33 protein-coding genes (2 of these 33 cut by a window edge) are annotated in these 57,671 nt (G+C 70.8%); 14 read left to right on the plus strand and 19 right to left on the minus strand.

Features of this window, described 5'->3' with window-relative positions; genetic code table 11:
• Positions 1-647, plus strand: the 3' portion of a protein-coding gene (locus BS329_RS35270) for a condensation domain-containing protein (protein WP_076167086.1). Its footprint begins 691 nt before the window's first position; only the last 647 of its 1,338 coding nucleotides appear in the window; its start codon lies beyond the left edge, outside the window; it ends in the stop codon at positions 645-647.
• Between the two features lie 17 nt (positions 648-664).
• On the opposite strand, the gene BS329_RS35275 is transcribed toward BS329_RS35270, so the two are convergent.
• The 13 genes from BS329_RS35275 to BS329_RS35335 are packed head-to-tail and all read right to left on the minus strand — an operon-like array spanning position 665 to position 37,153.
• On the minus strand, positions 665-3,784 hold the full coding sequence (locus BS329_RS35275; RefSeq protein ID WP_158075858.1) for a non-ribosomal peptide synthetase: 3,120 nt from the start codon (positions 3,782-3,784) through the stop codon (positions 665-667).
• 27 nt (positions 3,785-3,811) lie between these two features.
• Entirely contained in the window at positions 3,812-4,570 is a 759-nt protein-coding gene (locus tag BS329_RS35280; protein WP_084750571.1) for an ABC transporter permease, read from the minus strand.
• Positions 4,567-5,475, minus strand: a complete 909-nt coding sequence (locus BS329_RS35285; protein ID WP_076167089.1) for an ABC transporter ATP-binding protein — start codon at positions 5,473-5,475, stop codon at positions 4,567-4,569. Before BS329_RS35285 ends, BS329_RS35280 begins: the two co-directional genes overlap by 4 nt.
• Entirely contained in the window at positions 5,472-8,480 is a 3,009-nt protein-coding gene (locus BS329_RS35290) for a non-ribosomal peptide synthetase (RefSeq protein WP_076167090.1), read from the minus strand. The genes BS329_RS35285 and BS329_RS35290 overlap by 4 nt, the downstream gene beginning before the upstream one ends.
• The gene (locus BS329_RS35295; RefSeq protein ID WP_076167092.1) at positions 8,477-13,378 is read right to left on the minus strand and encodes a type I polyketide synthase; all 4,902 of its coding nucleotides are present in this window, start codon (positions 13,376-13,378) and stop codon (positions 8,477-8,479) included. The genes BS329_RS35290 and BS329_RS35295 overlap by 4 nt, the downstream gene beginning before the upstream one ends.
• On the minus strand, positions 13,375-21,447 hold the full coding sequence (locus BS329_RS35300; RefSeq protein WP_076167094.1) for a non-ribosomal peptide synthetase: 8,073 nt from the start codon (positions 21,445-21,447) through the stop codon (positions 13,375-13,377). Before BS329_RS35300 ends, BS329_RS35295 begins: the two co-directional genes overlap by 4 nt.
• Positions 21,444-25,757 (minus strand): type I polyketide synthase, encoded by a 4,314-nt coding sequence (locus BS329_RS35305; protein WP_076167095.1) that lies wholly within the window; start codon positions 25,755-25,757, stop codon positions 21,444-21,446. The genes BS329_RS35300 and BS329_RS35305 overlap by 4 nt, the downstream gene beginning before the upstream one ends.
• A 41-nt stretch (positions 25,758-25,798) precedes the next feature.
• A complete protein-coding gene (locus tag BS329_RS35310) occupies positions 25,799-26,536 on the minus strand; it encodes an aspartyl/asparaginyl beta-hydroxylase domain-containing protein (RefSeq protein ID WP_076167097.1) in 738 nt (245 codons plus the stop codon).
• Positions 26,537-26,546: 10 nt separating this feature from the next.
• Positions 26,547-32,666 (minus strand): non-ribosomal peptide synthetase, encoded by a 6,120-nt coding sequence (locus tag BS329_RS35315; protein ID WP_076167099.1) that lies wholly within the window; start codon positions 32,664-32,666, stop codon positions 26,547-26,549.
• The gene (locus BS329_RS35320; protein WP_076167100.1) at positions 32,663-34,300 is read right to left on the minus strand and encodes a non-ribosomal peptide synthetase; all 1,638 of its coding nucleotides are present in this window, start codon (positions 34,298-34,300) and stop codon (positions 32,663-32,665) included. The genes BS329_RS35315 and BS329_RS35320 overlap by 4 nt, the downstream gene beginning before the upstream one ends.
• Entirely contained in the window at positions 34,297-34,986 is a 690-nt protein-coding gene (locus BS329_RS35325) for an aspartate/glutamate racemase family protein (RefSeq protein WP_076167102.1), read from the minus strand. Before BS329_RS35325 ends, BS329_RS35320 begins: the two co-directional genes overlap by 4 nt.
• Positions 34,983-36,839 (minus strand): asparagine synthase (glutamine-hydrolyzing), encoded by a 1,857-nt coding sequence (gene asnB / locus BS329_RS35330; protein WP_076167103.1) that lies wholly within the window; start codon positions 36,837-36,839, stop codon positions 34,983-34,985. Before asnB ends, BS329_RS35325 begins: the two co-directional genes overlap by 4 nt.
• The gene (locus BS329_RS35335) at positions 36,827-37,153 is read right to left on the minus strand and encodes a hypothetical protein (RefSeq protein WP_076167105.1); all 327 of its coding nucleotides are present in this window, start codon (positions 37,151-37,153) and stop codon (positions 36,827-36,829) included. Before BS329_RS35335 ends, asnB begins: the two co-directional genes overlap by 13 nt.
• Positions 37,154-37,359: 206 nt before the next feature.
• On the opposite strand from BS329_RS35335, the gene BS329_RS35340 reads away from it, so the two are divergent.
• The 6 genes from BS329_RS35340 (at position 37,360) to BS329_RS35365 (ending at position 43,829) form a co-directional block, all read left to right on the plus strand.
• Positions 37,360-38,163: a thioesterase II family protein gene (locus BS329_RS35340; protein ID WP_076167107.1), complete on the plus strand. Its 804-nt coding sequence runs from the start codon at positions 37,360-37,362 to the stop codon at positions 38,161-38,163.
• On the plus strand, positions 38,160-40,148 hold the full coding sequence (locus BS329_RS35345; RefSeq protein ID WP_076167109.1) for an AMP-binding protein: 1,989 nt from the start codon (positions 38,160-38,162) through the stop codon (positions 40,146-40,148). The genes BS329_RS35340 and BS329_RS35345 overlap by 4 nt, the downstream gene beginning before the upstream one ends.
• Positions 40,135-40,608, plus strand: a complete 474-nt coding sequence (locus BS329_RS35350) for a GNAT family N-acetyltransferase (RefSeq protein ID WP_076167111.1) — start codon at positions 40,135-40,137, stop codon at positions 40,606-40,608. Before BS329_RS35345 ends, BS329_RS35350 begins: the two co-directional genes overlap by 14 nt.
• 20 nt (positions 40,609-40,628) lie before the next feature.
• The gene (locus tag BS329_RS35355; protein WP_076167113.1) at positions 40,629-41,804 is read left to right on the plus strand and encodes a cytochrome P450; all 1,176 of its coding nucleotides are present in this window, start codon (positions 40,629-40,631) and stop codon (positions 41,802-41,804) included.
• Positions 41,805-42,168: 364 nt separating this feature from the next.
• Complete coding sequence (locus BS329_RS35360; RefSeq protein WP_244197419.1) at positions 42,169-43,056, plus strand: phosphotransferase family protein; 888 nt, start codon at positions 42,169-42,171, stop codon at positions 43,054-43,056.
• A gap of 176 nt (positions 43,057-43,232) precedes the next feature.
• The gene (locus BS329_RS35365) at positions 43,233-43,829 is read left to right on the plus strand and encodes a chemotaxis protein CheB (RefSeq protein WP_244197415.1); all 597 of its coding nucleotides are present in this window, start codon (positions 43,233-43,235) and stop codon (positions 43,827-43,829) included.
• Positions 43,830-44,054: 225 nt separating this feature from the next.
• On the opposite strand, the gene BS329_RS35370 is transcribed toward BS329_RS35365, so the two are convergent.
• A complete protein-coding gene (locus BS329_RS35370; RefSeq protein ID WP_076167119.1) occupies positions 44,055-44,498 on the minus strand; it encodes a hypothetical protein in 444 nt (147 codons plus the stop codon).
• 1,095 nt (positions 44,499-45,593) lie between these two features.
• Here BS329_RS35370 and BS329_RS35380 point away from each other — a divergent pair.
• The 5 genes from BS329_RS35380 to BS329_RS35400 all read left to right on the plus strand — a co-directional run bounded on the left by BS329_RS35380 (position 45,594) and on the right by BS329_RS35400 (position 51,038).
• Positions 45,594-46,574: an ornithine cyclodeaminase gene (locus BS329_RS35380; protein WP_076167182.1), complete on the plus strand. Its 981-nt coding sequence runs from the start codon at positions 45,594-45,596 to the stop codon at positions 46,572-46,574.
• Positions 46,571-47,926 carry an alanine racemase gene (locus tag BS329_RS35385; RefSeq protein WP_244197416.1) on the plus strand — a complete coding sequence of 452 codons (1,356 nt, stop codon included), beginning with the start codon at positions 46,571-46,573 and terminating at the stop codon, positions 47,924-47,926. The genes BS329_RS35380 and BS329_RS35385 overlap by 4 nt, the downstream gene beginning before the upstream one ends.
• Complete coding sequence (locus tag BS329_RS35390; RefSeq protein ID WP_076167124.1) at positions 47,923-48,984, plus strand: PLP-dependent cysteine synthase family protein; 1,062 nt, start codon at positions 47,923-47,925, stop codon at positions 48,982-48,984. Before BS329_RS35385 ends, BS329_RS35390 begins: the two co-directional genes overlap by 4 nt.
• Positions 48,981-50,387, plus strand: a complete 1,407-nt coding sequence (locus BS329_RS35395) for an MATE family efflux transporter (protein WP_244197417.1) — start codon at positions 48,981-48,983, stop codon at positions 50,385-50,387. The genes BS329_RS35390 and BS329_RS35395 overlap by 4 nt, the downstream gene beginning before the upstream one ends.
• A 159-nt stretch (positions 50,388-50,546) precedes the next feature.
• Entirely contained in the window at positions 50,547-51,038 is a 492-nt protein-coding gene (locus BS329_RS35400) for a pentapeptide repeat-containing protein (RefSeq protein WP_143253322.1), read from the plus strand.
• Positions 51,039-51,044: 6 nt separating this feature from the next.
• On the opposite strand, the gene BS329_RS42975 is transcribed toward BS329_RS35400, so the two are convergent.
• Positions 51,045-51,227 (minus strand): hypothetical protein, encoded by a 183-nt coding sequence (locus tag BS329_RS42975; protein ID WP_143253323.1) that lies wholly within the window; start codon positions 51,225-51,227, stop codon positions 51,045-51,047.
• Positions 51,228-51,741: 514 nt separating this feature from the next.
• On the opposite strand from BS329_RS42975, the gene BS329_RS35405 reads away from it, so the two are divergent.
• A complete protein-coding gene (locus BS329_RS35405) occupies positions 51,742-52,941 on the plus strand; it encodes a serine hydrolase domain-containing protein (protein WP_208619324.1) in 1,200 nt (399 codons plus the stop codon).
• Positions 52,942-54,326: 1,385 nt separating this feature from the next.
• Here the strand turns inward: BS329_RS35405 and BS329_RS35410 are convergent.
• Both BS329_RS35410 and BS329_RS35415 read right to left on the minus strand, forming a co-directional pair.
• Positions 54,327-55,253 (minus strand): YVTN family beta-propeller repeat protein, encoded by a 927-nt coding sequence (locus BS329_RS35410; RefSeq protein WP_076167129.1) that lies wholly within the window; start codon positions 55,251-55,253, stop codon positions 54,327-54,329.
• Positions 55,254-55,728: 475 nt separating this feature from the next.
• A complete protein-coding gene (locus BS329_RS35415) occupies positions 55,729-56,184 on the minus strand; it encodes a hypothetical protein (RefSeq protein ID WP_143253324.1) in 456 nt (151 codons plus the stop codon).
• Here BS329_RS35415 and BS329_RS43590 point away from each other — a divergent pair.
• Positions 56,183-56,323, plus strand: coding sequence for a hypothetical protein (locus BS329_RS43590; RefSeq protein ID WP_158075859.1), 141 nt, complete (start codon positions 56,183-56,185; stop codon positions 56,321-56,323). The two genes, BS329_RS35415 and BS329_RS43590, sit on opposite strands and share 2 nt — an antisense overlap.
• A gap of 3 nt (positions 56,324-56,326) precedes the next feature.
• Here BS329_RS43590 and BS329_RS35420 read toward each other — a convergent pair whose 3' ends face one another.
• Entirely contained in the window at positions 56,327-56,737 is a 411-nt protein-coding gene (locus tag BS329_RS35420) for a hypothetical protein (protein ID WP_076167185.1), read from the minus strand.
• Between the two features lie 434 nt (positions 56,738-57,171).
• Positions 57,172-57,671, minus strand: partial view of an IniB N-terminal domain-containing protein gene (locus BS329_RS35425; RefSeq protein WP_076167133.1) — the 3' portion only. 388 nt of this gene lie beyond the right edge of the window; only the last 500 of its 888 coding nucleotides appear in the window; its start codon lies off the right edge, out of view; it ends in the stop codon at positions 57,172-57,174.

Consider the following 57,671-nt stretch of genomic DNA (forward strand, 5'->3'; position numbering starts at 1 on the left):
TCGACCAGGTCACGGAGCTGGGCCGCGGGCACGACGCGACGCTGTTCATGACGATGCTGGCGGCGTTCCAGCTCGTGCTGGCCGGTGACCGGGAGGAGGCGGACATCGTGGTCACGTCGTCGTACGCCGGCCGCAACCGCCTCGAGTACGAGCCGGTGATCGGCAACTTCTCCAACTCCGTCGTGCTGCGGGGCACCGTGCGCGCCGACTGGTCGTTCGCCGAGCTGCTGCAGGAGGCCCGCCGGGTCACTCAAGACTCCATCGCGCACCAGGAAGTGCCGCACGCGGTGGTGCGCGACCTCCTCGGGTGGAAGAAGCCGCACTCCGAGGTGTTGTTCATCATGCAGCCGATGCTGCCGCAGGGGCCGCCCGCCGAGACGCCGGACGGGGCGCCGTGGATCGCCGAGTACCAGCCGTCGGTGGCGAAGACGATCGAGCAGTTCGGCGACTCGTGGGACGGTGAGAACCTGGTGGTGGATTTGGACAACCGGGGAGCCGGCGGGCTGGTGGTCACCCTTGACTACAACAGCCTGCTGCTCGACCACGCCACGGTCACCGGGCTCGCCTCGGCCTTCGAGCGGGTGCTGAAACGAGCGGTGCGCGCCCCGCAGGCGCCGGTGCGGCGCCTGCGGGTGCCGCCCGGCTGAGCGGCGGCGCGGCAGGCTCACCGGTCCTCCGGCGAGCCTGCCGCCCGCCGGTCGACCACGGCCGCCAGCTGCGCGACCGTGGCGACGTCGAACATGTCCTTCGGCTCCAGGCGCACACCGAGCCGCACCCGGATCCGGGACACGATCATGGTCGCGGTGAGTGAGTGCCCGCCCAGTTCGAAGAAGTCGTCGTGGACGCCGATGCCGTCGACGTTCAGCAGTTCCTCCCAGATGACGGTGATCGTCTGCTCGGTCCCGGTGCGCGGCTCGACGTGCTCCACCGCCGTCACCACCTCGACGTCGCGCAGCGCCACCCGGTCGACCTTGCCGTTCGGGGTACGCGGCAGACCCTCCGGAACCACGATGATGGGCGCGGGCACCGCGTAGGTGGGCAGAATCCGGGACAGGTGCTCACTCAGCCGCGCGGGATCCGCTCCCTCCGCACCGGTTTCGACGAACGCGACCAGCGCCTGGTCCCCCGACGCCGCGGCCCGCAGCACGACGACGGCGTCGGTGACCTCCGCGCGGTCGCGCAGCGCGCTTTCGATCTCGCCGAGGTCGATGCGCCTGCCGCGCACCTTCACCTGGTGGTCCACCCGTCCGGTGAGGTGCAGGTCGCCGTCGTCCGACCAGCGGCCGAGGTCACCGGTGCGGTACCGCCGGACGCCGTCCGGGCCGGACACGAACCGTGCCGCGGTCTCCTCGGGCAGGCCCGCGTACCCCGACGCCAGACCCGCGCCGCCGACGTGCACCTCGCCGGTCATCCCGGCGGGCACCGGCCGGAAATGCCGGTCCAGCACCAGGATGGTGGTGTTGTCGATCGGCTTGCCCGTGCTCACCCGGCCGTCCCGGACGACGTGGCACGTGACGTCGGCCGAGACCTCGGTCGAGCCGTAGAGGTTGAGCAGCCGGGCGTGCGGCAGGCGGCGCACGGCCTCGATCGCCGTCGCGGGATCCAGCGGCTCGCCGCTGGACACGCACCACCTCAAGTGGGGCAACAGCGTCTCGTCGTCGAACGTGCCGTCGAGCAGCGCACGCAGCAACGTCGGTACCAGCACCACGCGGGTGACCTCGTGCTCGTCCAGGAAGGAGGCCAGCCGGAACGGGTCGGTCTCCAGCCCCACCGGCACCTGGACCAGCGGCACGCCCGCCAGCAACGGCCCGAAGATCTCCCACACCGCGTCGACGAAGCTGACCGACGTCTTTTGCGCGGACCGTTCGCCCTCACCCCACGGGTGCGCGCGTTCCATCCACGCCACGCGGTTCAGCACACCGCGATGCGTTCCGAGCACGCCCTTGGGCCTGCCGGTCGACCCTGACGTGTAGATCACGTACGCGACGGCGTCACTGTCCACAGTGGTCACCGCGACCTCGGCAGGCTCGGTGGGCTCGATCGTGTCCGCGCGGACCAGCCGGGGATGGCTTTCCGGCAACCGGCCCAGCGCGGCGGCATCGGTCACCACCGCGACGGTTCCGCTGTCCCGCAGCATGTACGCGATCCGTTCGGCGGGGTATCCGGGATCGATCGGGACGAACGCCGCACCGGTGCGCAGCACCGCGAGCAACGCCACCACCAGCTCCGGCGACCGGTCGAGCAGCACCGCCACCCGGTCACCCGGCTTCGTGCCGAGCGCCACGGCCAGTGCGGCGACGGCGGCGTCCAGCTCGCCGAAGGTCCACGTGCGCGACTCGGTGACCAACGCGGGCGCGTCCGGCCGGGCGGCGACCCGTGCGGCGAACCGCGCCTGGATCGACGTGTCCGGCAGAGGCGTGCTCGTGCCGTGGGCGAACGCGAGGACCTCCGCGCGTTCCCGCTCCCCCATTAGTTCCAGCTGCCCCACCGGGCGTTCGGTGTCCACGACGAGTTCCGCCAGCACGTCGGCGTAGCGGGACGGCAGCCGCCGGGCGGCGGAGTCGGGCACCTGCTCGCGGCGCCAGCCGATTTTCACCGTGGCGCGTTCGCCCGGCATCACCGTGACGTTGAGCGGATAGTGCGAGTTCTCCCGCACGACCGCGTCGCCCGCGACGAGCTCGCCGTCGCCGATCTGCTTGCCTGCCATGGGGAAGTTCTCGAACACGAAGATGGTGTCGAAGAGCGACTGGCCGGCCGCGAGACCCGCCTGCGCCTGCAGCGTCACCAGCGGCGTGTGCTCGAAGCGCAGCAACCGGAACACCGAGCGCTGCACCGTGGCGAGCCACTGGCCCACCGGCTGGGCGGCGTCGACCGTCACCCGCAGCGGCAACGTGTTGATGAAGAGCCCGACCATGGACTCGATGTCGTCGACCGGTGCGCCGCGGCCCGCGCTGGTCATGCCGAACACGACGTCGTCGCTGTCCAGGAGCTGCGTGACCAGCAACCCCCACGCGGCCGCGTAGACCGTGCTCGCGGTGACCCTGGCGGCCGCGGCGAACTCCGCCACCCGCGCGGTGAGCTCCGCAGGGAGCCGCAGCACCTCCTCCGCGTAGCCCGGCACGCCCTCACCCGGCCCGCATGCGACGCCCAGCGACCGGACGTCGGGCAGGTCGCGCAGCGTCTCCCGCCAGTACGCCGCCGCCCGGTCGTCGGCGTCCTGCGTCGCCAGCCAATCGGCGTAGCGCGCATACGGGGGTGGCTCCGGCAGGTCTGCGGACTCGCCCGCGTACCCGCGCCAGAGCTCGTCCCAGATCCGCGCCATGCTCCAGCCGTCGAGCACGATGTGGTGGCTGCGCCACACCACGTGGTGCGCGGTGGGGCCGTGCCGCAGCACGGTGAGCGTGGCCAGCGGGGCGGTGTCCAGGTCGAATCCCTTGCCCAACAGCGTGTCCACCGCGGACTCCGCGCACTCCAGCACCTCGGCGCCGGAGTCGATCCCGCGCAGCACGGCGCGGACCGGCTGGTCGAGGCCGTCCCAGACGACGGCGCTGCGCAACGCCTCGTGCCGCGCGACGGTCCGCTCCCACGCCGCCCGCAACCGGTCGACGTCGAGCGGGCCGACGCAGCGGACCGGGACCTCGACGAGGTAGAGACCGTTGTCTTCGTGCGACAACGACTCGAACAGCAGGCCCTGTTGCAGCGGCGACAACGGGTACACGGCCTCGACGCGGTCCGGCTCGCAGCCGAGCCTCGCGGCGACGGTGTGGACGGCGGGCACTGGCATGGGATCGACCTCTCGTCGGACGAACATTCAGTCGGCCAGCCGCCTGGCCAGGCCGCGCACCGAGAGCGGCCACAGGAGCGCGGCGAAAGCGAGCAACACCAGCGCGTGCCCCACATCCGCGGCACCGAGCACGCCGAACGACGCGTGCCGCACCAGCTGGACACAGTGCTGGATGGGGTTGAACTGGGCGATCACGGTCAGCCAGGACGGCATGCCGGTCAGCGGGAAGAACACGCCCCCGACCATGACGAGCGGCGTGAGCAGGCCGGAGGTGACCAGCCGCAGACCGTCCACAGCGGACACCAGGACGGAGATCCACATGCCGAACAACGCGAATCCCAGTCCCGCCACCAGTCCCACCACGGGCACCAGCAGCATCTCCCAGCGCGGCGCGAGCCCGAAGAACAGGCTCACCACCAGTGGCGCGCAACCGAACCCGGCGGACTTGACCGCGGTCCAGCTCGCCTCGGCGCCGACGACGGCGGACACCCGCACCGGCTGGGTGAGCATCACCTCATAGATCCGCTGCTGGGTGCGGCGGTAGAACGTCTCGAACATGCCGGCGAACGCCGACGCGAACAGCACCGACGTGACGACCGTCCCGGTGCCGATGAAGTCCAGGTAGGGATGTCCGTCGACGCGGTCGACCAGCAGCCCGAACCCGAGCCCGAACCCCGCCAGGTAGATCAGCGGCTCGACGAGCGCGCCGAAGGTGGTCGCGAGCCAGTACCGGCGGAACATGATGCCTTCACGGCGCCACACGGCGCACAACACCGGCCAGCTCACGTCAGCGACTCCCCGGTCAGCACCACGAACACGTCCTCCAGGCTGGTGGGCCGCCGCACGTCCGCGGGCCCCAGCTCGTCCGCGACACCGGGCGGGACCTCCTCGGCGCGCAGCACGGACACGGCCATCCCGGTCTGCCGGTGCGGCAGCCCCGCCCGCCCGGCGATCTCCACCACCTCGGCGCGGCGCCGCGCGTCACCGAGGTACTCGACGGCCTGTGCGCCGGCGTGTTCGACGAGCAGCTCGGCGGGGGTGCCGGTGGCGACGATCTCCCCGCGCCGCAACACCACGACGTCGTCGGCGAGGCGCGCGGCCTCCTCGATGTAGTGGGTGGTCATGACGACCGATGTGCCGCGAGAGCGCAGGTCGTCGACCAGCTCCCACAACTCCTGGCGCACCTGGGGATCGAGGCCGACGGTCGGCTCGTCGAGCAACAGCAGCTCCGGGTCGCCGAGCACCGCCCGCGCGAGTTGCAGCCTGCGCCGCATGCCTCCGGAAAGCTTCTCGACCCGGTCGCCCGCCCGGTCGCGCAACCGGGTCAGCGCCAGCGCGTGGTCGACCACGCCGGTGAGCCGTTTCCTCGGCACACCACCGAGTCTGGCGAAGAACTCGAGGTTCTGCCGCGCGCTCAGCTCGCCGTCCAGGTCGTCGTGCTGCGGCACCACACCGAGTCTCGCCTTCACCTGCCGGGCCCGCTCGGGCACCGGATGGCCGAGCACCTCGATCTCGCCGCTGTCCGCGGTGGTCTGCCCGGTCAGCATCCGCAGCAACGTCGATTTGCCCGCGCCGTTGGGTCCGAGCAACCCCAGGCAGGTCCCCGCCCGGACCTCCAGGTCGAGACCGCGCACCACGGCGCGCTCCCCGTAGGTCTTCACGACCGCACGCAACCGCACCGCGGGCGTCACGGGTTCTCCGTCCGGTCGGCCACGAGCCGCGCGACGCCTTCGACGTCCGGGTGGTCCAGCAGCAGTTCGACGTCGAAGTCGACGTCGAACTCCGCCTGCACCCGTGCGATCAACCGCATCGCCCGCAACGAGTCGCCGCCGAGCGCGAAGAAGTCGTCGGCCCGGCCGATCCGCGTCACCCCGAGCACGTCCCGGAAGAGCTTCGCCACCACGGCTTCCAGCCCGTCGAGCTCGTCGGGCGCCGGTGGCACCGACGGTGCCGGGTCGGGCAGCGCCCGGATGTCGGTCTTGCCCGCCGACGACAACGGCAGCTCGGGCAGCGCGACGATCGTGTCCGGAACCATGTACGACGGCACGAAAGCGAGCAGGTGGGCACGCAGCTCGTCGGTGTCCGCGCCGTCGGCGACCACATACCCGACGAGCCGGTCGTCCCGCACCGTGACCGCGGCGTCGCGCACGGCCGGGTGGGCGAGCAGGACCTTCTCGATCTCGGCGGGCTCGATGCGGTGGCCGTGCAGCTTGAGCTGCCGGTCGATCCGGCCGAGCACCTCGACCCTGCCGTCCGCGAGCGGGCGGGCGAGGTCGCCGGTGCGGTACATCCGCCCGCCGGCCGCGATGCCGAACGGGTCGGTGACGAACCGTTCGGCGGTCAGCTCGGGGCGGCGCCAGTACCCGTCGGCGACGCCGAGACCGGCGATGTGCAGCTCGCCGACGACACCGGCAGGCACGGGTTCGCCGCGCCGGTCGAGCACGTGCAGGGCGGTGTTCGCGACGGGCAGGCCGACGGTCACCCGCGTGGTGTCCGCGTGGATCCGCTCGACGCTCGAGTACACGGTGGTCTCGGTGGGGCCGTAGAGGTTCCACACCGACTCGCCGCGCTCGGCAAGCGGCGCGGCGAGGTCCGGCGGGAACGCCTCGCCACAGCTCCACAGCTTCGGCCTGCCCACCCCTCGCCACCCGCTGCCGAGCAGCACCCGGTACCGCGACGGCGTCGCCTGGAACGCGGTGACCCGGCGCTCGGCCGCGTAGCGGTCGAGTTCGCGGCCGTCGAGGCCGAGCACACCGGTGCCGACGAGCACGGTCGCGCCGACCGCGAGCGGCACGAGCAGCTCGGCCAGCGAGGTGTCGAAGGTGAGCGTGGTCAGCGCGAGGAGCCGGTCGTCCGGGGTGAGTCCCGGATGCGCGGCCAGTGTCCACACCAGGTTCGCGAGTGCGCCGTGGCTGATCGCGACACCCTTCGGCGTGCCGGTCGAACCCGAGGTGTACATCAGGTAGGCCAGCCCTCCGGCATCCACTGTGGACTGACCGGGGAACGGAATGGCGTCGTCGGTCGTGCGGACCTGACGGGTGCCCCGCGGCAGCCTGGGCGCGCTCTCCTCGTCGGTGAGCACGACAACGGGCTCGGCGTCGGCGAGCACGGAAGCGATCCGCGCCACCGGGTGGCCGGGGTCGATCGGCACGAACGCCGCGCCGACCCGGTGCACCGCGAGCAGCGCGGCGACGAGATCGGCCGATCGCGCGAGGCACAGGCCCACCCGGTCGTTTTCGGACACCCCGGCGGCCACCAGCACCCCCGCGAGTTCCCGCACCCTTTCGTCGAGCTGCCGGTAGGTCAGCACGGTCTCACCGCACTCGACGGCGGGGTGGCCGGGGCGCGTCGTGAGATGCCTTGCCGTCAGTGCGGGCGTCAGCGTACGGACCGTGCCGGGATCGGTGGTCTCGTTGTGCCCGCGCAGCAACAGAAAGCGTTCCCGCGCGGGGGGCGCGACGATGTCGGCGGCGCCGGAGACGAGCCGGTCCAGCACGACGTCGAAGAACGCCAGCATCGCCTCGGCTTCCCCCACAGCGAACAGCGTGTCGTCGACGACGGCCAGTACCCTCAGCGCCGCCCCGGCCCGCACGACCAGCGTGAGCGGGTAGTTGGTGCGGGTCTCGTAACGCATGTCGCGCACACGTAGGCCGCCGACCGCGTCGTCGGGGTAGTTCTCGAACACGACGACCGTGTCGAACAACGACGGCAGCCCCGTCCAGCGGCGCACGTCAGGCAACGGGGTGTGCTGGTGGTCGAGCACTCGCAGGCGCCCCGCCGAGAACTCGGTGAGCCAGTCGTCACCGCCGAGCGACAGGCGCAGCGGCACGGTCGTGATGAACATGCCGACCATCGCCGTCGCGCCGGGGACCTCGTGTGGCCTGCCCGCGGTCGTCACACCGAAAACGACATCGTCGCGCCCGCTGAAACGAGCCAGCGTGACGCCCCACGCCGCGTCCACCAGGCAGCCAAGGGTGGTGCGCCGCGCGGTCGCGGTTTCCCGCAGCCGCCGGACCCGGTCCTCGGCCACGTGCAACGCGACGTCGCGATACCGGCCGGACGCCGTGGCGCCGGGCTTCGTGCCCGCGAAGCCGAGCTGCGTCGGTTCGGCGCCCGCCAGGTACTCGCACCAGAACGCGCGTGCGCGCTCGGGATCCCGCCCGCGCAGCCACGCCACGTGGTCACGGAACGAGGGCACGGGACCGGTCGGCTGGTCGCCCGCCATCGCACGGGCGATCTCCCCGAGCAGCAACGCCGACGACCAGCCGTCGATCAGCAGGTGGTGGTAGCACCACACGATCACGTGCTCGCCGGGCACCCGGACGACGAGCAGCCGCATCAACGGCGGCTTCTTCAGGTCGAACGGGCGTCCGCGCAGGTCGGCGACCAGTTCGGCCAGCTCCGCTTCCCGGCCTGCTTCGGACGCCCCGGTGAGGTCGGCGTGCTCGATCGGCAACGTGGCCTCGTGCAGCACCACCTGGTGCGGCGAGCTGAGGCGTTCCCAGGCGAACCCGGTCCTCAGCACGGCGTGCCTCGCGACCGCGCCGGCCCACGCCGCTTCGAACGCGCCGAGGTCGAGATCCTCACCGACGCGGAAGGTGACCAGCTCCACGTAGAGGCCCTCGGACGTCCTGCTGTGGAACAGCATTCCCTCCTGTGTCGGCGTCAACGGATAGGCGTCCGCGATCGGATTCACTGTTCCCGCTCCCCCTGTGCCGTGAACATGCCGACCAGCACGTCCATCTCCCTCGCGTCGAGCTCGGCGACCGAGAATTCTTTTCGGGGCACCTCAGGGGGCGCCTCCTCCGTCTCGCGCAACACCGCCGCCAGCTCGGCGACCGTCGGATGCGCGAACACGTCGCCGGGCGACACGGCGAGTCCCAGCTGCCGCGCCTGCGCCGCGATCTCGACGATCAGCAGCGAGTCGCCGCCGAGCTCGAAGATCGTCTGGTTCCGGCCGACCTCGACGCCCAGCATTCGTTGCCACATCTGGGCGAGGACGTCTTCCACGTCGCCGTCCGGCCGCACCACCGTGCCGGTGTTCTCTGCCGCCTTATTCCCCGGCGAGACGACCAGGTGCGGCAGGTGCCGATGTTCGAGTACCCGCCACAACGCGGCGACGCCCTCCACCGTGGCGATCCCCGTGCGAACGCCCGGCCTGCGCAGGGTGAAACCTTCCAGCTCCGCCAGGACCATGCCGTCGGCATCGGCGACCGTCACGTCCACTACCAGCGTGTCGCCGTCCCCGTGCCGCAGCCTTGACCACGAGTGCACCTCGGCGGGCAGCGCGTGCCGCACGACCAGCCTGGCGCAGGCGACCGGCACGTGGCCCGCGGCCAGCGTCGAGGTCGCCACGTCCAGCAGCGCCGGGTGCAGCGGATGGACGGTGAGGTCGTCTTGGTACCGCTCGGCGAGTTCCAGCCGTACCAGCGTTTCCCCGTCACCCGCCCAGGCGTCGGTGACACAGTCCCAGCGCGGGCCCCACTTCACCGGCCCGCTCTGCTCCACCGGGCCCGCCACCGCCGGTGCGCACCGGCCTCGCACCCCGGCGAGGTCGACGCGCGCGGGGTCCGATCCGGACACCGTGGACGCCGTGGACGCGATGGCCCGGCCGGTCACGCACACCTGACCGGCCGCCCTGATCTCCCACGCGTCCTGCCGCAGCACTACGTCGAGCTCCGGGGTGTCCGTCGCCGGAGCCTTGAAGACCACGTCCCGCAGTTCGACCACCGGTTCCGCGCGTGCGGCGATCACCAGCTCCAGCATCGCCATGCCCGGCACCACCGGCGTGCCCGCCACCTGATGCTCGTCGAGGAACCAACGGGTGTCCGCGGTCCACGCCACGCGATGCGCCACCGCGTCCGTCCCCCGCCTGCGCGAGGAGAACAGTGGATGCGCCGACGGCTCCGGCTCGCCGTCCGGCGCGGGCAGCACCTCGCCGCGCACCGCCATCCCGGCCTCGGCCCACCGGTCCCACGCGATCGCGACCGCACCCGGCACGACGTGCGCCAGGCTGTCCAGAACCGCGTTCGCCCCGGTGTAGGCGACCTGGCCGGGCCGTCCGGTCAGCGCCAGCACCGACGAGCAGTAGAGCACGAAGTCGGGCGGCGAATCCTTGGTCAACTCGTGCAACAACAACGCCCCCAGCACCTTCGGCGCCAGCACCCGCCCGACCTCCGCCCCGGTCGTGCCGTGCACCAGCCCGCCACCGGCGACACCGGCCGCTTGCACCATGCCGTCGATCCGCCCCACCGACGCCACGAGCGCCGCCAGCGCCCGCCTGTCCGTGACGTCGACGGCCTCGACCCGCACGGTGGCCCCCTTGCGTCGCAACGCTTCCACCTCGGGTCCCGCAACGGCGTTCCGCGAGACGAGCACCAGCGTGCAACGGCACCGCGCCGCGAACGCGGATGCCGCGGCGAGCCCGATGGCGCCGAGCCCACCGGTGATCAGATAGGTGCCGCCGTCACGCACCGCGGGCATGTCCTGCGCCTCGCCCGCGGGCAGCCGACTCGTCTCCGGCACCCACCGCCCGTTGGCCCGCACCACGACGACCGGCTCGGCCGGGTCGGCCAGCACCTCGGCGCACAACGGTTCCGGCGCGACGCCGAGCGCGTCCACCAACCGGCACCGCAGCGACATGTACTCGGCGGGCAGCACCCGCACTGGCCCGAGCGCGGCCGCCGTCTGCGGGCGAACCGGTGACTCACCGAGCGCCCCCGCGGTGAGGACGACCATCGTGATCGGCGCGCCGGGAAACGCCGACGCGAGCTCCCTGCCGAGGAACGCGGGCTCGGCCACGGCCTGTTCCGCTTGCGCCGCCAGGGTTTCCGCCGACGCCACACCGAGCTCCGCGGCCCGCGTGAGCGCGCCGTGCACCACCAGATCCGGCGCGGCGTCCAGATCACCGATCGCGCCCTGGCGCACGTCGTAGCCTTCCTCACGCAGCGACCGCACGAGGTCTTCGCCGACCCCGCTCACGAACGCGATGCCGGGCGCGAGCCGTCCGCGCGGGCGGGCCGTGCGCCGCCACGAGCGCTGGTGCAGCAGCTCCGGCGAGCCGGACCCGCGCCGCTCCCGCGAGTCGATCCAGTGCCGGTCCCGCGCGAACGGATACGTCGGCAACGCGACCTTGCGGCGTTCCCGCTCCTCCCCGACCCGTGCCCAATCGACCTCGTGCCCGGCCGCCCACAGCTCACCGAGCCCGGTGAGCCACGTCGGCGGCCGATCGTCCGGCCCGAGACCGGGCAGGAACGACCGCGCTCCCTCGATCGTGCGACGCGCGAAGACCGACAGCGCCCGGCCGGGCCCGGCCTCCAGTAGCTGACCGGGGTGCGCGCTCGCCGCGGTCCGGACGGCGTCGGCGAACCGCACGGTGCGCCGGGCCTGCGCCAGCCAGTAGGCGGGTGTCGGCGTGGTGAGCCAGTCGCCGGTGAGCGTGGACGCGATCGGGATCACCGGGGCGCGGCAAGGCGTCGCGGCGATCAGTTCCGTGAAGCCGGACAGCACGGCTTCCACCTGCCGGGTGTGGAAGGCGTGCGCGGTGTCGAGCAACCGCGTGGGCACGTCCAAGCGGGCCCGGACCGCCTCGATGGCCTCCCTCGGGCCCGCGAGCACGACGCGGTCGGGCGCGTTCACCGAGGCGATTTCGACGTCGTGGGACAGCAGCCCGGCGACCTCATCCTCGCGCAACGGCACCGAAAGCATCGCTCCCGGCGGCATCGCCGCCATCAGCCTGCCGCGCGCGGTGACCAGCCGGGCGGCGTCCGGCAGCGAGAAGACGCCGGCGAGGCAAGCGGCGGCGTACTCGCCGACGCTGTGGCCGACCAGCGCGGCGGGCCGCACTCCCAGCCCGGTCCACCACCTGGCCAGCGCGAGTTCCACGGCGAACAGGGCAGGCTGCACGACCTCGGTGCCGCCTGGTCCACCGTGCAGCGTCAACTCCCGCACCTCGGGGCCGAACACCTCCAGGCACGCGTCCAACTCGGCGCGGAACACCGGTTCCGAGCGGTACATCCGCGCGACCGTCCCACCGATCGCCGTGCCCTGACCGGGGAAAAGGAACACCGGGCCCGTCGGTGCCGAAGCGTTGCGCGCGATACCCGGCTCACTCAGCGCGGCACGGGCCTCCGGCATCGACCGGGCGACGACGAATCGGCGCTCGGCGTGTGCGGTCCGGCCGGTCTGCAGCGTATGTGCCACGTCCGCGATGTCGGCGGTGTCCAGGTCCGTGGCGGCGAAGGAACGGGTGAGGGTGTTCAGCGCCGTCGTGGTGCGCGCGGACAACGGCAGCACCTGCCATCCCACGGCCGGGAGCGGCCCGCGTCCTGGCGCCTCGGCCAGCACGAGGTGGGCGTTGGTGCCGCCGATGCCGAACGAGCTGACCCCGGCGAGTCTCCTGCCCTGCCTCGGTTCCCACGGCCGCGCGTCGGGGGACACGCGGAACGGGCCGTCGTGCCGTGTGCTGCCCACGGTCGGCGCCAGGGTCCGGTGCCGCAGGCACAGCACCGTCTTGATCAGGCCCGCCATCCCGGCGGCGGTGTCGAGGTGCCCGACGTTCGACTTGACCGAGCCGAGCCCGCACTCACCGCCTGACCAGTCGGCGAACACCCGGCGCAACGCGGCCAGCTCGATCCGGTCGCCGAGCACCGTGCCGGTGCCGTGTCCCTCCACATAGGACACCTCGTCGGCGGTGACACCGGCGACGGCGTGGGCGGCGCCGATGACCCGCACCTGGCCTTCAAGACCGGGCGCGGTGTAGCCGACCTTGTGGCCGCCGTCGTTGTTGATCGCCGAGCCGAGCAGCACCGCCCTGATGTCGTCGCCGTCGGCACGGGCGTCCGCGAGCCGCTTCAGCACGACCGCGCCGACGCCACCGCCGAACACGGTGCCCGTCGCCGACTCGTCGAATGGACGGCAGTGGCCGTCGGCGGACAGGATCCCGCCTTCGTGGTGGAGGTAGCCCTCGCCGGTGAGCACGCCGATCGACACCGCGCCCGCCACCGCCGCCGAGCACTCGCCCGAAAGCAGGCTCTCGACCGCGAGGTGCACGGCGACGAGCGCCGACGAGCACGCCGTCTGCACGCTCATGCTCGGGCCGGTGAGGCCGAGCTTGTAGGACGCCCTGGTGGCCAGGTAGTCCTTCTCGCCACCGGCGAGCCACTGCACGTCGGCCACGTCGCCGAGCCGGTCGGCGGCGGGCAGCAGCCGATGGGTCAGGTAGGAGTTGAACCCCGCCGCGGCGTACACCCCGATGTCGCCGCCCGGTCGCGTGCCCGCGTCCTCCAGCGCCGTCACCACGCACTGCAGAAACAGCCGGTGCTGGGGATCCATCAGCTCCGCCTCGCGGGGTGGCACGCCGAAGTACGCGGCGTCGAACTCGTCGATGTCGTCGACCACACCGCCCGCCGCGACGAACGCCGGATCGGCGACGCGGGCCGCGGGCACCCCGCTGGCGAGCAGTTCGTCGCGGCCGAACCGGCTGATGGTCTCCTTTCCGGACAGCAGGTTGCGCCAGAACTCGCCGGCGTTCGCCGCGCCGGGGAACCGGCAGGCGAGGCCGATGATCGCGACCGCTTCGTCTTCGTCGCTCATGCGGTTCCTCGCGCGTCCCTGCGCCTGGCCCGGTGGCCGCGCCTGAGGTCCGCCCGTGCGGCCACGTCCGCCGTCTCCACCGGCGCGGGCGCGTGGTCGAGTGCCGAGGCCAAGGCCTGGATCGTCGGCAGTTCGAACAGCTCGACCAGGCTCAGTTCACGCCCGAACGCCTCGGTGATCCGCCGCTGCACCCGCACGAGGTGCACGGAGTTCGCGCCGAGGTCGAAGAAGTTTTCGGACGGCCCGACCTCCTCGATCCCGAGCACGTCACGCCACATCCGGACGAGCCGGTCCGTCGTCGTGCCCGCGACCGGTGCGGTGACGACGACCGGCTCGGGCGCCGCCGCACGCGCCGGGTCCGCCAGCGCCTGGCGATCCACCTTCCCGTTGGCAGTCAAGCGAAGCGCTTCAAGCACGTGGATACGCTGCGGCACCATGTAATCGGGCAACCGCTCGGCCAGCGCGGCCCTCAGCTCCTCCTCCAGCGTCCGCACGCCCACCGGCGTCCCGCCGAGCAGGCTGTGCAGCAGCACCTGGTCCTCCTCCAGTCTCAGCGCCGTTCGCAGCGGCGCGTACCCGACGTCGCCGACCGGACAGAGGGCGACTCCGGCCGCCTTCGCCCGTGTGCGCAGCACTTGCGCCATCGCACCCGCTTCGAGCAGGCAGAAACGTTCGGCGTGCCCGGCGTACACCGGGGCGATCGCCGACGGCCGCGACACCAGGAAGACGGCGAAACCGGCGCCGTCGTACAGCGTGTGGTTGTTCTCCGCCAACGAGGTCCGGTCGGGCCAGCCGTCCGGGGCGAGGTCGATCAGCCGGTGCGACACGGGATCGTGGTAGTAAGCCCCCGCACGGAGGCCGCGCACACCGTCCGGCCGCACCACGACGTACGCCTGTACCGGGTACAGCCCACCGGCGGACGGGTAGCCGTACTTGGGCGCGCCCGTGCCCTCGTGTTCGGCCAGCGCGGCCAGCAGTTCACCGAGCTCGCGCACGTCGACCGCGCCGCCGCCGAACGCGGTGGCGCTGTCCCCGGCCGCGTGAGCCGTACCGCCGACGAGTGGCGTCGACGGCGACGCCGTCAGATCACGTCGCACGCCGGGACGGCGCAGCCGCGCTTCCAGTCCGCTCAGGTCGGACCGCGTGGGGGTCACCCGCGCGACCTCGGCCGCGACCACGTACCCGGCCAGCCGCGCGGTGTCGCCCTCGCCCTGCACGATCACGGCCGCCTCGGCGACCCGCGGATCACCCGCGAGGACCGACTCGATCTCCCCCAGCTCGATGCGCATTCCGCGCACCTTCACCTGGGAGTCCTCGCGGCCAAGGAACTCCAGTGTGCCGTCCGGCCGATGCCGGGCGAGGTCACCGGTGCGGTAGAGCCGCTCACCGGTGACGGGATGCGTGACGAACGCGGCGGCGGTCAGCTCGGGCGCGTCGCGGTAGCCCAGCGCCACGCCGATACCCCCGATGTACAGATCGCCGGGCACCCAGAACGGCTTGGCGCGCAACGACTCGTCGAGGACGTGCATGCTCTGGTTGCGCATCGGGCGGCCGTACGGGATGGACGTCCACGACGAGTCGACCTCCCCGATCGGGTGCAGCACCGACCAGATCGACGCCTCGGTGGCTCCGCCGAGGCCGACGATTTCCACCTCACCCGCGTGCGCCCGGATCTGGCCGGGCAGGCCGACCGGGATCCAGTCGCCGCTGAGCAGGACCAGCCGCAACGACTCGACCCGCGAACCGTGGGCGAGCAGCAGTTCCATCAGCGCGGGCACCGAGTTCCACACGGTGACCCGGTGCTCGCGCACCGCGGCTGCCCAGGCGGCCGGGTCACGCTGCTGCCCCGGTCCCGGCAGCACCAGCGTCGCGCCCGCCGCCAGCGTGCCGAACACGTCGTAGACCGACAGGTCGAAGCTGAGCGCGGAGCTGCCGAAGATCCGGTCGTCGGGACGGATGCCGAACCGTTCGTTGATGTCCACCACGGTGTTGAGCGCGCCCCGGTGGTCGATCAGCACACCCTTGGGCTCGCCGGTGGACCCCGAGGTGTAGATGATGTAGGCGAGGTCGCCCGGCTCGGCCGAGCTCTCCGGCACCGGGTCCACCGCGTCGGGAACCGTTGCCGGGCAGGTGATCCGCGAAACATTGCCGACGGCGACGTCCCGCTCGGACACGATCACCGCGGTCGCGCCCGCCCGCCGCACGATCAGCTCGATCCGCGCGGGCGGCAGCCCGATGTCGAGCGGCAGGTACGCCGCGCCCGCCCGCAGCACGCCGAGCACCGCGGCGACCTGCCGCCAGCCGCGCTCGAGCAGCACGCCGACCACCTCCGCGCCGGTGGCCAGCACCTGGTGCGCGACGGCCGCCGACACGCGGTCGAGCTCGGCGTAGGTGAGACCACCGGTCGGCGTGATCACCGCCTGCCGGTCGGGCCGCAGCGCCGCCTGAGCCAGAAACGGCTGGTGTAGCAGGCCTTCCGGGATCGGCCCCGCGGTCGCGTTCAGCTCCGCGTAACAGGCGGGCTGCGCGGCGGGCAACAGCGAGCGGCGTTCGTCCGTCCACGCCGCTTCCTCCGTGGCGAGCCCGCCGAGCAGGGCGAGGTAGGCCGCGAACATGTCGTCCAGCACGCCGGGCGGGAACAACGCGTCCACCGCGTCCCAGGTCAGCGCCAGCGCTCCGGCGATCTCGCCGACCTGGTGGTCGAGCCACACCTGCGGGGTCTGCGTGATCGTGTGCACGACCGTGCCGCCCAGTTCGGTGAGCAGCCCGGTCTCCCCGGCGTCGCCGATGCCCAGCTCGCTCGTGAACACCACCGGCAGCGTCGCTTCGGCCATACCGCCCCGGTGCCGCGCCAGCTCACGCGACACCTGGACACCGGTCACCGCGCGGTGGTCGAGGTCATCCCACAATCGCCGCTGCGCGCGCTGGGCACGGGTGCCGAAGTCACCGGTGGTCGCCCCGTCGACCTCGAACAGGCTCAGCATCGTGAAGTCGCCGACGAGCGACGGCAGGTCCCGGTGGTCGCCGTGCCGGTTGAACAGCGTCAGGTTCAGGGTGAACCGGTCGCGCACCGACCAGGTGCCGAGCACCTGTGCGTACGCGGTGAGCAGCAACGCCGACGGGGTCACCCGCAGCCGCGCCGCGCGGGCCTTGAGCGTCGTCCACGTCGCCGCGTCGAGCTCCGCCGCCCGGCGCACGAACCGGGTCGGCCCGGCGACCTCACGGCGCACCGGCAGCTCCGGGGCGGCGGGCAAGGTGTCCAGCCGGTCGCGCCAGTACGCCAGCGCGCGGTCACGCGACTCGTCGTCCACCCGCTGGGCCAGCAGGTAGTCGCGGAAGGTGAGGCCGAGCGGCACCGGGTCCAGGTCGCCGCGGTAGACCGCCACCAGCTCGCGCAGGAGCACCCGCAGGCTCTCGCCGTCGGCGATGAGGGTGTCCACCGACAGGTGCAGCCGGGTGCGGCCCTCGGCGAGGAGACTCGCCCGCAACTCGAACAACGGCCACCGGTCCGACGGCAGCACCTGGTGCGACATCCGTTCCCGCACCTCGGCCAGCCGCTCCGCACCGTCGGGTCCGGACAGCTCAGCGCGCTCGATCCGGTAGTCCGGCACAGCGGGAAGCACGACCTGCTCGCCGTCCGGCGTGACGATCGCGCGCAGCATGTCGTGCCGCCGGACGAGCCCGTGCCACGCCGATTCCAGCCGGTCGACGTCCATGCCGGGCAGCTCGATCTCCAGGTACTGGTGGCACGACACGTCGCCACCGGAGCGCCCGATCCAGTACGCCCGCTGCACATCGGTCAGCGGGAACGGCACGTGGCGGCCGGCGCTGTCCGCGACGGGTCCCGGCCGGGCCGGGACGGCGGGCCCGTCCACGGTCAGCTCGCGCGCGAGCGCCGAAATCGTCGGGGAGTCGAACAACGTGCGCAGTGCCAGGTCCGCGCCGAGCTCACGCCGGACACGGGCGACGAGCTGGGTCGCGAGCAGGGAATGCCCGCCCAGCGCGAAGAAGTCGTCGTGCGTGCCGACCCGGTCCACACCGAGCAGTTCGGACCAGATGGCGGCGAGCACGGTCTCCGTGCCCGCCGCCGGTGCGACGTAGGCGTTGTCCAGTTCGGGGCGCGCGCCGCCTGCCGCGGGCAGCGCGTTTCGATCGAGCTTCCCGTTGGGGGTCGAGGGAAGCGCGTCCAGCCGGACGACCCGTGACGGGACGAGATGCGCGGGCAGCACGGCCGCCAGCGCCGCCCGGACGTCGCCCACCGGCTCACCGACGACGTACGCGGTGAGCGCGGCGGCCTGCGTGCCGAGACCGTGTGCGGCGACCGCGGCCCGCCGGATCCCCGGCAGCGCGGCCAGCGCCGCCTCGACCTCGCCCGGCTCCACCCGGAATCCGCGCAGCTTGACCTGGTGATCGGCGCGGCCCAGATAGTCGAGCCTGCCGTCGGGCGACCTGCGGACGATGTCGCCGGTGCGGTACATCCGGCCTGGCGCGAAGGGATCCGCCGGGAAGCGCTCGGCGTCGAGCTCCGGCCGGTTCAGGTAGCCGGCGGCCACGCCGTCACCGGCGATGTGCAGCTCGCCGGGGACGCCCACCGGCACGGAACGGCCGTGCGGGTCGAGCACGTGCAGCCGGGTGTTGGCGATCGGCCGTCCGATGCTGACCCGCGGCGCACGAGCGTCCACGACGTCGCAGGACGACCAGACGGTGGTCTCGGTGGGGCCGTACATGTTGCGCACCACGGCGTCGGTGCGCGCCGCGATCCGCCGTACCAGATCGAGGTCGAGCGCCTCGCCGCCGAGCAACCACTGCCGCAGCCCGGCCAGCGCATCCGCGTCGGGCTCGTCGAGCAACGCCCGTGCCCGCGAGGGCGTGCACTGCAAGTGCGTGATCCCGTTCTCGCGGATCGTCCTGGTCAACGGCCGCGGCCCGGAGCCGCCGGAACGGCGCAGCCGGTCGAGCACGGGCAGGTGCGCGAGCACCTCGTCGGTCTCGACCCCGAAGTCGATCAGGCACGCGATCTCGTCGACGCCGACCGCGCCGAGCCTGTCGACCAGCGCGCGGCACTGATCGATCCCGCCGATCAGCGCGCCGTCGTCGAGATACCTGGCGCAGGCGTGGTCCAGCAACGCCTCCAGGTCGTCGTCGGTGAAGTCGGCCGAGCGGACGTCCATGCCCAGCGCGCGGCCGAGGTTCTCGATCAGGCCGAGCGACGAGCGCAGGTAGTCGCGGAACGGTTGCCACGCCGTCGCCCGCGTCCGCTCGGCGTCCTCGCCGACGAACGTGTGCAGCATCAGCGTCACGTGCGGCTCGCCCGCGTGTCCCTCGGCACGCCACGCCTCGCGGTAGGCGACGATCTTCGTGGCCAGCTCCTCGACGCTCTGCCCGAGCAGGTGCGTGAGCAGCCGCGCGCCGATCCGGCCCGCCGTGCGGCAGGTCTCGATATTGCCCGAGGACGTGAGCCACACCGGCAGCTCGGACCGCACTGGCCGGGGCAGCATGGCGACCTCGACCTGCCGCCCGCGCGGTCCTTCGAACTTCTGTGGCTCGCCGCGCCACAGCGCGCGCACCTGTTCGATCCTGGTGAGCAGCACTTCGTGGCGGCGCTCGTAGGAGTCCTTGTCCAGCACGAAGTCGTCCGTCTGCCAGCCGGAAGCAAACGAGACACCGACCCGCCCGTCCGACAGGTTGTCCACCACGGACCACTCCTCGGCGACCCGCACCGGGTGGTTGAGCGGCAGCACCACGCTGCCCGCCCTGATCTCCAGCCGCTCGGTCACCGACGCCACCGCGGCGCCCAGCACCGACGGCGCGGGGAACGACCCGCCGAACGCGTGGAAGTGCCGTTCGGGCAGCCACACCGCGCTGAACCCGTGCTCGTCGGCGAACTTCGCGCCGTCCAGCAGCAGCCGATACTGCTGCGAGCCGGGCGTGGACTGCGTGCCGGAGAAGTAGAAGAGGCTGAACTCGGGGCCCTCGCGGCCGGCGTCGAGGGTGACCCGGTGCCCCCGGCTGAGCGTCCACAGCAGTTCGAGCACCGAGATGTCGAACGACGGGCTGGTCACCGCCAGCCAGTCGGCCGCCTCCGGCGTGCCGATCTCCCGGTCCATGGCGACCAGGAAGTTCGCCAGGTTCGCGTGGGTGACGACGACGCCCTTGGGCGCTCCGGTCGAGCCGGAGGTGTAGATCACGTACGCGGGGGCGTCCGGGTCGGCCGGACTCGACGGGAGTGGCTCGGCCGAAGGCACGTCGTCCAGGTCGAACAGCGGTACGTCCTCCGGTGCCCGGTCGCGGGAGAACCGGTCCACCACCACGAATTCGAGGCCCGCGTCGGTCGCGATGTAAGCGAGCCTGCTCGCCGGGTATTCCGGGTCGAGTGGCACGTAGGCCGCTCCGGAGCGCAGCACGGCGAACATCGCCACCACCAGGTCGGCGCCACGGCCGAGACACAGCCCGATGCGCGTGCCCGGTCCGGCGCCCGCCCCCCGCAGCCCGGCCGCGAGCCGCTCGACCCGCCTGCCGAGCTCGGCGTAGGTGATCCCGTCCACCGCCACGGCGTCCGGGGTGGCCGCGCACTGCCCGCGCAGAGCCTCCACCGCACCGTCCGCCGGGGTGACGGGCACCGCGGTGTCGTTCCACTCGTCGAGTCGCGCCTGCTCGGCGTCCGTCGGGCGCAGGTGCCACGACAAGGAGGCGTCCGGTTCCGCGACGACACGGCCGAGCACGACCGCGAAGACGTCGCACAGCCGCCGCACGGTCGGCTCGTCGAACAGGTCGCGGCTGAAGCCGCAGACACCGCGCACTCCCGCGCTGTCTCCGGTCAGGTCGAGATCGAGATCGAAGCGCGCCGTGCCGTTGTCCAGTTCCGCCTGCTCCACGGACACGCCGGGCAGCTCGATCGCGGCCGAGTCGTCCGGCCGGTAGCCGAACTGCACCTGGAACAACGGGTGGTGGTCCGCGCCGCGTTCCGGCCGCAGCTCACGCACCAGCCGTTCGAACGGAACGGTGTCGTGCCCGAGCGCGCCCAGCACGGTTTCCCTGGTGCGGGCCATCAACTCCGCGAAGTCCGGGTCGCCGGACAGGTCGGTGCGCAGCACGAGGCTGTTGACGAACATGCCGACCACGCCCTCGACCTCAGGCAGATTCCGACCGGCGACGGGCGAGCCGACCACGACGTCCTGCTGCCCGGAGTGCCGCATCAGCACGGCCTGCCACGCGGCGAGCAGCACCATGAACGAGGTCGCGCGATGAGCCCGTGCCAGTGCGGTCACCTGTTCGGCGAGCTCCGCGCCGAGCCGGAAGTGCACCCGCCCGCCGCGCTCACCCGGCTGGGCGGGCCTCGGCCGGTCGGCGGCCAGTTCCAGGACCGGCGGTGCGCCGTCGAGCCGGTCCCGCCAGTACGCCAGCGCGGGCGCGATGGCCTCCTCGGTCACCGTACGCCGTTGCCACGCCGCCCAGTCCGCGTACTGCACCGGAGGCGCCGCGATCGGCGTGCCGTCGTATCCGGCGGCCAGCTCACCGATGAGCACCCGGCGCGACCACCCGTCCCCGACGAGGTGGTGGTTGGTGACGACGAGCAACGCGCGGGTGGCGCCACCGCGCACCAGCAGCGCGCGGAACAGCGGGCCACGCTCGAGGTCGAACGGCAGCGACGCCTCCCGCCCGGCCAGCTCCCGCAGTCGTTCGTCCGGCGCCGCGGGTTCGTCGAGCACCCGCAGCTCGAACGCGGACCGCGCGGCGATGCGCTGGACGGGTACGCCGTCCACAACGGACACCGTGGTACGCAGCGCCTCGTGCCGGTCGATCACCCCGCGCAGCGCGGCCTCCAGCGCGGGCACGTCGAGCTCTCCGCGCAGCCACAGCCCGGCGTACTCGTTGGCCGCGGCCGATCCCGGCCGCAGCTGGTCGACGAACCACAGCCGCTCCTGTCCGAACGACAGCGGCGGCGGCACGTCGCCGTCGCGACGGATCGTGGGCGCACCCGCGGTTTCACGGCCACGCAGTCGTCGTTCGTACTGCTCGCGTTGCGCCGGTGTCAGCCGGGAAAGGCGGTCCCGCCTCGGCCCGCTCACTGCTGCACCTGGGCGAGGATCATGTCCTCGATCCGCTCGGCCACGTCGGCGACACTGCCGCCCTCGAAGAACACCAGCACCGGGATCTCCACGTCGTAGCTCGCCCGCAGCCGCGCCACCACCTGCGCGGCGAGCAGCGAATGTCCGCCCAGCTCGACGAAACCGTCGTGCAGGCCGACCCGGTCGATGCCGAGCAGCTCCTGCCACAGTTCGGTGAGGCGCTGCTCCAGCTCCGTTTCCGGCGCGGTGTACGCGGTCCGCAGTTCGGGACGCGCGTGCCTCGTGGTGGCGGGCGCCGACGGGGTCCGCGCGGTCAGCGCCCGCACCCCGGCCGCGCGCGCCACGACCACCTGTCCTGGCGGCGTACCGAGGCTCGCCTCGAAGGCGCGCACCCCCTGGTCCGTGGTGAGTCCTCCGGCCACCAACGTGCCGTGCAGGGCGCGCAAGCTCTCCGGAACGACCGCGCCGGCGGCCATACCGACTTCCGACCACATGTCCCAGTCGAGCGACCACGTGCGCCGCTTGCCGCGCACGGCCTCGGCCGCGGCGACGCCGTCGAGATAGGCGTTGGCTGCGGTGTAATCGATCTGGCCGTAGGTCGGCACGATCGACGACAGCGACGAGCACAGCACGAGGAAGTCGGCCTCGTCGTCGCGTAGTGCGGCGAGCAGGTGGCGCGTGCCGTCGACCTTCGGCGCGAGGACCGACCGCATGAGCTCGTCCGGCCGCAGTTCGGCGGCGCCACCACCGGGCACTCCCGCGGCGTGCACGACGCCGTCGATCCGGCCGAGTTCGGTGCGCGCGACCGCCAGCGCGGCCTTCAGCGCGGACGCGTCGGTGACGTCGGCCCGCACCACATGCAGCGCCGGGCTCACCTCGGCCAGCTTTCGCAACGCGCGCACGACCTCCGTGGCCTCGGTCGAGGGGTCACGCCAGTCCGGTACCTCGCGCCGGGTCAGCAGCACCAACCGGGCCGAACGGGTGCGGGCGAGATGGTCGGCGAGCGCGAGGCCGATGCCGCCGAGGCCACCGGTGATCACGTAGCCGCCGCCGTCCCGCAGCACGTCCGCCGTCGCGGGTGCGGGCAGTTCCTCGAAGCTCCGCAGCCATTCCCGTCCACCGCGCAGCGCGACAAGCGGTGCCGTCGGCACCAGGGCGGCCCGCACCACGTCGGCGGGCACCCAGTCCCCGGCGAGGTCGATCTGCGTGCAGGTCAGGTTCGGGTACTCCGCAGGCAGCACCGAGCAGACGCCGCCGAGCAGTGCCGCGTCCGGGTCCACCTGGTCACCGTCGGCGACAGCGTGGCCTGCGGTGGTGACGACGCCGAGACGCACGTCGTGGACGACGCTCTCCGCGGTGAGCGCCCGCGCCAACCGGACCAGGCTGAAGAAGCCCCGGTCGGCGTCGGCGGGCGCCCAGCAGTGCAGCACCGCGGTGGGCGTGCGCACGAGTGCCCGCAGTTCACGCAGCAGCGCCGCGTAGTCCTCGCCGCGCACCGGGTTCAGCTCGTACTGGCCGCGTTTGACGCGCTTGAACTCCGCGCCGGGCCGTAGGCAGGTGACGATCTGGCCGCGGGCGGTCAGCAGGTCGGCCAGCCGCTGTCCCGGCCCGTCGTCGTCGACGAACACCAGCCAGGTGGATCGCTTCGCCTGCAGTGGATCCTGCTCGCGTATCGGCTGGACCCGCCATCGCGGCCCGCTCAGCACGGCTGGAGGCTCGGCAAGCACGGCGGAGTCGGCGGGAGCAGCCGGGGTGACCCAGTGCTCGCGGCGCTCGAACGGGTAGCCGGGCAGGGTCGCCCGGCGTCCGCCCTGAGGCCAGCGCACCGGCAGACCTCGCGCCCACATGCCCGCGAGTGCGCCCGCGACACCGTTTTCCTTTTTGGACAGTGGGGCGGGAACGAGCGCGGCGTGCGGCAGTCGCGCGGCACGCACGAGATCAGTGAGCACACCGCCCGGACCGGTCTCCACGAACACCGGGCGTTCGACGAGATCCGCCACCGCGCGCACGGCGGCGTGGAACCGCACGGGTTCGCGTAGCTGCCGCACCCAGTGCGCCGGATCCGTCGCCTGCTCCGCGCTCAGCCGTGCGCCGGTCACGCCGCTCATCAACGGGATGCTCGGCGCGGACAACGTCACGCTCACCACCACGTCGGCGAACCGGGCCGTGATCGACTCGACAGCGCGGCTGTGGAACGCCCGCGCGCCGGGCAACCGGACACCACGGACGCCTTGCGCGGCCAACGCTTCCAGCGCGGACCGCACGGCTTCGGCGGTACCGGACAGCACACTGGACCGCGGCCCGTTGACCGCGGCGAGGTCGAGGTCGTGTTCCCGCGCGAGTTCGGCGGCGCGTTCGCCGTCGACCGGCAGCGCGGCCATCGCGCCCGGCGGCAGTCCGGCCATCAACGCGCCACGGGCGGACACCAGCCGCAGCGCGTCCGGCAGGGTGAAAACACCGGCCACGCAGGCCGCGGTGTACTCGCCGAGACTGTGACCGAGCACCGCGGCCGGGCGCACGCCGCGGTCCAGCCACAGCTGCGCCATCGCGTAGCCGATCGTGAACACGACGGGCTGGGTGACCTCGGTACGGGTGAGCTCCTCGGTGGATCCGTCGCGCAGCAACGTGGCGAGGTCGAGCCCGAGCAGGACGGCGCACTCGTCGACGGCGGCACGGAACACGGGCTCGGCGTCGTACAGCTCGCCTGCGACACCCGCGAGGTCGAGACCCTGGCCGGGCACCAAGAACACCGCGCCGGTGGCGTCGGCGTGTACCGGCTTGAGTTCGCCCCGCAACGCCTCGACGGCCCGCGCGGTGTCACCAGCCACGACGGTGAGCCGGTGCTCCAGCTCGCGCCTGCCGTGCTGCAGCGTCGCGGCCACAGTGGCCAGTTCGCGCTCGGGATGCGCTCGCAGGTCGGCGGCGAGCCGCTCGGCCAGCGTCGTCAGCGCCGTCGGGGTGCGTGCGGACAGGGTGAGTACGTGCGGTCCCGGCGGGGCTGGCATCCTGTGTTGTTCCGGCGCCTGTTCCAGCACGACGTGCGCGTTGGTGCCGCCGACGCCGAACGAGCTGACCGCGGCGCGGCGCGGACCGCCGGCGACCGCCCAGCCGGTGGTCTCGTCCGGCAGGAAGAACGGCCCGAGGTCGAGCTCGGGGTTGGGTGCGCCGCGATGCGGCCCGGCGGGAACCTTGCCGTTGCGCAGCACCAGGATCGTCTTGATCAGCCCGGCGATGCCCGCCGCCGTGTCGAGGTGGCCGATCGTGGCCTTGAGCGAGCCGAGCGCGCACTTGCCCGGATGCCCGGCGTAGGCGGCGGACAACGCGGCCGCCTCGATGGGGTCGCCGATGGGCGTGCCGGTGCCGTGCGCCTCGACGTAGCCGATGGTGCCGGGGTGCACGCCCGCCATGTCCAGCGCCTCGCGGATCACCGCGGTCTGCCCGCTCACGCTGGGCGCGGTGAACCCGGCCTTGTGCGCGCCGTCGTTGTTGACGGCGGAGCCCAGGATCACCGCGTGCACGCGGTCGCCGTCCTCGATCGCGTCGGCCAGCCGCTTGAGCACGACGACACCCGCGCCGTTGCCGAAGACGGTCCCATCGGCGTCCGCGGCGAACGGACGGCAGTGCCCGTCGCGCGACTCGATGCCGCCCTCGGCGTGCAGGTAGCCGGCACGGTGCGGCACGGTTACCGAGACACCGCCCGCGAGCGCGAGGTCGCTCTCGTGGCTGAGCAAACTCTGCACCGCGAGATGCACCGCCACCAGTGAGGTCGAGCACGCGGTCTGCACGGTGACGGCGGCTCCGCGCAGGTTGAGCTTGTAGGCCACCCGCGCCGCCAGCTGATCGGTCTGGTTCGCCTGATACAGCAAGGGAATGCCGAGCTTTTCCTGCAGATCCGGGCGGCCGAGGAGGTGCTGGATCAGGTAAGTGCTGAGCATCGCGCCCGCGTATACCGCGACGGGGCCGTCGACCCGTTCGGGGTCGCGGCCCGCGTCCTCGAACGCCGTCCACGCGCACTCCAGCAGCAGCCGGTGCTGGGGGTCCAGCACGTCCGCCTCCAGCCCGGTGAAGCCGAACAACACCGAGTCGAAGCCGGCGACGTCGTCGAGCACACCCTTGGCGGGAACGTACTTGTGGTTGCGCCACAGGGACTCCGGCACACCGGCGGCGCGCAGGTCCGGCTCGGTGAACCGGGTGATCGCCTCGCGGCCGTCCATCAGCAGCGGCCACAGTTCGTCCACCGAGCCCGCGCCGGGGAACCGTCCGGCCATTCCGATGACAGCGATCCGCTGGGTGTCGTCGACGTCGTTCATCTCTCGCTTCGCCTTTGCCTCGGTTAGTGGATTCGGCCGGCTCAGGCAGCCATCAGGAAGCTTTGGAAGCGGGGTAGCAGGAACTCCAGAGCCCGCACCTCCGGCGGCGTCAGCTCGGGGTGCCACACGTCCCAGAGCAGCACCGCGCGCTGCTCGGTGCCCTTGTTCCAGGCCTCGTGCAGGAAGCTGTCGTCGAAGAGCAGGCACTCGCCCTCGGTCCAGGTGCGCTCGTCGTCCGCGACCTTGATCGAGCAGCCGGGCGGCACCACCAACGCGAGGTGGCAGGTGAGCAACAGGTTGATGCCGCCGGTGTGCGGGGTGATGTGCACGCCGGGGTTGAGAATCGTGAACATGCCGTCACGCGGGCCGTGCGGCGTGGCGGCGAGCACGTCCGAGGTGACCGGGCACCGGCGCACGGCCTCCTCGCGGCGCTCGCCGTTCTTGTACAGGGTGAACGTGTCCCAGCCCTGCCAGCCGAGCTCCTTGGTGTAGGCGTCCTCGTACGGCGCGAACGGCACATCCTCCTGGCGCAGCGCGAGGAACTCCGCGCGGACCTCGGGAAACGCCGACTCGACGTCACGCACCCAGGCGAGATCCGCCGTGTCGTGCCACGGCAGCGCGCTGATGCCGGGGAAGAACAGCCGGGTCGGCTCCTGCTCGTCGTGCAGGTACCGCGGCACACTCTCGCCGGTGAGGATGCGCAGGCACTCCTCGACGCGTTCCAGCCCGTCCGGGCCGAACCGCTCCACGAGCTCTTCCAGCACGGAGTTGATGTCCATTGCGGTCCCCCTAGTTTTTCCGTCGTGTGATGACCCGTGCCCGCAACGCCGCGCGGCGCCGGGAGCCCCGCTCGGCCACGGAGCCGCCACTGTCCTCTTCGGACAGTCGAGCGGCGAGGTCCGCGATCGTCGGATGGGCGAAGATGTCCACCAGCCGCACCTGTCGCTCCAGTACGGCGCTGAGTTCGATTTGCAACCGGGCCGCCAGCAGCGAGTGCCCGCCCGCCTCGAAGAAATTGGTGTGGCGGCCGACCTGCTCGACCCCGAGCAGCTTCCGCCACGCCGCGGCCACCGTCTGCTCGACACCGGGCCTGACGTCATCGGCGACCCGCGGCCGTGCGGGTTCCGGCAGCCGGGCCCGGTCCCGTTTGCCGGTGCGGGTGCGGGGGATCGCGTCGAGCAGCTCGACCGAGGACGGCACCGCGTATGTGGGGAGCCGCTCGGCCAGATACGTCCGCAGTTGTGCGGCCGTGGTCGCGTCACCGACCACCGCGTAACCCGCGAGCACGCGATCATGCGGCCCGCGCTCGTGCGCGGCGACGGCCGCTTCCCGCACCGAGGGGTGCCCTTCGAGTACGGCCTCGATCTCCTCCAGCTCGACCCGGTTGCCCCGGATCTTCAGCTGGGAGCCCAGCCTGCCGAGGAACTCGAGCTCACCGCCCGCCGTCCACCGGCCGAGATCACCGGTGCGGTAGAAGGTGCGCCCCGGTCGCCACGGGTCGGCCGGGTAGGCCAGCCGGGATTCCTCCGGCCGCCGGTGGTACTCCCCCGCGAGCAGGTCACCGCGCAGGTGGATCTCGCCCTTCACGCCGATCGGGCACGCGCGGCCCGCGCGGTCGAGCACGAGCGCCTCCCTGCCGGGGATCGGCGACCCGATGGGCACCGAGCCGGAGAACCGTTCGCCTTGCCGCAGCTCGCGATGCGTGGCCAGAATGCACTCGGTCGGCCCGTACAGGTTGTGCAGCCGCGGCCGATCGGCCCGCCCCGCCCAGTCGTGCGCCAGCTCGACCGGCAGCACCTCACCCGCGAGCAGTACGTGCCGCAGTCCCGGCAATCCGGCGTCCGGGCCGAGCGCGTCGGTGACTAGGCGGAAGAAACCCGGCACCGTCTGGATCTGGGTGATGCCCGACCCGGTCAGCCACCGCGTCATCGCCACCGGGTCCGCGCGCACCTCGTCGGGCGGCAGGTGCAGCTCGGCGCCCGCGCACAGCGCCGCGAACACCTCGGTGTAGGCGGCGTCGTAGGTGAACGGCGCCCACTGCGCGATCCGGCCATCCGGCCCGATGCCGAACCGTTCCCGCTGCCACGCGGCGAACTGGGCGAACGCCGCGTGCGCGAGCACGATGCCCTTCGGGCTGCCGCTGGAGCCCGAGGTGTAAACGAGGCACAGCGGATCGCCGCCCGAAGCGGCACTCACCGGTGGCGGCCGGTCGCCACGCAGCTCGGCGAGGTCAACCTGGGGCACCGCACCGAGTTCCGGCCTCTCGCCGTCGGTCAACAGGCACACCGGCCGCGCGTCGTCGAGCACACCGGTCAGCCGCAGCACCGGATCACGCGCATCGAGGCAGGCGAACGCGGCCCCGGTCTTGAGCACGCCCAGCAGCGCCGCGACCTGGCCGATGCCGGTCGGCAGGAGCACCGCCACGAACGTGCCCTTTCCGGCGCCGAGGGCCGCGAGGTCACCGGCGATCCGGTCGCTCCACGCGTCGAGTTCGCGGTAGCGCACGCTGTTGTCGGCGCCATGCCGGACCGCGACCGCGTCAGGGGTCGCGCCCGCCTGGCGCCGGAACAGCTCGTGCACCGGTACGCCGTGCCGTCCGGCCCACTCCCCCGGCACGAGCCGCGGCCGCGCGTCGTGCAGCTCCACCTCGTCCAGCGGTGTGCCTGCCGGGTGGGCCAGCAGCCGCGTCAGGTGCTCGACGAATCGTCCGGCGCTCTCCGCTCCGAACACGTCGGTCGCATGCTCGAGGTCGCCGCGCAACTCTCCGTCACCGTCGTACAGGGTCAGGCAGAGGTCGTACTTCGCGCGTCCGGAGGAGGTCGGCCGGAGCTCGGCGGTCGCACCGGGCAGCCGCAGCGCGCCGGACGGCGTGTTCTGGTAGACGAACATGGCCTGCGCCAAGGGAGGCCGCGCCGGATCGCGCGGTAGACCCAGCTCCCCGACGAGCACGTCGAACGGCACCCGCGGCCGCGCGAGGTCCGCGAGTACGGCCGGCGCGAGCCTGCCTGCCAGCTCCTCGAACGTCGGCCGCCCGGACAGGTCCACCCGCATCGGCACGGTCGAGGCGAAGCTGCCGATCGCGCCTTCCAGCTCGGGGCTGTCGCGGTTCGCCACCGGCACCGCGACCACCACGTCGTCGCTGTCGGCGTACCGGCCGAGCACCGCCGCGAACCCCGCGAGCAGCACCGTGAACGGCGTCGTGCGCAGGCGCGCCGCCAACGCGCGCACCGCCTGGTTCAGCGCACGCGGCAGCACCACCGGCAGCGTCGCGCCGTTCGCCGACCACACCGCGGGTCTGCCGTGATCCGCGGGCAGGTCGAGGATGCCGTCGTGGCCGCGCAGCCGTTCCGCCCACGCCTTCACCGCATCCGGGTCAGGCCGCCCGTCGGCCGCCTGACCGGGCGCGGGACCCGGCATCGCCCCACCTTTGATCCGGCGGATGTAGTGCGCACCGACCTCGTTCAGCGCCACGCCGACCGACCACCCGTCGGCCGCGATGTGGTGCGACGTCACCAGCAGCACCCATTCCCGCGCCGACAACCGCAGCAACGTCGCGCGCAGGAACGGCGGCTCGGTCAGGTCGAACGGCCTGCTCGCTTCGGCCCTCGCCAGCCGGTCGGCGACCGCATCGTCCACATCGGACAGATCCACCACGGGGAGCGCCCGCTCGACATGCGGGACCAGCCGCGGCACCGGTCCGGCAGCCGTCGGGTCACAGGCCAGCCGCAGCGCGTCGTGCCGCGCGACGACGTCGTCCAACGCTCCAGCGAGCACGCCGGGATCGACCACCCCGGTGAGCCGCACCGACGCGGCGAGGTTCCCGGTCCCCGGCGCGACCTGCTCCAGCAACCAGAACTGCCGCTGCTGGAAGGTGAGCGCCGACGCGTCGAGCACCGGCCGCGCGGCAGGCACCGCCCGCGGCGCGGCACGCACGTGCGCGGCCGCCGCGGCGATCGTCGGCGAAGCGTGGAACTCGGCGAGCCCCGGCGCCGTGCCGAACACCCGCCGCATTCGTGCGAGCAACCTGCCCGCCGAGAGCGAGTCACCACCGGCGGTGAGGAAGTCGTCCTCGACGCCGGGCTCGTCCCCGAGCACCTCCGCCCACAACGCCGCGATGGCACGTTCGGTGTCGTCGCGGGGCGCGACGCCGGCCGTCTTCCGCCCCATCTCACGGGCCAGGGCACGCAACCGGACACGATCGGCCTTACCGTTCGGGGTCAACGGCATAGCGGGCAGCACCACCAATGCCGACGGCACCATCACCTCGGGCAGCCTGGCCCGCAGCGCCCGCCGCAGCGCGTCCGGGTCGATCTCGCCGGGCCCGCTGACGAACCCGGCCAGGCGGGCGCCGTCCACCAGCACGACGGCCTGACCGACGGACGGGTCCGCGGTCAGCGCGGCCTCGATCTCGCCGAGCTCGACCCGGTGGCCGCGAATCTTGACCTGCTGGTCGGCCCGGCCGAGCAGGACGATCCGCCCGTCCGGCAGGTACCGCGCCAGGTCACCGGTCCGGTACCGCGCCTCGCCGGACCCGGCATCGATCTCGAACACCCGCGCGGTCGGCCCCGGACGGCCCCAGTACCCGTCCGTGACACCGGCGCCGCCGATGACGAGTTCACCGACAGCGCCGATGGGCGCCTGCCGGTTCGCGGCGTCGAGCACGTGGCACGTGGTGTTGGCCAGCGGTCTGCCGACCGTGATCACCTCGTCCGCCCGGACCCGGTCCATGGTGGACCAGATCGTGGTTTCGGTGGGACCGTAGAAGTTCCACAGTTCCCCGACGGCCGCGAGCAGCTCGTCCGCGGTGGCCCGGTCGAGCGCCTCGCCGCCGCTGAACGCGCGCAAGCCCGGCAGGCCGGTCCAGCCCGCGTCGAGCACCATCCGCCACGTCGACGGCGTGGCCTGGACGAGCGTCGCCCCGGCGGCGGCCATACCCGCCGCGAGTGCACGGCCGTCCCGCACGACCTCGTCGGGCGCGATCTCCACGCGGGCGCCCGCGAGCAACGGCGCGAACACCTCCAGCACGGAGATGTCGAACGCGAACGACGTCACCGCGTACAGCACGTCATCGGGACCGAGACCCGGATCGTTCACCACGGACTCGAGCAGGTTGGTCAGACACCGGTGCGGCACGGCGACGCCCTTGGGCTCACCGGTGGAACCGGACGTGTACATGAGGTAGGCGAGCTCGCCCTCCTCCGCTTGCCAAACCTCTGCCTGCCGGACCTTTGCCTGCCCGACCTTTGCCTGCCGGGCCAGCAGCGCGGCCACGTCGTCGACGACCAGCACGGCCCCGCTGTCGGCGACGAGGTACCGCGCACGTTCCGCGGGCAGCGCCGGGTCGACCGGCACATAAGCCGCGCCCGCACGCCAGATTCCCAGCAGCACGGCCACTGCCTCGGCGGAACGCCCGAGCGACACGGCGACCCGGTCACCGGTCCGCACACCGAGCCGCGCGGCGACGTCGTCTGCCAGCCGGTCGAGCTCGGCATAGGTGAGCGTCGCACCGCCGCATCCCACCGCCACCGCGTCACCCCGTGACACGGCAAGCGAACGCACCACCCCGGACACGGTCCGGGGCGGAAACACCCGCGCGGTGTCGTTGGCGGACGACAGCACCGCGTGCTCCGCCGGCTCGATCAGGTCGAGATCGGCGACGGCGGTGGACGGCGAACCTTCCAGCACGCGCCGCAACGCCCCGGCGAACCGCCGCACGGTTTCCTCGCGGAAGAGTCCGGTGCGGTACTCGAAGGTGAGCCGCAGGTCCCCGTCGCGACCGGGCCGGACGGACAACGACAGGTCGTACTTGGCGGTGCCGCTGTGCACCTCGACGCGGTCGGCCGCGACCCCGCGCAGCATCAGGTCCTGCGGAAGACCGGTGTGGTGGGCAAACATGAGCCGGACGACCGGGCGCGGCTCGATCGGTGCGGACCGATGGGCGACCGCGGCACTGAGCACCTGATGCACGCGGCCCAGCGCGGTGCCCAACGACGGGGCCCCGGACAGATCCACCCGGCATACGACGGTGTTGAGCAGCGGCCCGACCACGGTCGCCAGTTCGGCCCGGTCACGCAGCGCCACCGGCGTGTCCACCAACACGTCGGAGTGGCCGCCGAAACGGTGTGCCAGCAGGCACAACGCGGTCAGCAACACGCCGGACATCGTGCACCCGGCCGCGTCCGCGAGGCCGCGCACCAGCGACTCGGGCACGTCGGTGTGCAGTACCGCGCCCGCCACGCCGGTCGGCGAGACGAAGTCGCCGGGCAGCGAGACGACCGGCAGGTCACCGGCGAGCCGAGCGTTCCACCAGGACGGAGCCGACGCGGAAGACGCCTCCCAGTAAGCGAAGTCGCCGATACCGAGTGACGGCGCGGCCACCACGCCACCCGCGTAACGCTGCGCCACCCGGCTCAGGAAGACACCGAGCGACCACGCGTCGACCACGAGGTGCGACGCGGTCAGCAGCAAGACGTGCTTCTCCGCCGACACCCGCAGCAGGTGCACGCGCAGCAGCGGCGCACGGCCGAGATCGAACGGCACAGCGGCCAGCATCGGGAGCACCTGCTCCACCGCTGTCTCGGCCACCTCGACGACGTGCACGCGGACCGCGACGTCCTGCACGACCTGGGCGCTCTCGGTGATCGTCACACGAAGCGCCTGGTGCGCACCGGCTTCCTCGGACACCGCTGCCGCCAGCGCGACCACGTCGAGCGGGCCGGTGAGCCGGAACGCCGCGGACTCGGTGTGCAGCGCGGAGTTCCCGGCCAGCTGCTCAGCCAGCCACAACCCCCGCTGCGCCGACGACAACGGCGCCGTCGAACGGTCCGGCCCTGGCGGGATGCTTTCCACCGCCCGGTTTCCAGCCGTCCAGCGGGACAGCAGCTGACGCTTCGCGTCGGACAAGGTCATGACGCCGCCGCCCGGATCCGGTCGGCGAGCGCCGCCACGGTGGGCGCGGCGAGAAAATCGCGCAGCGACACGTCGACCCGGTGGTCGAGGCGCAGGCGGTCCAGCAGCCGGGCAGCCGCGAGCGAATCCCCGCCGAGCAGGGCGAATTCGTCGGTCCGGCCCACCGCGGGCAGGCCGAGCAGACCCGCCCACACCGCGGCGATCGCGTTCTCCAGCTCGTCACGCGGTGGTTCGCCCGCACCGGCGACGAGCACCACCGTATGCGCGGGCAGCCTCCTGCGGTCGACCTTGCCGCTGAGCGTGCGCGGGAGTTCCGCGAGCCGCACGAACACGCCGGGCACCATCGCGGCGGGCAGTTCGGCCGCCACGTGCGCCGCGAGGTCCCGGTCCGCGGCTTCGCCGACCACGTAGGCGCACAGCAGCCCGTCCGCCTCCACCGCGCATACATCGCGAACGCCGGAGTGCCTGCGCAGCACGGCTTCCACTGCGCCCAGCTCCACCCGGACCCCGTTGATCTTGACCTGGTGGTCGCGCCTGCCGAGCAACTCCAGCGCGCCGTCGGGTCGGATCCGGCCGACGTCCCCGGTGCGGTAGCGGTGCGGGTCGGCGGCGTCGAACCCGCCCTTGTCTCCACCGAGGTACCCGAGCAGCGGGAACGGCACGCCCAGCTCGACTTCGCCGAGCGAGCCCGCCGGCACCTCGCGCCCCAGAGGATCGAGCACGCGCGCCGTCACACCGGGCATCGGCAGTCCCACCGGCACGGTCGCGGTGTCGGCCGCACCGGTGCGGTGGAACAGCTTTGTCATGGTGGTCTCGGACGGGCCGTAAAGGTTGACGAGGCTCTTGCCGTCGCCGAACAACGACCGCCACCACGCGACGTCCGCGGCGCGCAGCGGTTCACCCGCGAGCAACACGACCCGCAACGCGGGCAGCCGCCCCACCGACAGGTCCGTCCGCAAAGTGCGGAACACCGTCGGCACGCAGTGCACGACCTCGACTCCGGCCTCCTCCAGCCAGTCGGCGAGCCGGGCCCCGGCGAGGACCTCGCCCGGCGGCGGCACGCACAGCACTCCGCCCGCGCACAACGGCACGAACACGTCCCGCAGGAACGCGTCGAAACCGGGTGAGGTGAGCTGGGAGACGGCGGTGCCCGCCCCGATCCCGAACTCGGTGATCTCCCAGCCGACGAAGTGGGCGACGGCCCGCAGCGAACCTCGGATCCCCTTGGCCCGGCCGGTGCTTCCCGAGGTGAAGTACACGTACCCGTTGTCCGCCGGCGACTCCGCCGCCGCGAGCGCCAGGAAGGCGTCGCCATCGCCGGGTTCGGCGCGCCCGGTCACGACAGTCGCCGTGCCCAGCTCCGTCAGCACTTCGCGCACGCGGGGCTCGGGCAGGCGGGCGTCGAGCGGGACGAACGTCCGGCCCGCCGCCTGACAGGCGAGCAGCGCGGCGACGACGTCGACCGGGTCGGCGCAGCGGATGACCACGGGCCCGGAACCGGTCAACCCGGCCAGCCTGCCCGCGGCGAGCGCCGCGAGCGCGTGATGCGACAGGACTTCCCCCGCGGCGCGCACGGCGGCACCACTCGGATTCGCCAGCGCTTGGTCGGCCCAGCGCCGCAGCACGGTGCTCACAGCACGCCCTCCCGGATCCGTTCGGCCACCACGGTCAGCGGGTCGAGTCCGGACAGGACGGTCGCCCGCCGCTCGACCTCCGCGGTCACCAGGTGAAGTTCGGTGCAGCCCGCGACGAACGCGTCGGCCCCGTACCTCGGCAGCGCCGCGCGCAGGAACTCGATCGCCTCGTCGACCCCGCGGTTCTGCTTGAGCAGATAGATGAGCTCGTGCACGCGTTTCTGGTCCGTCTCGTCCGGCAGCACGACGTGGCAGGCGATGTCCGGCCACCGCTCGTGCCCGGTGAAGAGCTCGGTGAGCAACGCGCCCTTGGTGCACACCAGCAGGTGGCGCGTGCGGCGGTGGGCGAGTTCGTCGCAGATGACGTCGATCAGCGACACGCACCGCCGCGCGAGGTGCGCGGGCAGCCGGTCGAGCAGGTGATGCGCGGTCACGCAGGCAATCACGATCCGTTCGGCCCCGGCCTCGACCAGCGCGCAGATCGAGCCGGTGAGCGCGGCCAGCACGGGCTCGACCGCACCCCGCTCGATCGCCTCGGTCCGGTCCACCACCGCGGGGTCCGACCACAGGAGCACCCGCGGCGCCGCCTGTTCACGGCGCGGCGGGTCCTGCCGGTAGATCGTGCGCAGCAGCTCGGCGGACGCGAGCGGGCCCATGCCCCCGACGATGCCGGTCAGCGCTGTCATCCCAGGCACGGCAGATCAAACTCCTCGATGAGCAGGGCGAAGGTGGCCACGACGAGCAGATGGTCGACGTCGAGGTGCGGGTGCGGGTCAGTTCCCGCGCGCTGCCGGTCGGCGAGCGCGGTGACCACTTCGGGATTGAAGTAGCCCTGCTTGCGCACGGTCGCCGGGGAGATCAGGTCCCCGAACCACTCGGCGCCCAGCAGATGCGAGCTGGTATGGCCGCGGAACCCGAACTTGGGCCGGGCGAGGATGCCCGGCGGCACGAGTCCCGCCGCCGCCCGGCGCAGCACCGCCTTCTCCTCGTTGTCGCGCAGCATGAGCTCGGCGGGGATGCCGCGGGCGTGGTCGATGACGTCCCTGGCGAGGAACGGGTACCGCGCCTCGACGGCGCTCGCCAGCGCCATCCGGTCCCCGTGGTCGCCGAGGAGGTGGTCGGCCAGGCGCAGGTGGAAGTCCAGATACGACCGCTGGTGCAACGGATGCCTGCCGACGAGCTTGTCCGCGTCGACCAGGCGGTGCTCGGTCACCGCGAACTCGGCCAGCCCGGCCGCGAGGTCCTCCTGGTACAGCTCACGGCGGAAGTCCAGCGCGGGCAGCTGGTCCTGCTCGTAGGCGAGGTCCGCACCCCACATCCGGTCGCGGATCTCGCGCTCGAAGTGCTCGTCGAGTGCCGAGCCACGCCGGGCCAGCGCCGCGGCGCTGTCGAAGCGGTACCCCGGATAGCCGCCGAACAGCTCGTCCGCGCCCTCGCCCGAGAGCACGACGACGGTGCCCTCGCTGCGGGCTCGCCTCGCGAGCAGCAGGGAACACACGTTGTAGGACTCGCGCACGGGAGTCTCGGCGTGCCGCACCATCGCGCGCAGCCACGTGCCGACGTCGTCGCCGGAGACGTCGACCTCGTGGTGGCGCGTGCCCAGTTCCCGTGCGGCGAGCCGTTGGTAGCCGCGTTCGTCCAGGTGGCCGTCGGCGAAGGACACCGAGTAGCTCGGCCAGGCGCGGTCCGGCTCCGCCTCGCGCATCAGCGCGCCGATCAGCGTCGAGTCGAGGCCGCCACTGAGGTAGACGCCGACCGGCACGTCGGCCATCAGCCGTTCCCGAACCGCGCGGGACAGCCGCTCCCGCACCTCCTCGGCGTGGTCCTCCACGCGAGTGGTGACGGGTGCCTCGCCGTCGGGCGGGTAGTCCAGGTCCCAGTACCGCTCCAGCCGGATACCGCCAGGGCCCGCGATCAGCCGTTCACCGGGGCGCAGGCTGTGCACGCCCGCGAACATCGTGGTGGGGCTGACGAGTCCGGGCAGGGTGAGCACCTGGTCGAGTCCGCGCAGGTCGACCGCCCTCGGCACGTCGGGGTGCGCGAGGATCGCCTTGATCTCCGAGCCGAACACGAGCCGGCCCGCGACGACCGCGTAGAACAGCGGGATGACGCCCGCGTGATCACGCGCGAGCACCAGAGTCCGCTTCCGCGTGTCGTACAACGCGAACGCGAACTGACCGTCCAGGTGGTTCGTCAGCTCGGCCCCGTACTCGTGATAAAGGGGAATCAGAACCTCGGTGTCGCATTCCGACCGGAATACGTGACCCAATGCCCGTAGCCTTTTCCGGAGAGCACGATGGTTGTATACCTCCCCGTTGCACACGGAGACCACCGCACCGTCCGGCGAACGGTACGGCTGATGTCCGTTCGCGAGGTCCACAATCCCCAGGCGACGGAAGCCGATGGCCACGCCGTCGGCGACGAACTCCCCTTCCGAGTCCGGACCCCGGTGTGCCAGCGCGCTCGTCATCCGGCGCAGCACGGCACGATCGGCGGCCGGTCCCCCATCCAGTCGAACGACACCGGTCAACCCGCACACGGGTTCATGACCTTCACCCCGAACTGATCGTCAGTGGCCGACGGCTCACCGGAAACAGCTGTACAGACAGCCGAACGCACGTGCGCGGACTCGGTTGCCCAGTCCGGCTCGGCGAACGCGAGCCGGTCACGGCAGAACCGCGCCCATCCCGGCGAACGACCGTCGAACAGCACGGGCGCGTCCGCGAACGGAAGCTCCCGCACGCTCAGATCGGCGCACAGGAACACCACGTCGTCGTCCCCCGCGGCGAGCGCGGGCAACTCTTCGAACGCCCTCAACTCGCCGAGTCGATAGGCGCGTAAATAGGTCAACATAGAGCCCCCATGTTTACCTAATTCATCTTTGGAATTTGGACGCACATCAGCCATGCCCCAGTCAATGCGGCCACCGTACCACAAAGCCCAGAGCAGGCAACCGAGTTCGAAAGACCGGTTCTGCGGTTCGCTGGACAGCGCTATCTGACGATGCTAACTTCGCGACGAGTAACAACTGTTATGTCCGCGAAATCGATGGGGCGAAATTGAACGGACAGACTCCGGAGCATTCTCCGCATGAGCGCTGGACGCCTTGGCAGCCGCGCGCGAACGGACGAAAACTCCGGCTTTACTGCCTGCCCCACGCGGGCGGGAGCGCGTCCGCCTATCTGGGCTGGATGCGGTCACCGCTGGCGGACACCGTGGAGATCTGCCCGGTGGAACTGCCCGGCCACGGGACGCGGATACGCGAGCGGCTGGTCACCGACCTTCCCGCCCTGGTCGCCCGGTTGCGCGCCGGGCTCTTCGCCGACGAGCCGCCGGGCGGCGAGCAGCCCCCGTTCGCGGTGTTCGGCCACAGCATGGGCGCGTCGATCGCCTACGAACTGGTCCGGCAGCTGATCACCGACGGCGGGCCGCGGCCGGTCCGGCTGATCGTCTCGGGTGCCCGGCCACCCGGCAGCCCGATCGACCGGGTGCTGCACACCCTGACCGACGAGCGACTGCTCGGCTGGCTGGCCGACCTGGAGGGCACCCCGCGCGAGGCGCTCGCCCATCCCGAGCTGATGCGGCTGACGCTCGACCGCCTGCGCGGCGACCTCGCTCTGACCGAGATGTGGCGGCCACCGCCGTCCGCGGTGGACTGTCCGGTCACCGCGCTCGGCGGCGTCGGCGACCCCATCGCCGGACCCGAGTGGATCAGCCGGTGGTCCGCCGCGGCCGCCGGGGGCTTCGGCAGCCACCTCTTCCCCGGCAAGCACTTCTACCTGCACGAAGCGCCCGACGAGGTGCTCGCCCAGATCATCGGCGTCCTGTCGGACGTGACCGACACCTCCGGAGCGACCCCGTGAGCGGCACGTTCACCGACGTCCTGCGCGGGCACGCCGACCATCGCGGCGACCAGGACGCGCTGGTGTTCCTCGCCGACGACGCGGAGACCGCCCGGCTGACCTACGCCCAGCTCGACCGGCACGCGCGGCACACCGCGGCGCTGCTGCGAGAGCACGTGCGCGTGGGTGACACCGCGCTGTTGCTGTGCCCGCCGGGCCCGGAGTTCGTGCTCGGCTACCTCGGTTGCCTCTACGCCGGGATCATCGCGGTCCCCGCCTACCTCCCCGACCCCGGCAGGCTCGCCAGGGGCGTCGAACGGCTGCGCGCGGTGGTGGCCGACAGCGCGGCGGGCGTCGTGCTGAGCACCGAGTCCGTCGCACCGTTCCGCGCCGGCCTCGGCGAGGTGGCACCCGATCTGCTGGCTCGCCCCTGGCTCACCCTGAACCCGTTGTCAGGCAACGAGCCTGACGTAGGCCGGTCACCGGTACACGGGTCGGCCGACGACCTCGCGATGATCCAGTACACCTCGGGATCGACCGCGACCCCGAAGGGTGTGGTGCTCACCCACGCGAACCTGATCGCCAACTCCCACGTCATCAGCGAACTGAGCCGTCCGGTGCCCGGCGAGTCGGTCATGGTCTCCTGGCTGCCGCCGTTTCACGACATGGGCCTGATCGCCGGTATCCTGCAGCCCCTGTTCGCCGGATACCTCGGCGTGCTCATGTCCCCCCTGGAGTTCATGACGCACCCGGTCCGCTGGCTGGAGGCGATCAGCCGCTACCGCGGCACGTTCAGCGGCGGTCCCAACTTCTCCTACGACCTGTGCGTGCGCCGCGCCGCCGCGGTCGATCTGTCCACTGTGGACCTGAGCAGCTGGCGAACTGCCTTCGTCGGTGCCGAACCGGTCCGGATCTCCACCATGGGCAATTTCGCGCGGGCTTTCGCGGCCAACGGCTTCCGGGCCACCTCGCTGCTGCCGTGCTACGGCATGGCCGAGACCACGCTGCTGGTCTCCGGCGGCCCCGGCGAGGCCGCGCCGTTCACCGGGCCCCAGGATCTGGTGGCGTGCGGCGAGATCCGGCCGGGCTTCACCGCACGCGTCGTCGACCCGGAAACCCGGCGGCCGCGCCCCGACGGTGAGACCGGCGAACTCTGGGTGCGCGGCCCCAGCGTCGCGGCCGGCTACTGGCGACTGCCCGCGGCGACCGAGGAGACCTTCCACGCCACCCTCGACGGCGACCCTGGCACCCACTACCTCCGCACCGGCGACCTGGCCCTGCTGCACGACGGCCAGCTCTATCTGGCCGCCCGGCTCAAGGATCTGCTCATCCTGCGCGGCCGGAACCTGCATCCGCAGGACATCGAGCACACCGTCGAGCAGGCCCATCCGGCACTGCGCAAGGGTGGTTCGGCCGCGTTCTCGATCGACGGCGAGCACACCGAGCAACTGGTGGTGGTCGCCGAAGTCGACCAGGACAAGTGTGCGGTGTCCAGCGACGCCGTCGACGCCGTGCGCCGCGCCGTCGCCGTCCAGCACGACGTGGCGCCGGGCCTCGTCGTGCTCATCGCACCGCGCACGCTTCCCAAGACCTCGAGCGGCAAGGTCCGGCGGTCCGGTTGCCGCGCCGAACTCCTGGCCGACGAGCTCACCGTCGTCGCGCGCTGGCCGTCCGAAGCGGACAAAGCCGTTCGCGCCGAGGCGACGGAGTCGGTCGAGTCGGTGCTGCTGTCCGTATGCGCGGAGCTGCTGGCGACCGAGCACGTGCCGAACGACCGCCCGCTGGCGGAGCTCGGCTTCGACTCGCTCGCCACCACCCAGCTGCTCGGCCGGGCCGCGGACACGTTCGGCGTGCGGGTCGAGCTCACCGCGACCACGGGGCAGTGCACGATCGCGGACCTGGCCGCCGACATCACCGAGCTGCTCCTCGCCGAACTCGGCGAGCTCAGCGACGACCAGACCCAGGCGCTACTCGAGGACCAAGGAGCACCACATGGGCATCGCTGACGTCACGACCCGCCCCGCCACACCAAAGGACGCCGAGGCTGTCACCGAGGTCTTCCTGACGTCGAGGCAAACCACGATGCCGTACCTGCCGCGCGTGCACAGCGACGACGAGACCCGGTGGTGGGTCACGAACATCATGCTGCCGGAAAGCACCGTGTGGGTGGCGGCCGCGGATGCGCGGATCGTGGGTTTCTGCGCGCTCAACGGCACCGAGCTGGAGCACCTGTACCTGCGTCCCGAGTGGCTGCGTCAGGGCATCGGCACCACACTGCTCAAGCTCGCGACCGAGCAGAGCCCGCGGCTCCTCGAACTGAAGGTGTTCCAGCGCAATGAGAACGCCCGCGCCTTCTACGAACGACACGGTTTCGTCGCCATCGACAGCAACGACGGCAGCCGCAACGAAGAAAACGAACCGGACATGACCTACCGCTGGGCTCCGCTTGTCGAATTCGGGGCCTAAACTTTTTCGGGAGCCGCACAATGGCACTGCGAGCACGCGCCGGCCGGGGCGATCCCGACCCGTTCGGAAACTACGCGTTCCTGCGCGCGCACGAACCCGTGTGCCCGATCGTCACCGCCGCCGAGGAAGCCACCACGTGGCTCGTCACCCGGCACGACGACGTCCGGACATGCCTCGCCGACCCCCGCCTGAGCAACGACCGTCGCCACTCCTCGGCCCCGCCGCCACCCACCGACGGCACCGGCCTGGCTCCGGGCATGTCCGATCTGGACCTGCCCGACCACGCCCGCCTGCGCAGGCTCGTCACGGGTTTCTTCAGCCCCGGCACCGTGAATCAGGCGCGCGCCCGCATCGAGCGCCTATGCCACGACACGATCGACTCGTTCGCCCACGCGGGCGAAGCCGACCTCGTCGAGGCCTACACCCGCCCGGTCCCGGTCGCCGTCATCCACCAGTTCCTCGGCATCCCGCCTGCCGAACGAGCAGCGCCGAACCGCATTTTCGAACTCAGCTACCAGGCCGGTTTCGTCTCGCCGCCGAACGAGCGGATGTTCGCCGAACTGCTCGACTACGTGCGCCATCTGCTCGCGTACAAACGCGCGCACCCCGGCGACGACGTGACCACGGCGTTGCTCTCGGCACTGGACCGCGGCGAACTGCACAGCGAGAACGAGCTGTGGAGCGTGCTGGTGGCCCTCATCGGCGCCGGCCACGTCTCCACCGTGCAGTTCCTCGGCACGTCGATAATCCGCCTGACCCAGCACCGGGACCGGTGGGCGAACGCCCCCTGGCGTGACGTGCTCAACGAACTGCTTCGCCGCGACCCACCCGTGCACGCCGCGGAGTACCGCTACGCCCTCGAAGACCTCACTATCGCCGGTACCGCCATCGCGAAGGGCGACCGGCTCCTCATCTCGCTGGCTTCCGCGAACCACGACAACGACAGGTTCGCCGACGCCTCCGACTTCCGCCCGGACCGCGACGCCCGCTCACACCTGTCGTTCGGTCACGGTGTGCACCTGTGCCTCGGCAGTCACCTGGCGCGGCTGGAGGGCGAGGTGGCGCTGAAGGTGCTCTTCGACCGGCTGCCGGACCTCGAGCTCACCACCCCGGTCGCGGACGTCGTATGGGGCTACGGCCCGATGCTGCGCGGCCCGAAGGCACTGCCCGCGACGTTCGGCCCGGCTCAAGGCTGAACGCCGGGGACCATGAGCGGCCCGGCCATCGGACAGGGCCGCGTGACACAGCGCTTCATCCCTCGCACGCAAACGGCACAGCTCCTCCTTGTGGAGGACTCGCCGAAGACGGCGGGTCCGGTTAACCCTCGGGAGCACCCACCACCCGTTCGCCCAGCACATGCGGTTCGAACCGGCGGAAATCGTAGCCAACCGCTTCCCATGCCATCTCACTTGTCTCAAGGCGCCACTCACGCCCAGTGGCACGCTCCCGCAACCGGCATGCCTGGGTCGACCGGCTCGTCACACACCCAGCATCGCCAACCGTCGCGCTCGGCCACATCATGCCTCCGAGCGCACATTCGGCTGGTCCACCGGCGTGCCGATGATCGAGCGCATGCGAGGATCCACGCCTGTGGAGGCAGGGATCGTTTCACGTGCGATGGCTGCGGCGGCGGCGCTGGCCAGAGAGCTGCATCTGGGGGTCGATGACGCCGTCGTGCTTCATAATTCGAACAGGCTCGCCCTACATCTGTTGCCGTGTGGCGTCCTCGCCCGAGTAGCACCGGTGGGACAGGAGGTAGCCGCGCTTGAGGTCGAATTCGCTCTGCGACTCGGTGAAACCGCGAGCCCCGTCGCAGCGCTGGAGCCCGGGGTTGAGCCGCGGGTCTACGAGCGAGACGGCTTCGCCGTGACCTTGTGGACTTACTACGAGGTCGTGCGTCCTGAACTGGGCTTCCCAGGCGCATACGCGGGCGTGCTCCGACGTCTGCACGCCGGCATGCGCAGCGTCGAGATCGCAACCCCGCATTTCCTGGACCGAGCCGCAGAGGCTGAACGGCTGGTCATGCACCGAGACGAAACCCCGGCGCTCGCCGAGACCGACCGGCATCTCCTGCTCAGCACGCTGCAGAGCGCTCGTGACCAGATCCGCAGCCGCGGTGCTGCCGAGCAGCTGCTGCACGGCGAACCGCATCCAGGCAACCTTCTCAGCACCCGTGACGGCCTGCTGTTCATCGACTTCGAAACCTGCTGCCGCGGACCCATCGAGTTCGATGTGGCCCACGTACCGGAGGAAGTCAGCACGCGTTACCCGGGCATCGACCAGGTTCTGCTCGCGGAGTGTCGGCGGCTCGTGCTCGCGATGGTCGCCGCCTGGCGTTGGGACATCCGCGATGAATTCCCGGATGGGCATCAGCACGGCCGAGACATCCTGTCCTTGCTCCGCCAGGGGCCGCCGTGGCCCGCACTCGGCGCTCTCACCGCCGAGTAGCGAACGCACTCTCATGCCGCAGGGCGGTCGACAGACGACTGGGGCACGCTCATGCCGATGTGCGCGAGTCGGCTCGGTCAGATAACTGTGTGCCGTAACGCATACCGGCTACCCGCCCCGGCGTACCAACCTGCCTATGTATGCGTCGGCCCGGTTATCCTGCGATGATCGATCGCGTGACCGAGGCCGACCCGTACCCGCTGAAATTCCCTGTCGTGGCCTTGGTCGCTTCCGCCGGTGGCTTGGATGCCCTGACCGAGGTCCTGGCCCCGTTGCCCGCCGATCTACCCGCCGCGGTGATCGTGTCCCAGCATGTGAGTCCCGACCGGGCCACCCTGCTGGCGGAGATCCTGCGGGAGCGCACCGCGCTGCGGGTACACGCGGCCGACGACGGCGACGAACTCGCCCCAGGAACGGTGCTGGTCGTGCCCGCGGCCCGCCACCTGATCGTCACCTCCGCCACCCGCATCGGGCTGCTCGACACCGGCGCCCTGCCCCCTGCCCGGCCCTCAGCCGACCTGCTGCTGGCCACCCTCGCGGTCACCTGCGGGACCCGCGTGCTGGCCGTCGTGCTCACCGGCCGGGGAGCCGACGCGCAGGCCGGGGTCCGCGCCGTCGTGCACTGTGGCGGCACCGTCTTCGCCCAGGACGAGGTCACGTCCGCCTACTTCGGCATGCCCGGCGCCGCGATCGACACCGGCCTGGTCCGGGACGTGTTGGGTCTGCCCGACATCGCCACCGCCATCCACGCCCATGCTCACGCCCACCATTGACCATCAGCTAACCGAATCCGCGAAGTAGGTCCGGACAACCGGCTTACCCAGCGTCCGCCCGAACACTTCGGATTCCGAGCCTACTTTTCGGACACGCTCCGGATGTTCGGACCGGGACCACATGGTCATCCACGAGCACGTCTCGTGCAGACGAGAGGGTGTCCAGTTCTTTGCTCACACATTGATCTTGGCAAGCCCGCACAGCGGCGCCACTTCACGTGATCTTCACGGAATCGACACCCCTCCTGCCTGGCGCAGCACGCCGCGACGGTGCGCGTCGGCCAGAAACGTCATGACCGACCACGGCAGGCGGCCGGTCACCGGAAGCCACAGCCGTGCGATGAGCCACGGCCCCCAAACGGTGGCGCAAAGCATCCAGACAAGCGCTGCCCCAGCGGTGGAGAACAACGCGCCGAGGAACCACAGGCCCTGCCCGTACACCTGCGTGAACGGTATTCCGAACGCAGGTTCAAAAGCGAATCGAATCATCACCCATACCACTACCGAGCCTGCCGCGCCGATCATGAAACCTTGGCGTAGAGCGGTGCTCCGGTCGGTGCGCAGAAGTTCGGCCGGGTTGATCGTCGCCGCCGGATCGACCGGCGCGCGGATCACGGTGACCACCACCCAGGTGCCGAACCCGGCGAAGAGTCCGACGAGAATGACCACTTGTCGCTGGCTGACCAGGCACGACATAAGTCCGAACAGCGTTCCGCCGATCGCCCAGATCCCTACGAAAGTACCGTCAGTTGACGCAACCACCCGCCCATGCGCGACCGTGACGCCCCGGTCACCCTCGCCCCGCGGGTGCTCCCGAGAAGGTCCGGCGACTGCGAGTTTCGTTCACGGGCTTTCCCCATAACATTTCCCCCATAACCGTTTCTCATAAATTCACGATGATGATCGTTCGCATGGACACGCCCCATTGTGCCGACCCTGCCAATTCACCGATACCATTCCGCCATTTCGCCCGTCTGGCGGTGTCGACCGCGAGGTTCCCTTGAGTAGCTTCGGGGTTTATGCGAGTCATTCTGCCTGCTTCCAGTGCCCGCTGTCGGCGGGTCCGGGCAATACTTCTCGCGTTCGTCGCTTTGGTCTCCTTGTTCCTGACGGTGTGCTCCGAGGAGCACGGGCCGCACGTCCTGTATCCGGAAGTTCACGCCACTTCCGCCAGCACACCCGGTGATTCGGTTCCCGCTGGTGTCCACGCGGAAGACGGCGGCACCCCTGGAATGTCGGCGCACAGTCCCGACAGTGTGGATGTCCTGTCCCGGGCCGGGAACGACTCGGGCGCCGCCTTGCTTGTGCTGCTTCTGTTCGTGCTCTCGCTGCCGATATCCGGTGATCGCGAGAACGGTGACCATCGGCGGTCGGTGCGGCGAAGGCATTCCCAGCCAAGGAAGACAGCGCACGGGCGTGCGCTCCTGCTCGAGGTCTGCGTCGCGCGGACCTGACGGCGCCGCCGCGGCGGCGAGGCCCATATGGCACTTCGAGCCGCACTGGCGACGGTTGCGCGTTTCCCTTCGCGATTCCGTGCATGGCTCCTGCCCTGATCCGGGTAGTAGCTCTCGAATCGACATTGTAGGTAAAAACACGCCCATTGCCCTAAGGCGCCCGCGTTTGCGCGTGCCCTGCTCACGCATGCCCAATCAACTGCGCGGTGGGCGGTAATTCGTGTGTGCCGAGACGAATTTCCAGTCGACCGGCTCGTCATCGTGACCCTGCTTTCCGATGGCGGCGATTCAGAGAAAGGGTGTCAATTCCATGAATTCCCCTACCCTGCACATCCTTACCCGCAAGGACCTACGCGACCTGGAACTCACCCCGCATGAGGCGATCACGATGGTCGAGGATGGCTACTTGGCTTTCGCGTCCGGAAGGTCACAGAACCCTGCCAAGCTGATGGTGCCGATGCCCGACCCCGCACGGGACTCGGTCGCGTACTCGATGCTCGGCTACGACGGCTCACTCGAGCAGGCGGCGTTCAAAACAAGCTACCGGCAGGGCAGTACCTCCGCCGAGAAGTACTACACGACCATCACCCTGTACGACGACATCACCGGTGCGCCGTTAGCGCTCCTGGACTGCCACCGCGTCGGCGCCACGCGCACGCCCGCCAGCACCGCGCTGCTCGCGCGGACCTGTGCCAGGACCGGTGCGCGCTCGGCGCTGATGGTCGGCACCGGCGCACAAGGAATCCGCACGCTGCCCTACCTGCTCACCGCGTTGCCGGGCTTGGAGCGCCTACGGCTGTTCGGTACCCATCCCGACGGAATTCGCGACAGCGTCGCGGCGCTGACCGGCCGATTCCCGGACCGCCAGGTCGAACTGGTCGACGACGTGGAGGCTGCGGCAGGCGAGTCCGACATCGTCGTCGCGGCGTCCGGTCGCGCCGCGCACCCGAAGATCCGCCTGGGCTGGTTGCCGCCGGGCGGGCTGCTGATCTCGGTCGCCAGCAAAGGTGTTCAGGAAGGCACTCTCACCGAGGCCGACTACACGGTGGCCACCAGCGCCGCCCAGGTCGAAGTCACGGGACGACGGATGGCGGGTACGGATGGCGTGTTCCGCATCGACGCCGAACTTCCCGACATCCTCGCGGCCCGTGCCCCGGGGCGCCGCACGGATGAGGACCGGGTGTTCGCCTTCAGCAGCGGCATGATCATCACCGACATCCCGGTGGCGCACGCGCTCGCCACGCGTGCCATCGCGGCGGGTCGTGGACGCGAGGTGACCCTGTGGTCGTGACCACGGCGCTGTCACCGCCACTGCGCGCGCTCGAACGCCCCTGGGCACCTTGGCTGCGCGGCACACCGATGTTGTGGGAGATCGCCCGCGCTGTCGGTGGCGGCCCGTTCCACGTGATCCACCCGGCGACCTTCGCCGAGAACCTCGCTGGTTTCCTCGACGCGCTGGCCGCCGAGAACATCCCCGGCGTCGTGTACTACGGGAAGAAGGCCAACAAGGCGGGGGCGTGGCTGCGCGAGTGCACCCGCCCCGGCACCGGAGTCGACGTGGCGAGCGTGCCCGAATTGGTGCACGCCCTGGGCAACGGTGTGCGGGGTGAGGCGATCGCGGTGACCGGCGCCGCCAAGTCCGGGGGCCTGCTGTGGCTGGCGCTGCGGCACCACTGCCTGCTGGCGGTGGACGCCGCAGACGAGCTGGAGCGTTTGGCCGACCAGGCCCGCGACCTCGGGACGACAGCCGAGGTGCTGTTGCGGGTTCGGCCGCCGACGGCGCCGACGAGCCGGTTCGGCTTCGCCCCCGACGACCTCACGGCCGCGGTCGGCCGGTGTGCCGAACTCGGCGCGACGGTCGCCCTGCGCGGTTTCTCCTTCCACCTTGACGGATACGACCCGGTTGCGCGTGCCGAGCTCGCCGCGCAGTTGATCGAGCTGTGTCGGCGTGCCCGCGCGCTGGGCCATCCCGCCTCGAAGATCAGCATCGGCGGTGGGATCGCCGTGGCTTACGTGACCCGTGAGGACTGGCGCCGGTTCACGGCGGGCAAGGACGACAGTTGGTTCCACGGCGGCCGCAATCCGCAGCGCACCTACCCGTACCACCAAACCCCTGCCGGCGCGGCGATGGTGACCGCGATCCTGCGGCACGACGTCGACGGAGCGTCGCTGGCAGCTCGGCTGCGTGAAGCCGGGATCGAACTGCTGCTCGAACCGGGCAGGGCGCTTGTCGACGGCGCCGGGTTCTCGGTGTTTCCGGTACAGGGCTGCAAGGCCAGTGGCGACCACCTGGTCACCACTGTCGCCGGTCTCAGCATGAGCCTGTCCGAACAGTGGAAGGGAAGTGAGTTCCTGCCCGACCCGATTCTGGTGCGGGCAGGTGGACCGCGGGACGGCGACGCGCCGGTCCGGACCGCCGTCGCGGGCTCCAGTTGTCTGGAATACGACGTGCTGACCTGGCGCGCGGTCGAGTTGCCCGCCCGGCCGCGGGCGGGCGACCTGCTCGTCTATCCCAACACCGCCGGGTACCAGATGGACAAGAACGAGAGCTGTTTCCACCAACTTCCGTTGCCGCCGAAGGTGGTCGTCGACGGTGACCGCTGGCATATCGACGCCGACCACCTGATCCAGGAGATCCCATGACCATCGTCCAGCGCGCCTCGGACCTGATCGGGGACACACCGCTGCTCGAACTCGCGCACACCGGGACCGGGTCCCGCCTGCTGCTCAAGCTCGAGCAGATGAACCCCACCGGCTCGTGCAAGGTGCGAATGGCCCGGCAGATGATCATCGAGGCCGAGCGCGACGGCAGGCTGCGGCCGGGAGGCCACATCGTGGAACCGACGTCCGGCAACACCGGATGCGGTCTGGCACTGGTCGCGCTGGAACGCGGCTACCGGTTCACCGCTGTCGTCGACCGGCACGCGGCTCGTGAGAAGCTGCGCATGCTGTCCGCCATGGGTGCGCAACTCTTGTTCGTCGACTGCCCTTCGGACGGCGGACCCAGCTCCGTGCGGAGACGGCAGGTCGCCGCGCGGCTCGCGGCCGAACTGGACGCCTACCACCCAGATCAGCACAACAACCCTGGCAACGGGAACGGCTACGGCGGGCTGGCGGTGGAACTGCTACGGCAGTTGGGCACCGTCGACGTACTGGTCGCGGCGGTCGGTACCGGCGGCTCACTGTGTGGCACGATCCGCGGGTTGCGCGCGGCGGGCTCGTGGACCCGCTCGGTGGCGGTCGAGCCGGTCGGTTCGATCATCTTCGGCGGCCCGCCCGGTGTCTATCACCAGACCGGGGCAGGCAGCCCGGCCGGCTTTCCGGTCGGCTCCAATGTGGACCGTTCACTGATCGATGACGCCCACCGGATTTCCGATGCCGACGCGTTCGCGGGAGCCCGTGTCGTGGCGCGCCGCACCGGCATGTTGGTGGGTGGGACCACCGGCGGCGCGATCCACGTCGCCTTGCGTCGGTTGTTCGCGTACCCGCCCGGGAGCACCGTTGTGGTGCTGTGCAACGACGCAGGAGAGAAGTACCTGGACTCGGTGTACGACGATGGCTGGCTGCGCGATCGGGAGGTGCTCGACGAACTCGCACAGCGCCGGGTGGAACGGTGGTTCACCACCTATGCCGCGTCGGTCCGGATCGCGGCCCGCAGGAAGCCCGCGCCCGACCCGGCAGCGGTGGCGGTGAGTGCGTGAGGCGGCCGGTGACGGCACCGGCGGGCGGATACCCTGCGCTCGTCGCGCTGGCCGCGCCGATCGCGGGGATTCAACTCGCGCAGGTGGCACTCACCAGCGTCGACCTGGCCATGTTGGGACTGCTGGGAGTGTCCGCGGTGGCGGCGGGCGGTCTGGCGCTCCTGCTCTACAACCAGGTTCGCACCATGTGCGTTGGCATGGTCACTGGCGTCGGGAACCTGGTGGCCACTGCCGCGGGCGCGGGCGAACTGCGCACCGGCACGGACGCGCTCGACGACCGGGCGCGGGACGAGATCCGGTCACTGCTGCGGTCGGCGCTCCTGGTGGCCACGCTGGCGGCGACGGTGGGCGCGGCGGTCCTGTGCGGCATCGCCCTGGCCCTGCCGCTGCTGGGCCAGCGACCCGAGATCGTCTTACTCGCCCGCGCGATGATGTTCGCCCTCGCGGGTGGGCTGTTCCCCATGGTGTGGCTCAACGTGCTGAGACAGTTCGCGGTCGGGATGCGCCGTCCCGGCTCGTTGCTGGCGGTGACGCTGGTGTCGATCGCGGTGAACGCGGGCTGCAACGCCGCGTTCATCTACGGCTGGGCAGGCCTGCCCCGGCTGGGCGTCGCCGGTGTGGGACTGTCGACGACAGTGGTCCAGTTCTTCACGCTCGCGGTGTTCGCCTCCACCATCCGCCGGGACCCACGGCTGCGGACGATGGTGTCGCTCGCCGCGTGGCGAGCCGACCCGGCGGTGGTCCGACGCATCGCCCGGCACGGGACACCGATCTGCCTCACCTACGGGTCGGAAGCCGCGATCACGTCGATCGCGACACTCCTGATGGGCGCGTTCGGGCCCGCGATGCTCGCGGCCTCCAACGTCGCCAACCAACTCGCGTACATCGTGTACCAGTGCAACATCGGCCTGTCGCAAGGCTCGTCGATACTGGTCAGCCGCGCGGTCGGACAGTCAGAACCCCAACTGGCACCGACAATCGCGCGGCGTGCACTGACACTGTCGTGGACCTTCATGGCGGTGGTGAGCCTGGGCTACGCGCTGGCGCCACTAGCCATGTTGTGGCCGTTCCTGCGCGACGAGACCGACGCGGCGGTGCTCGGCACTGCCTCCACGCTGCTGCTGTTCGCCATCGCGCAGCAGTACTGCAAAGGCACCCAGAACGTCTTGGTCGGCCTGCTGCGGGGGCTCGGGGACACCGTCTCAGGCCTGCGGTGCACGCTTGTCGGGTACTGGGCTGTCGGCGTCCCGGCCATGGGGATGTGCGCCTACGTGCTCGGCTGGGGCGGTAAGGGCGTATGGACGGGACTGTGCGCGGGTTTCGCCGTAACCGCGGTCCTGCTCGCGCGCCGCTTCCGGTCCAGCCTCCAGTTACCGAAGCTGCCCTCTGGCGCCGCCCGCTAACGTCGCGCCTGGCTGATCACCTGGGTACGGCCGCGTCCAGGTGATCAGACCGGAAGGGCGTCTGCGGCGAGACGGTGATCACCAAGGCTCGCCCCGGTCGCTGCCCTCGAAGACCTCGCCACGTACCCGCTCGACCTCCGTGGTGCTGTACTCATCGACGTGGACCTGCGGGGGCGCCGTCTCGGTTCCGCTCGGTTCGATGACGCACGCTTCATTGGGCCAGCGCTCTTCTCCAAGGCATGCTTCTCGGAGAAGGTGGTCTTCGTGCACGCGGGGTTTCACAGTATCGCCCGGTTCACCGACACCTGCTTCGCCGACGACGCGAAGTTCACGTCGACGCTGTTCGCCAAGACGAGTTCGTTCGCCCGCGCCCGGTTCGAAGGTGTGGCGGAGTTCGGCGGGGCGATGTTCACCGGCGATCCTGCGCTCGGGCATGCGGAGTTCGCGCGGCCGCACAAGCTCAACCTCAAGAACGCCAAGATCGAGTTTGATCTACAGGCCTCCGGGCAACAGTGGGTTCCCGTCGATCCGCCGTACCCGCCGGGATGGACCGAAGTGACAGAGGAGCTGGTCGACAAGACCCAGTCGCGAGTCGTCACCCTAGGGAAAGAACACTCCAATTCGGCAGCGATCGACGACGCTCCGGCATGACCAGGCCTAGCCGAGGACTGCTCCGAGATCCAGGCCGGTCCAGCGAGCGCTGGGTGGCGGTGCTGCTTCGATACCGCCACCCAGCTGGGTACCCACCCAGCCCAAGCGAGTCTCGGGCGCGCGGATCATCGCATCCAGCACCGACAATTCACGCAGGCCGCCGCCGACATGCTCCGGTGGAGGTCGCACTCCGGCACCTTCGTCATGGTCACTCTGGCGACCTGCTCATTCAGGCGCGCCGCGGCCACCTGGATCGGCGCTGGGGGGCGGTGTTCATACGTACAAAAGAAATCTGCAGTACTCGACAGGGCGTCCATGCCGCCGATCGGCCATGGCTTTGAACCTCGAGATGCACTTCGGTTCCTGCGTCGCTGAGCCGTTCTCGCTGGCGGGGTCCGCCCGATCCCGCACGTATCGGTCTACGGCAGCTCGCCCAGCTCCACGTGGCCGAACGGGGCTGTCGTTTGAGTCAAGGAAGCACCGTACGGGTGCCCTTTCGACAGACACCGTGCCCCTCGCCCTCGTAGAGCAAAGGCCCTGATTGACCGCACCCACCACGACCACCTACGAAGCGATCCACGTCGCGAAGCTCGCACCCGAAGACGACAGTCGCCGGCACGAGCGATCAGAGACGGTCCGATGGCGATACGTCAGTCGTGAGTGACGAGGTTCCCCACCGGGAGGGACCAAGCTCATTCCCGCGATGGATCTGCCGGTTTCGCGAAGCGGCCATGCTGGCGCCACAAGCATTCCGAGTGAGGGGGACCGGATGAGCAAGCGGACCTGGTCGGGGTTGGCGGCAGTGATCATGATGGCGGTCGCGTCACCGCCAACCGCGACGGCGGTGGACGCCAATGTGGGGTTACAGCGGGACGTCGGTGCCGTTCATGCCGCCGGGGTCACCGGCGTGGCGGCGGCAATAACCGTCGGCGGTCGTGCTGTCCAGGCCCGCGCGGGCGTGGGCGACGTGCGGTCCGGCAGACCGGTTCCGTTCGAGGGCCGGTTCCGCGCGGGGAGCGTGACGAAAACATTCGTGTCAGTCGTACTTCTGCAACTGGTCGGCGAAGGCAGGCTGACCCTCGAAGACACCGTGGACCAGTGGTTGCCCGGAGTTGTCAGCGCCAACGGCAATGACGGCAGGAAAATCACGATTCGCCGGCTGCTTCAGCACACGAGCGGGTTGTCCGACTACCTGGGGCCGGGCGTCGCCCCGTCCACCGTCGCCGAATTCGACGAGCGGCGTTTCGACACTCACCGGCCGCGTGACCTGGTGGCCAAGGCGATCACTCGGCCGCCAAAGTTTCCGCCCGGGCGAGGCTGGGCATACAGCAACACCAACTACGTTCTCGCCGGGATGGTGATCCACAGCATCACCGGGCGCACGTGGGCGACCGAGGTACGCGACCGGCTGGTGCGCAGGCTGAGCCTGACCGGCACTAGCGTTCCGGGAACATCGCCGTTGCTCTTGGGCCCGCATTCCCGGGGCTACGAACACCACCCGGACGGTTCCCACTTCGACGTCACGATCGTGAATCCGTCGTTGTTCGATGCCGCGGGTGCTCTGATCACCACCGCAAACGACCTCAACCGGTTCGCCGCCGCGCTGGCCGGTGGAAGACTCCTGCGCCAGGCGCAACAAGCCGAACTGGTCCGGCTCGATCCGCACAGCGGAGGTTACGCTCTCGGCATCGGCATACTGACGGCTTCATGCGGTATCGAGTACTTGTCCCACAACGGTGTCGTCTACGGCTATTACACCCTTTTCGGGGTCACTACCGATGGCGAGCGCAGCGTCACGGTCAGCGCGACCACTCTGGGGTTGCTTCCTTCCCTATGGAACCCGGAGCCGGCGCTGAGAGCCGTGAGCAGGCTCGTCGACAACGCCATCTGCGCGCGTCGCTAAGGGTTCCGTTCGAAGCAGCCTAGGTGTGATGTCCGGAGAAGCTCGCCTCCGAAAGGCCGTTTGGGTTCGTGATACTTCCAGCGGCCAATCGGCTACGCGAACTCACCACCCGCCGACGCGGGTACGCGACCCGATTTGCCGTCCTCTCCCCCACGGCACGCCGCCTGTCCTGCCGTCGGTGACTTGCGAGTGCCATCGGAGCCCGCTCTACGTGGCGTTCTCCCAGGCGCGGATCACCGACGCCGCTGAGGTCGCCGCGGCGCTTACCGCCCCGCTCGGCTCGGACCGTCCTCGGACGTAGGACGCCGTTCCCCTCCTCTAGCTCCGACGGCGCGCCACCGAATGCCTAGGCCGATGTCCTGAACTGTGTGAGTCAACAGTGGGCGGGACGGCTGTGGGTACTGAGCCAGTCGGCGATGACAGTGACGACTTCGGGGTCCACGTCGTGCGGATGTGTGTAGTCCTCGGGCATTGGCCAGCTGGTAATCCCGCTCTCTTCGCATGAAAAGCATGAGCAGATCCAGCGGCGGGCGAAAGATCCGGGCTGTCCACCAGTTTTCGCGTGTTCGGTGGCTGCTTCGACGGTGGGCAGCAGCCAACGCATCACGCGTTTCCGGCGGCAACACGCGAGCGAGCACTCTCGCTGCCGTAGGGTCGGTCTCCCTCAAGTGCGGCCACCGCGAGCTTCTCGGCGGAAGCGCAGCACCGCGCGGCTGATCCTCACCGTGTCCGGCGATCTCGTCTCCGCGGCCTCTGCGCCGCGGGTGCGGCAACCTCACTCCGCGCGTGCCCGCAACCACGTGGTCGTCCTCCCCCAAGTGGTCTACCTCGGGGTGGTCTGGTCGCGGATGCTGGAGACCGCCGGGGACGGGCTGCGCATCGCCCCTGCATCTGCGCCTGCCGATGTGCACACTGCTGATCCCGGTCCGGCTCGTGGTCATGCACGCACAGCGGCGATCGCCGGGCCACAGCAGGGAAACGACGGGTAGATCTCCGCGTGCGGGCGCGCGATGTCGTGCGTTCCAGCGAGGTAGACGACGCGGTCGCAACCGGCCCGCGTCGGTCAAGATCCGGCAGTGGGCGATCGCGTCCAAGGAGCGGCTTGGCGCGGCGGCCAGAACCGCGCGAACCTCCGCGCGGCGGAACCCGGTGCGGGTACGTCAGCCCATGCGGTCAGCATTGCCGGGTGCACTCGCGCAGCATCGCCACGTTTCCTTCGTCGCTATCGATTTTCGCGGTTGACAGGCGGGTGCGGTAGCGGGCGGTCATCGACGAATGGATCGGGTGCACCGGCTGGTCGGCAGGAGACGCCTTCCACCAGCAGACCAGACAAGGACTCAAGCCTGTGCTCGCGGTACCTACGGCACAGGTCTTCGCGGTGCGACTCAGCCGGTCACGGTCACCCCTTCCGGCTGCTGGCCGACGGGCACCAGTGCGATTTGCTTCGCTGTGGCGGTGTCGATCACCGACATCGTGTTCGAAGCGGTGTTGGTGATGTAGACGAAGCTGTTGTCAGGGGCCGCGGCGGCTCCCTCCGGCCGTCGGTTCACCGGGGAGGTGGAAGTGGTGCCCGCGTTCGGGAAGTTGATGACCGAAATGGTGTCGGCGCCCGCGTTGGCGACGTAGACGACATCGCGTGGCGTCACCGACAAGCCCATGGGCGCGTCGCCGACCGGGATCGTGGCGTTGGGGCGGCCGGACGTGGCACCGGCGACGGTGACCGTGTCATCGCCGGTGTTGGCGACGTAGATCCGGTCGCCGCGTGCCCCGATGGTGATGCCTGCCGGGAAGCGGCCGACCGGGATCGTGCCGACGGGCTTGTTGATCCTCGTGTCGATCACCGTCACACTCGCCGCGCCGTTGTTCGTGACGTAGACGCGGCTGCCGTCCGGACTGGCGATCGGCGTGTGCGGGAAGCGACCGACCGGGATTTCGGCGACCGGCTTCTGCGTGGCGATGTCGATCACCGTGACCGAGTCGGAGCCGAAGTTGGAAACGTAGGCGTACGCGCCCGTGGCCGCCACGCCGAACGGTTGGTCGCCGACCGGGATCGTGGCGGCGACGATCTGCGTGCGGGTGTCCAGAACAGACACGGAGTCGGACTGCTCGTTGGTGACGTAGACCAGATCACCGTTCGGCGTCGCGCCCACTCCCACCGGGCCGTCACCGACGCCAACGGTCGCGATCACCTCGCCGAGCCGGGTGTCGTAGACGGTGACGTTGTCCGATCCGGTATTGGCCACGAATACGAGAACCTGCGGCGGGTAGGCGGCAGCCGGAACCTGGACCATCAAGGCGACGGCGACCACCATAATGGTGACGAGGGAACGGGCGGGTGACCGCAGGACCCACCCAGAGTTGGATGTACGCCTTCTCCAAAGAGCAGGCATGAACGGCTCCTCTATGACGGTAAACGGGTGCGAAAAGCGAAAAGAGCAGATAGCGACCGGATGGTGCCGAGGCGGTGGCCAGTGCACCCACGGCGCGGATGCTGGTGAGCGTCCGAACGTGCCGTCGCTCGTCACCCTAACGACCCAGGCTTTGACTTCGCTGCGTGAAAGTCACAGGTCCCACACGTTGAGTGACAGAGGTACCACCTGTGCGTGACGATTCGGACTTTCCGTTACCGCCGACAACGTTTCATTTATGCATGTACGCGAATAGGCCAAGGAGGCGATCACACGTACAGGCAGGATCCGACGGATCCACAAGGGACAGTGGTCCAAAGGGAAAGCAATGTTCGCGCACGATGGTGGCCTGACTTTCGCGCGCCTCCGTCACCGACTGTCAGCGTGGCTGTTTCGGCTCACCCATTGAGCTACGGGCCTTCCCGCCGCTTTGACCGCCGAAGGCGGCGTCGTCCTGCCTGACACCGAACGCCCCGGCCTGCTCAGCAACCCCGAGCAGGTCCAGGACTTCGTCAAGGCCTACGGCCTGACTCCCATACAAGTCGATCTGGTGATAGACCTGTGGAACACGCTGCAACAGGCAGCCGAGGGGCACTCGCTCCGCTAGCGCTGTGAGCGAGGCCAGGAGCGCACCAATCCCGGAAGGGTGGAAGTCCTGCGAGTTCTTTGTTTTATGCCGCAAGACACTGTCGAGATCGGCAACGAGAACGTGTGTTTCTACGAACCGGACGAGCACATCGCCGCCCGCCCGACAATCCTTGGCCGAACTGCTCGCCGCAACACCAGCTAAACCTGGTTGTCGCACTACGTCCTGAGTGATCCGGCTCGCGGTCATGCTGCTGATCCAGTTCACGGTGCTGGTGTTCGGTGTGCTGTACGCGCTGGTTTTCCTGGCCGCCAAGATCCCCGCCGCGACACCCCTGGTCGTGGCTGGGCTGCTCTCGCCGCTGCTAAATGTGATCCGCGCGGCTTGATGATCACTCGCTGCCGATTTCCTTACGGAGCGACGTGGTGAACGCGCGCAGTGCCGCGATGGTCTTGTCTTTGTGCTCCCGGTCACCGGTCTTCGCGCGCCAACATGACTTGACGAAAGCGTCCGCGTGATCACGAGTCTCCTGAGCGCACAGCAAGTGAATGGCCGCGCGGTTCTTCTGCAACTGGGTCTGCCACTCACGCAGCTCGCCTGGTTCGAATGATTCGAGCAAGACTTTGTTGCCGTGGCGGAGCTCGAAGATGTTGGTGCCCGCGCTGACCAACTCGGCGGCACCGGTCAGTTTCTGATCGCGCAGCCATCGCTGCTGCTCACCCCTGCTCTTGATCCAAGCCCCGAGCAGGGCACCCGAGAAACCGAACAGCGCACCGATGACTCCAGCCAAGACAGCGATCACACACAAAAGGCTAGGTGACCGGCGCGCTGGCGGCTCGCGCTTTCGGAGTAATGACGCAGACGCCAGTACCGGCCTCGGGTCGTTACACCGAGGAGCGGGCGTCACGACCCGGATCGGCGAGCCGTGATCGCGTGGGGCCGGATCATCCCGGACCTCCCGCTACCTGATGGGCCGCACGGCGGGTTGCCAGCGGGCGAGGACGTCGACTCCGGTTGATCATCGACGCGGCATAGCGTTTGCCCAACACGAGTGATCTCCTTCCCGTCCCGCCGTCATACGACAGACCGGGTGTGTCCCGTGTGTCGTGAACGCGCACGAAACACTGGCCACGCGCCGGTTCTGGGGGTGTCGGGTGACCCGTTTGGACCGGGACGCTCGCGGAAAGGGGCACTGGGATCGCTGTCCCTGTGCCCCTTCACCTGGTCACGCCTGGGTCACTCGGAGACGTGCACGTCGTTTCCGGAGCCGATGGTGAGGTGGCTCAGGTCGGCCGCGATGCCACCGCCGAGCGCGCCGTTGCCGATGTTGCTGACGACGTCGTGGACGTCGTTGACCGAGGCGGCGTGCGAGCCGATGTCGCCGACATGGCTGGTGACATCGCCGATGTGGTTGGTCACGTTGCCGACGGCCGATTCGTTCGCGATGTCGTTGAGGTGCGTCGTGACGTTCCCGGCGACATCGCCGACGCCGTGCGTGGTGACGCCTCCGATGGTGTTCCCCAGGCCGGTGTCGAGGCCCAGCGTGCCGGTGAGGTCGCCGACTGTCGAGCCGACGCCCTGGGTGCCCTCGATCGCCGAGTTCAGGCCGGAGACATCCTGCAGGCCGGCCGTGAGGTCGCCGCCGTCAAGCGCTCCGGTGACGTCTCCACCGGCGACGTCTCCGACTGCACCGGTGACCGCGCCGACGGGGGCGATCTCACCGCCGCCGACGTTGT

This window comes from Amycolatopsis coloradensis (assembly GCF_001953865.1).
Lineage (GTDB): Bacteria > Actinomycetota > Actinomycetes > Mycobacteriales > Pseudonocardiaceae > Amycolatopsis > Amycolatopsis coloradensis.

Coding starts and splice junctions, on each gene's coding strand:
- BS329_RS35380 (WP_076167182.1), top strand. CDS start 45,594: ATGAATTCCCCTACCCTGCACATCCTTACCCGCAAGGACCTACGCGAC.
- BS329_RS35350 (WP_076167111.1), top strand. CDS start 40,135: ATGGGCATCGCTGACGTCACGACCCGCCCCGCCACACCAAAGGACGCC.
- BS329_RS35355 (WP_076167113.1), top strand. CDS start 40,629: ATGGCACTGCGAGCACGCGCCGGCCGGGGCGATCCCGACCCGTTCGGA.
- BS329_RS35315 (WP_076167099.1), bottom strand. CDS start 32,666: ATGACCTTGTCCGACGCGAAGCGTCAGCTGCTGTCCCGCTGGACGGCT.
- BS329_RS35295 (WP_076167092.1), bottom strand. CDS start 13,378: ATGAGCGACGAAGACGAAGCGGTCGCGATCATCGGCCTCGCCTGCCGG.
- BS329_RS35275 (WP_158075858.1), bottom strand. CDS start 3,784: ATGCCAGTGCCCGCCGTCCACACCGTCGCCGCGAGGCTCGGCTGCGAG.
- BS329_RS35335 (WP_076167105.1), bottom strand. CDS start 37,153: ATGTTGACCTATTTACGCGCCTATCGACTCGGCGAGTTGAGGGCGTTC.
- BS329_RS35390 (WP_076167124.1), top strand. CDS start 47,923: ATGACCATCGTCCAGCGCGCCTCGGACCTGATCGGGGACACACCGCTG.
- BS329_RS35405 (WP_208619324.1), top strand. CDS start 51,742: ATGGATCTGCCGGTTTCGCGAAGCGGCCATGCTGGCGCCACAAGCATT.
- BS329_RS35310 (WP_076167097.1), bottom strand. CDS start 26,536: ATGGACATCAACTCCGTGCTGGAAGAGCTCGTGGAGCGGTTCGGCCCG.
- BS329_RS35325 (WP_076167102.1), bottom strand. CDS start 34,986: ATGACAGCGCTGACCGGCATCGTCGGGGGCATGGGCCCGCTCGCGTCC.
- BS329_RS35360 (WP_244197419.1), top strand. CDS start 42,169: ATGATCGAGCGCATGCGAGGATCCACGCCTGTGGAGGCAGGGATCGTT.
- BS329_RS43590 (WP_158075859.1), top strand. CDS start 56,183: ATGCTGCTGATCCAGTTCACGGTGCTGGTGTTCGGTGTGCTGTACGCG.
- BS329_RS35415 (WP_143253324.1), bottom strand. CDS start 56,184: ATGACCGCGAGCCGGATCACTCAGGACGTAGTGCGACAACCAGGTTTA.
- BS329_RS35410 (WP_076167129.1), bottom strand. CDS start 55,253: ATGGTGGTCGCCGTCGCCTTGATGGTCCAGGTTCCGGCTGCCGCCTAC.
- BS329_RS35305 (WP_076167095.1), bottom strand. CDS start 25,757: ATGAACGACGTCGACGACACCCAGCGGATCGCTGTCATCGGAATGGCC.